This window comes from Methylobacterium sp. 13MFTsu3.1M2, assembly GCF_900112625.1.
In the GTDB taxonomy this organism is placed as follows: Bacteria; Pseudomonadota; Alphaproteobacteria; order Rhizobiales; family Beijerinckiaceae; genus Methylobacterium.
The window spans coordinates 57097-111745 of record NZ_FOMM01000025.1; the positions used below are offsets into that span (position 1 = coordinate 57097).

Annotated in this window: 57 protein-coding genes and 2 tRNA genes (2 of these 59 running past the window's edge); 28 read left to right on the forward strand and 31 right to left on the reverse strand. The window is 68.7% G+C overall.

What is annotated here, in order from left to right; genetic code table 11:
• On the forward strand, window positions 1-312 hold the 3' portion of the coding sequence (locus BM314_RS23175) for a 3-hydroxyacyl-CoA dehydrogenase NAD-binding domain-containing protein (RefSeq protein WP_091980486.1). Its footprint begins 1890 nt before the window's first position; the window shows 312 of its 2202 coding nt (coding positions 1891-2202); its start codon lies off the left edge, out of view; its stop codon occupies window positions 310-312.
• Here the strand turns inward: BM314_RS23175 and BM314_RS23180 are convergent.
• A complete protein-coding gene (locus BM314_RS23180) occupies window positions 282-1244 on the reverse strand; it encodes a LysR substrate-binding domain-containing protein (protein WP_244540012.1) in 963 nt (320 codons plus the stop codon). The two genes, BM314_RS23175 and BM314_RS23180, sit on opposite strands and share 31 nt — an antisense overlap.
• 185 nt (window positions 1245-1429) lie before the next feature.
• On the opposite strand from BM314_RS23180, the gene BM314_RS23185 reads away from it, so the two are divergent.
• A complete protein-coding gene (locus BM314_RS23185) occupies window positions 1430-2314 on the forward strand; it encodes an amino acid ABC transporter substrate-binding protein (protein ID WP_244540013.1) in 885 nt (294 codons plus the stop codon).
• A gap of 15 nt (window positions 2315-2329) precedes the next feature.
• A complete protein-coding gene (locus BM314_RS23190; protein ID WP_091980492.1) occupies window positions 2330-3388 on the forward strand; it encodes a GntG family PLP-dependent aldolase in 1059 nt (352 codons plus the stop codon).
• A 6-nt stretch (window positions 3389-3394) separates the two neighbouring features.
• Here the strand turns inward: BM314_RS23190 and BM314_RS23195 are convergent, their stop codons facing one another.
• The 3 genes from BM314_RS23195 to BM314_RS23205 all read right to left on the reverse strand — a co-directional run bounded on the left by BM314_RS23195 (window position 3395) and on the right by BM314_RS23205 (window position 8126).
• Window positions 3395-4264 carry a 3'-5' exonuclease gene (locus BM314_RS23195; protein WP_091980495.1) on the reverse strand — a complete coding sequence of 290 codons (870 nt, stop codon included), beginning with the start codon at window positions 4262-4264 and terminating at the stop codon, window positions 3395-3397.
• Between the two features lie 72 nt (window positions 4265-4336).
• Window positions 4337-6769 (reverse strand): NAD-dependent DNA ligase LigA, encoded by a 2433-nt coding sequence (ligA, locus tag BM314_RS23200; RefSeq protein WP_091980498.1) that lies wholly within the window; start codon window positions 6767-6769, stop codon window positions 4337-4339.
• A 64-nt stretch (window positions 6770-6833) separates the two neighbouring features.
• Complete coding sequence (locus tag BM314_RS23205) at window positions 6834-8126, reverse strand: MFS transporter (RefSeq protein ID WP_091980501.1); 1293 nt, start codon at window positions 8124-8126, stop codon at window positions 6834-6836.
• 130 nt (window positions 8127-8256) lie between these two features.
• Between BM314_RS23205 and BM314_RS23210 the strand changes: the two genes are divergently transcribed.
• Complete coding sequence (locus BM314_RS23210) at window positions 8257-8973, forward strand: 4'-phosphopantetheinyl transferase family protein (protein WP_091980503.1); 717 nt, start codon at window positions 8257-8259, stop codon at window positions 8971-8973.
• Between the two features lie 85 nt (window positions 8974-9058).
• A tRNA-Pro gene (locus BM314_RS23215) sits at window positions 9059-9135 on the forward strand.
• A 783-nt stretch (window positions 9136-9918) separates the two neighbouring features.
• On the opposite strand, the gene BM314_RS23225 is transcribed toward BM314_RS23215, so the two are convergent.
• Window positions 9919-10629 (reverse strand): restriction endonuclease, encoded by a 711-nt coding sequence (locus BM314_RS23225; RefSeq protein ID WP_091980507.1) that lies wholly within the window; start codon window positions 10627-10629, stop codon window positions 9919-9921.
• A gap of 148 nt (window positions 10630-10777) precedes the next feature.
• Window positions 10778-11530: a class I SAM-dependent methyltransferase gene (locus BM314_RS23230; protein WP_091678120.1), complete on the reverse strand. Its 753-nt coding sequence runs from the start codon at window positions 11528-11530 to the stop codon at window positions 10778-10780.
• Between the two features lie 211 nt (window positions 11531-11741).
• Here BM314_RS23230 and BM314_RS23235 point away from each other — a divergent pair, with 211 nt between their 5' ends.
• Complete coding sequence (locus BM314_RS23235; RefSeq protein ID WP_091980510.1) at window positions 11742-12785, forward strand: hypothetical protein; 1044 nt, start codon at window positions 11742-11744, stop codon at window positions 12783-12785.
• 7 nt (window positions 12786-12792) lie between these two features.
• Here BM314_RS23235 and tgt read toward each other — a convergent pair whose 3' ends face one another.
• Window positions 12793-13929 carry a tRNA guanosine(34) transglycosylase Tgt gene (tgt, locus tag BM314_RS23240; protein WP_091980512.1) on the reverse strand — a complete coding sequence of 379 codons (1137 nt, stop codon included), beginning with the start codon at window positions 13927-13929 and terminating at the stop codon, window positions 12793-12795.
• Window positions 13926-14990 (reverse strand): tRNA preQ1(34) S-adenosylmethionine ribosyltransferase-isomerase QueA, encoded by a 1065-nt coding sequence (gene queA, locus BM314_RS23245; RefSeq protein ID WP_091980514.1) that lies wholly within the window; start codon window positions 14988-14990, stop codon window positions 13926-13928. Before queA ends, tgt begins: the two co-directional genes overlap by 4 nt.
• 98 nt (window positions 14991-15088) lie before the next feature.
• Between queA and BM314_RS23250 the strand changes: the two genes are divergently transcribed.
• The 3 genes from BM314_RS23250 (at window position 15089) to BM314_RS23260 (ending at window position 16546) form a co-directional block, all read left to right on the forward strand.
• On the forward strand, window positions 15089-15346 hold the full coding sequence (locus tag BM314_RS23250; RefSeq protein WP_091980516.1) for a hypothetical protein: 258 nt from the start codon (window positions 15089-15091) through the stop codon (window positions 15344-15346).
• The gene (locus tag BM314_RS23255; protein WP_020091401.1) at window positions 15343-15561 is read left to right on the forward strand and encodes a hypothetical protein; all 219 of its coding nucleotides are present in this window, start codon (window positions 15343-15345) and stop codon (window positions 15559-15561) included. The genes BM314_RS23250 and BM314_RS23255 overlap by 4 nt, the downstream gene beginning before the upstream one ends.
• Before the next feature lie 97 nt (window positions 15562-15658).
• Window positions 15659-16546: a cation diffusion facilitator family transporter gene (locus BM314_RS23260; protein ID WP_091980518.1), complete on the forward strand. Its 888-nt coding sequence runs from the start codon at window positions 15659-15661 to the stop codon at window positions 16544-16546.
• A gap of 7 nt (window positions 16547-16553) precedes the next feature.
• Here the strand turns inward: BM314_RS23260 and BM314_RS23265 are convergent, their stop codons facing one another.
• From BM314_RS23265 to coxB, 10 genes are all read right to left on the reverse strand, one after another.
• Window positions 16554-17810: an SfnB family sulfur acquisition oxidoreductase gene (locus tag BM314_RS23265; protein WP_091980521.1), complete on the reverse strand. Its 1257-nt coding sequence runs from the start codon at window positions 17808-17810 to the stop codon at window positions 16554-16556.
• Window positions 17811-17852: 42 nt separating this feature from the next.
• Window positions 17853-18968 (reverse strand): dimethylsulfone monooxygenase SfnG, encoded by a 1116-nt coding sequence (gene sfnG, locus BM314_RS23270; RefSeq protein ID WP_091980523.1) that lies wholly within the window; start codon window positions 18966-18968, stop codon window positions 17853-17855.
• A 212-nt stretch (window positions 18969-19180) separates the two neighbouring features.
• A complete protein-coding gene (locus BM314_RS23275) occupies window positions 19181-19945 on the reverse strand; it encodes an SURF1 family protein (protein ID WP_091980525.1) in 765 nt (254 codons plus the stop codon).
• Window positions 19942-20316 carry a DUF983 domain-containing protein gene (locus tag BM314_RS23280; protein WP_026604660.1) on the reverse strand — a complete coding sequence of 125 codons (375 nt, stop codon included), beginning with the start codon at window positions 20314-20316 and terminating at the stop codon, window positions 19942-19944. Before BM314_RS23280 ends, BM314_RS23275 begins: the two co-directional genes overlap by 4 nt.
• Window positions 20317-20467: 151 nt before the next feature.
• Window positions 20468-21331, reverse strand: coding sequence for a cytochrome c oxidase subunit 3 (locus BM314_RS23285; protein ID WP_020091407.1), 864 nt, complete (start codon window positions 21329-21331; stop codon window positions 20468-20470).
• Between the two features lie 147 nt (window positions 21332-21478).
• On the reverse strand, window positions 21479-22090 hold the full coding sequence (locus tag BM314_RS23290) for a cytochrome c oxidase assembly protein (RefSeq protein ID WP_026604661.1): 612 nt from the start codon (window positions 22088-22090) through the stop codon (window positions 21479-21481).
• Between the two features lie 10 nt (window positions 22091-22100).
• The gene (locus BM314_RS30735) at window positions 22101-22265 is read right to left on the reverse strand and encodes a hypothetical protein (RefSeq protein WP_020091409.1); all 165 of its coding nucleotides are present in this window, start codon (window positions 22263-22265) and stop codon (window positions 22101-22103) included.
• Window positions 22266-22270: 5 nt separating this feature from the next.
• On the reverse strand, window positions 22271-23221 hold the full coding sequence (locus BM314_RS23295) for a heme o synthase (RefSeq protein WP_091980527.1): 951 nt from the start codon (window positions 23219-23221) through the stop codon (window positions 22271-22273).
• A 215-nt stretch (window positions 23222-23436) separates the two neighbouring features.
• Window positions 23437-25065, reverse strand: a complete 1629-nt coding sequence (gene ctaD, locus BM314_RS23300) for a cytochrome c oxidase subunit I (protein ID WP_020091411.1) — start codon at window positions 25063-25065, stop codon at window positions 23437-23439.
• Between the two features lie 50 nt (window positions 25066-25115).
• Window positions 25116-25955: a cytochrome c oxidase subunit II gene (gene coxB / locus BM314_RS23305; protein ID WP_056522032.1), complete on the reverse strand. Its 840-nt coding sequence runs from the start codon at window positions 25953-25955 to the stop codon at window positions 25116-25118.
• A gap of 370 nt (window positions 25956-26325) precedes the next feature.
• On the opposite strand from coxB, the gene fdhD reads away from it, so the two are divergent.
• Complete coding sequence (fdhD, locus tag BM314_RS23310) at window positions 26326-27099, forward strand: formate dehydrogenase accessory sulfurtransferase FdhD (RefSeq protein WP_244540015.1); 774 nt, start codon at window positions 26326-26328, stop codon at window positions 27097-27099.
• Window positions 27100-27122: 23 nt separating this feature from the next.
• Here fdhD and BM314_RS23315 read toward each other — a convergent pair whose 3' ends face one another.
• A complete protein-coding gene (locus BM314_RS23315) occupies window positions 27123-27902 on the reverse strand; it encodes a hypothetical protein (RefSeq protein ID WP_244540014.1) in 780 nt (259 codons plus the stop codon).
• Window positions 27903-28605: 703 nt separating this feature from the next.
• On the opposite strand from BM314_RS23315, the gene gltB reads away from it, so the two are divergent.
• Both gltB and BM314_RS23325 read left to right on the forward strand, forming a co-directional pair.
• Complete coding sequence (gene gltB / locus BM314_RS23320) at window positions 28606-33249, forward strand: glutamate synthase large subunit (protein WP_244540016.1); 4644 nt, start codon at window positions 28606-28608, stop codon at window positions 33247-33249.
• A 102-nt stretch (window positions 33250-33351) separates the two neighbouring features.
• Window positions 33352-34785 (forward strand): glutamate synthase subunit beta, encoded by a 1434-nt coding sequence (locus BM314_RS23325; RefSeq protein ID WP_020091416.1) that lies wholly within the window; start codon window positions 33352-33354, stop codon window positions 34783-34785.
• Window positions 34786-34820: 35 nt separating this feature from the next.
• On the opposite strand, the gene BM314_RS23330 is transcribed toward BM314_RS23325, so the two are convergent.
• The 3 genes from BM314_RS23330 to galE all read right to left on the reverse strand — a co-directional run bounded on the left by BM314_RS23330 (window position 34821) and on the right by galE (window position 38529).
• Window positions 34821-36251 carry an SGNH/GDSL hydrolase family protein gene (locus BM314_RS23330; RefSeq protein WP_091980578.1) on the reverse strand — a complete coding sequence of 477 codons (1431 nt, stop codon included), beginning with the start codon at window positions 36249-36251 and terminating at the stop codon, window positions 34821-34823.
• Between the two features lie 93 nt (window positions 36252-36344).
• Window positions 36345-37532, reverse strand: a complete 1188-nt coding sequence (locus BM314_RS23335) for a lytic murein transglycosylase (RefSeq protein ID WP_020091418.1) — start codon at window positions 37530-37532, stop codon at window positions 36345-36347.
• Between the two features lie 4 nt (window positions 37533-37536).
• A complete protein-coding gene (gene galE, locus BM314_RS23340; RefSeq protein ID WP_091980537.1) occupies window positions 37537-38529 on the reverse strand; it encodes a UDP-glucose 4-epimerase GalE in 993 nt (330 codons plus the stop codon).
• Between the two features lie 171 nt (window positions 38530-38700).
• Here galE and galU point away from each other — a divergent pair, with 171 nt between their 5' ends.
• Entirely contained in the window at window positions 38701-39570 is an 870-nt protein-coding gene (gene galU, locus BM314_RS23345; protein WP_020091420.1) for a UTP--glucose-1-phosphate uridylyltransferase GalU, read from the forward strand.
• A gap of 339 nt (window positions 39571-39909) precedes the next feature.
• Here galU and BM314_RS23350 read toward each other — a convergent pair whose 3' ends face one another.
• The gene (locus BM314_RS23350; protein ID WP_026604666.1) at window positions 39910-40812 is read right to left on the reverse strand and encodes an N-formylglutamate amidohydrolase; all 903 of its coding nucleotides are present in this window, start codon (window positions 40810-40812) and stop codon (window positions 39910-39912) included.
• 206 nt (window positions 40813-41018) lie between these two features.
• Here BM314_RS23350 and BM314_RS23355 point away from each other — a divergent pair, with 206 nt between their 5' ends.
• The 4 genes from BM314_RS23355 (at window position 41019) to BM314_RS23370 (ending at window position 43084) form a co-directional block, all read left to right on the forward strand.
• Window positions 41019-41375 (forward strand): cell cycle two-component system response regulator CpdR, encoded by a 357-nt coding sequence (locus tag BM314_RS23355; RefSeq protein ID WP_003603128.1) that lies wholly within the window; start codon window positions 41019-41021, stop codon window positions 41373-41375.
• Window positions 41376-41491: 116 nt separating this feature from the next.
• Window positions 41492-41761, forward strand: a complete 270-nt coding sequence (grxC, locus tag BM314_RS23360) for a glutaredoxin 3 (protein WP_091980540.1) — start codon at window positions 41492-41494, stop codon at window positions 41759-41761.
• Window positions 41754-42611 (forward strand): carbon-nitrogen hydrolase family protein, encoded by an 858-nt coding sequence (locus tag BM314_RS23365; RefSeq protein ID WP_091678078.1) that lies wholly within the window; start codon window positions 41754-41756, stop codon window positions 42609-42611. The genes grxC and BM314_RS23365 overlap by 8 nt, the downstream gene beginning before the upstream one ends.
• 20 nt (window positions 42612-42631) lie before the next feature.
• On the forward strand, window positions 42632-43084 hold the full coding sequence (locus BM314_RS23370) for a DUF1178 family protein (RefSeq protein WP_091980542.1): 453 nt from the start codon (window positions 42632-42634) through the stop codon (window positions 43082-43084).
• Window positions 43085-43107: 23 nt separating this feature from the next.
• Here BM314_RS23370 and BM314_RS23375 read toward each other — a convergent pair whose 3' ends face one another.
• Window positions 43108-43596, reverse strand: coding sequence for a disulfide bond formation protein B (locus BM314_RS23375; RefSeq protein ID WP_091980545.1), 489 nt, complete (start codon window positions 43594-43596; stop codon window positions 43108-43110).
• A 2-nt stretch (window positions 43597-43598) separates the two neighbouring features.
• On the reverse strand, window positions 43599-44180 hold the full coding sequence (locus BM314_RS23380) for a YqaA family protein (protein WP_056522002.1): 582 nt from the start codon (window positions 44178-44180) through the stop codon (window positions 43599-43601).
• A gap of 124 nt (window positions 44181-44304) precedes the next feature.
• Here BM314_RS23380 and BM314_RS23385 point away from each other — a divergent pair.
• A tRNA-Leu gene (locus BM314_RS23385) sits at window positions 44305-44389 on the forward strand.
• 128 nt (window positions 44390-44517) lie between these two features.
• Here the strand turns inward: BM314_RS23385 and BM314_RS23390 are convergent.
• The gene (locus BM314_RS23390; protein WP_091980548.1) at window positions 44518-44763 is read right to left on the reverse strand and encodes a hypothetical protein; all 246 of its coding nucleotides are present in this window, start codon (window positions 44761-44763) and stop codon (window positions 44518-44520) included.
• Window positions 44760-45788, reverse strand: a complete 1029-nt coding sequence (locus tag BM314_RS23395; protein WP_091980550.1) for a hypothetical protein — start codon at window positions 45786-45788, stop codon at window positions 44760-44762. The genes BM314_RS23390 and BM314_RS23395 overlap by 4 nt, the downstream gene beginning before the upstream one ends.
• A gap of 364 nt (window positions 45789-46152) precedes the next feature.
• On the opposite strand from BM314_RS23395, the gene BM314_RS23400 reads away from it, so the two are divergent.
• Window positions 46153-46554: a hypothetical protein gene (locus tag BM314_RS23400; protein WP_091980552.1), complete on the forward strand. Its 402-nt coding sequence runs from the start codon at window positions 46153-46155 to the stop codon at window positions 46552-46554.
• A 44-nt stretch (window positions 46555-46598) separates the two neighbouring features.
• On the opposite strand, the gene BM314_RS23405 is transcribed toward BM314_RS23400, so the two are convergent.
• Both BM314_RS23405 and BM314_RS30250 read right to left on the reverse strand, forming a co-directional pair.
• A complete protein-coding gene (locus tag BM314_RS23405; protein ID WP_091980554.1) occupies window positions 46599-46850 on the reverse strand; it encodes a hypothetical protein in 252 nt (83 codons plus the stop codon).
• 70 nt (window positions 46851-46920) lie between these two features.
• A complete protein-coding gene (locus BM314_RS30250) occupies window positions 46921-47250 on the reverse strand; it encodes a hypothetical protein (protein WP_139237863.1) in 330 nt (109 codons plus the stop codon).
• 205 nt (window positions 47251-47455) lie between these two features.
• Here BM314_RS30250 and BM314_RS23410 point away from each other — a divergent pair, with 205 nt between their 5' ends.
• From BM314_RS23410 to BM314_RS23430, 7 genes are all read left to right on the forward strand, one after another.
• Window positions 47456-48106 (forward strand): hypothetical protein, encoded by a 651-nt coding sequence (locus tag BM314_RS23410; RefSeq protein WP_139237864.1) that lies wholly within the window; start codon window positions 47456-47458, stop codon window positions 48104-48106.
• A gap of 378 nt (window positions 48107-48484) precedes the next feature.
• On the forward strand, window positions 48485-49078 hold the full coding sequence (locus BM314_RS23415) for a hypothetical protein (RefSeq protein WP_139237865.1): 594 nt from the start codon (window positions 48485-48487) through the stop codon (window positions 49076-49078).
• 406 nt (window positions 49079-49484) lie between these two features.
• Window positions 49485-49628: a hypothetical protein gene (locus tag BM314_RS30740; RefSeq protein ID WP_170868162.1), complete on the forward strand. Its 144-nt coding sequence runs from the start codon at window positions 49485-49487 to the stop codon at window positions 49626-49628.
• Window positions 49629-49967: 339 nt separating this feature from the next.
• Window positions 49968-50333 carry a hypothetical protein gene (locus BM314_RS30255; RefSeq protein WP_139237866.1) on the forward strand — a complete coding sequence of 122 codons (366 nt, stop codon included), beginning with the start codon at window positions 49968-49970 and terminating at the stop codon, window positions 50331-50333.
• Window positions 50330-50554, forward strand: a complete 225-nt coding sequence (locus BM314_RS23420) for a hypothetical protein (protein ID WP_139237867.1) — start codon at window positions 50330-50332, stop codon at window positions 50552-50554. Before BM314_RS30255 ends, BM314_RS23420 begins: the two co-directional genes overlap by 4 nt.
• A gap of 91 nt (window positions 50555-50645) precedes the next feature.
• The gene (locus tag BM314_RS30260; RefSeq protein ID WP_139237868.1) at window positions 50646-51584 is read left to right on the forward strand and encodes a DUF5677 domain-containing protein; all 939 of its coding nucleotides are present in this window, start codon (window positions 50646-50648) and stop codon (window positions 51582-51584) included.
• A 536-nt stretch (window positions 51585-52120) separates the two neighbouring features.
• Complete coding sequence (locus BM314_RS23430) at window positions 52121-52444, forward strand: hypothetical protein (protein WP_091980564.1); 324 nt, start codon at window positions 52121-52123, stop codon at window positions 52442-52444.
• 54 nt (window positions 52445-52498) lie between these two features.
• Here BM314_RS23430 and BM314_RS23435 read toward each other — a convergent pair whose 3' ends face one another.
• A complete protein-coding gene (locus BM314_RS23435) occupies window positions 52499-52852 on the reverse strand; it encodes a recombinase family protein (protein ID WP_091980581.1) in 354 nt (117 codons plus the stop codon).
• Between the two features lie 203 nt (window positions 52853-53055).
• Between BM314_RS23435 and BM314_RS23440 the strand changes: the two genes are divergently transcribed.
• Window positions 53056-53784 carry a hypothetical protein gene (locus BM314_RS23440; protein ID WP_091980566.1) on the forward strand — a complete coding sequence of 243 codons (729 nt, stop codon included), beginning with the start codon at window positions 53056-53058 and terminating at the stop codon, window positions 53782-53784.
• Here BM314_RS23440 and BM314_RS23445 read toward each other — a convergent pair whose 3' ends face one another.
• A complete protein-coding gene (locus BM314_RS23445) occupies window positions 53785-54255 on the reverse strand; it encodes a hypothetical protein (RefSeq protein ID WP_139237869.1) in 471 nt (156 codons plus the stop codon).
• Window positions 54256-54371: 116 nt separating this feature from the next.
• Here BM314_RS23445 and BM314_RS23450 point away from each other — a divergent pair, with 116 nt between their 5' ends.
• Window positions 54372-54649, forward strand: the 5' portion of a protein-coding gene (locus BM314_RS23450) for an 8-oxoguanine DNA glycosylase OGG fold protein (RefSeq protein WP_091980569.1). It continues 427 nt past the right edge of the window; 278 of the gene's 705 nt are visible here — the first part of the coding sequence; it begins with the start codon at window positions 54372-54374; the stop codon falls past the right edge of the window.

The following is a 54649-nucleotide window of genomic DNA, read 5'->3' on the forward strand; positions in this document are numbered from 1 at the left end:
GCCGTCGATTTCACCGAGCTGAAGCAGCGGCTCCTCGTGGTCCAGGCGCTGGAGGCCGCCCGCACGGTCGGCGAGGGCGTGGTCACCGATCCGCGCGAGGCCGATGTCGGCTCGATCCTCGGCTTCGGCTTCGCGCCGTTCACCGGCGGGACCCTGTCGTACATCGACTTCATGGGGGCGGCGGCCTTCGTCGACCTCGCGCGGGCGCTCGAGGCCAAGCACGGGCCCCGCTTCCGGGTGCCCGACAACCTGGCCGCGATGGCCGAGCGCGGGGGCACCTTCTACGCCGGCGCCGAGAAGCGCGCCGCCTGAGCGACGTCGGCCGGACGCCCGCCCGCGGCGTCCGGCAGCTGGGCGAGCTCCTCCAGCAGGACCGTGCGCGCGCAGGCACCGAAGGCCCGCATCAGCCGCCCCCGGGCGTGGTCCGGGGGGAAGAGCAGTGCGAAATGCACCGGGAGGGCGGGGGCGAAGGGCCGGATCGCGATCGGCGAGACCTTCGCCTCCTCGTGGGCGGCCAGGGGGTTCATCACGCTGGCCCCGAGCCCGGCCGAGACGAGGGTGCAGATCGAGGCGCCGAGGCCGGCCTCGGCGGTGATGGTCAGGCCGATGCCGGCGGCCTCGAAGACGGCCTCGGTCCGGTCGCGCAGGGCGCTCCCGAGCGACGCGGCGACGAAGGGCACGCCCTGAAAATCCACGGGCGCGAGCGATTCCCGCGCGGCGAGGGCGTGGTCCCGCGGCAGGACGGCGACGCAGGCGCGCGTCTCGACATGCTCGGCGCGCGCCTCCGGGGCATCGCCGTACAGCATCGTCAGCGCGGCGTCGCAGGAGCCGGTGGCGAGCCAGTGGTTCACGGTCTCGTCGTCGCCGGAATGGATCGCCACGATCACGTCCGGATGCGCGGCCCGGAAGCGGACGACCGCGCGCGCGAGGAGCCCGCCCGCCAGTCGCGGCATCGCGGCCACCCGCAGCCGCTCCGCCCCGAAGGCGCGGATGCGCGCGGCCGCCGATTCCAGGCTCGTGAGGCCGACGAAGGCGCGCTCGACCTCCGCGTGGAACCGCGTCCCGTCGAGGGAGGGGACGACCCGGCTCCCGCTGCGGTCGAACAGGGGCAGGCCGGTGATCACCTCCAGCTGCGCGATCAGCCGGCTGACCTGAGGCTGCGAGGTGTGGAGCCGGCGGCTCGCCTCGGTCATGGACCCGGTGGCCACCACGGCCCGGAAGGCCTCGATGTGCCGGAAGGTCATGCGCCGCTCGGCCATATCAGATCCGTATGCTCGGCAGGTGAATCGGCATTGGACGCCCGCGCGCGGCCGCTCCTAGGATCAGTCGGCAAAGCTTCGGGCCGACTCCCCGTCGGGGCGGCCGGGCGCTGCGCTGGTTCAGACATAGCGAGGGGGTTCGGATCGTGTCGAGGACGCTGCCGCTTCTGTTGGCCACTCTGTGCTGGGCCGGCCTCGCCGCGCCGTCGGTCGCCGAGGGGCGCCTCGACAAGATCCGCGCGACCGGACAGATCAGCCTCGGCTTCCCGGACGCCTCGCCGCCCTTCGGCTTCCTCGACCAGAACGCCAAGCCGGTCGGCTATTCGCTGGAGATATGCGAGCACGTCGCGCAGAAGCTCAAGTCCGCCCTCGCCCTGCCCAAGCTCGAAGTGCGCCACGTGCCGGTGATGTCGGCGACCCGGATCCCGCTGATCAACAACGGGACGATCGACCTGGAATGCGGCACCGCCAGCAACCTGCCCGAGCGGCACAAGCTGGTCTCGTTCGCGCCGACCACCTTCGTGGCGCAGGTGGTGCTGGTGGCCAAGAAGGACACGCCGGTCGATGTCGACGACATCGCCTCGTTCCGCGGCAAGGCCATCTCGGCGCAGGCCGGCGGCGAGACCCAGCGCGTCGCCACCCGGATCAACGTCCGCGACAAGCTCGACATCCAAGTGATGCCGGCCAAGGACACCGCCGAGGTGTTCCTGCTCGTGGAGACCGGCCGCGCGGCGGGCGCCATCAACGACGATGCCCTGGCCCACGCCACGGTGGCGGGCGCCAAGCGGCCGGCGGATTACAAGATCGGCACCAAGGGCCTGGAATTCGCGCCCTACGGGATCCTGGAGCCGAAGGACGACGCGGCCTTCAAGGCTGCGGTCGACAAGGCGGTGGTCGAGCTGATCCAAGACGGGACCGTGGCGCGGCTCTACGGCAAGTATTTCGAGCAGCCGATCCCGCCGAAGGGTATCAACTTGGAGTTGCCGATGAGCGACGTGCTCAAGCGGGCCCTCGCCAACCCGACCGATTCCGGCGACGAGGCGGCCTACCGGTAGGGCGGCGAGACCGACATGCGAGACGATCACGGCGAAGCCACGGACGCGCCGTCCGCGGTCGACCTGCGGAGCGACACCGTCACGCGGCCGACCGAGGCGATGTACGCCCGGATGCGGTCGGCGCCGCTGGGCGACGACGGGCTCGACGCCGACCCGACCGCCCGCGCGCTGGAGGAGACCGCCGCCGCGATGCTCGGCAAGGCGGCGGCCCTGTTCGTGCCGAGCTGCACGATGGGCAACCTGCTGGCGATCCTGGCCCAGGTTCAGCGCAGCGAGCAGGTCCTGCTCGAGGCTCAGGCCCACATGCTCCACACCGAGCGCGGGGCCGCCACCCTGACCGGGGCGTTCCTGGACGGGATCGCCGGGACCGACGGCGCCATGGACCTCGACCGGCTCGAGGACGCCCTCCGGCCGAGCGCGAGCCCGCTGTCGACGGCCATGATCGCGCTGGAGACCTCGCACAACGCCGCCGGCGGCACCGTGCTGCCGCCAGACCACATGGCCGCGGTGGCGCAGATCGCCCACGCGCGCGGCATAAAGGTCCATCTCGACGGGGCCCGCCTGTTCAATGCCGCCACCCATCTCGGGGTCGCGCCGGCGGACCTCGCGGCCCATGTCGACACTGTGTCTCTGTGCCTCTCGAAGGGCCTCAGCGCCCCGGTCGGCGCCGTGCTCGCCGGCGACGGACCGGTGATTGCCGCGGCACGGCGCCTGCGGAAGATGATCGGCGGGACGCAGCGGCAGGTCGGGATCGTGGCGGCCGCCGGCCTCGAGGCGATCACCGTCATGGGCGCGCGCCTCGTCGAGGACCACGACCGGGCCCGGCAGCTGAGCGCCGGGCTGAACGCCCTGCCGCGCCTCGCGGCGAACCTGCCGCAGACCAACATCGTGCAGGTCGACCTCTCTCGGACCGGGCGGGATAGCGCGCGCTGGGTCGCGGATCTCGACGCGGCCGGCATCCGCACGCGCCCGCTCGGCCCGCGGCGGCTGCGGCTCGTCACGCACCGGCACATCGCGGCGGCCGACATCGACCGCGCCGTCGCGGCCTTCCGCGCCTGCCTCAACGCGGCCTGAGCCCGGTCAGGCCGCGCCCGCGACCCGGGTCTTCGCGCCGAGCATGCGGGCGAGGAGCACGACGTCGCCGGCATTGTCCGAGAGCAGGTCGGTGATGTCACCGACCTCCAGCGCCTTCACGTGGCGGCAGCGCATGCCGTAGCGGCCGGCCGTGCAGGTGCAGCGCAGCTCCGGGCCCCCCGGCCGTTCCTCCAGGCTGACGTGGTAGCGGTTGCCGGTCGAGCCGCGCATGGCGAACCGCAGGGCCGCCGGCGCGTCGGGGAAGCTTGCCACGGCCCGGGCGCTGATCGCACCCGGCACGCGGCGCGGCACGGCGGGACCGCCGACCGCCCGCGCGACCGGGAGGCCGAGCGCGGCCGCGAGGGCGTGCACGTCCGCGACCGCCCGCTCGCGCATCGCGGCGAGCGCGATCTCCGCGCAGGCGAAGGCGTCCTCGCCGGCGTCGTGGTGCTCGAAGCGGATGCCGAGGCGCCGCGCGACCTTGCCGAGCCCGCAGCCCTCCGGCGCCGGGAAGACCCGGCGTGCCACCTGGACCGTGCAGAGATAGGCGAGATCGGGGACCGGCAGGCCGGCCCGTGTCAGCCCGGCGCGCAGGACGCCGATATCGAAGCTCGCGTTGTGCGCCAGGATCAGCCCCCGCCCGAGATCGCCGAGATAGGGCGCCATGACGGCGGCGAAGTCGGGCTTGTCGGCGACGTCGGCCGGCAGGATTCCGTGGACGCGGATGTTGCCCGGTGCGAAGCGCATCTCGGGCGGCCGGATCAGGTGGCTCGCGCGGCGCACGACGCGGCCCTCCGCGATCCAGGCCAGACCCACCGCGCAGGCGCTGTCACGCCGCTCGTTGGCCGTCTCGAAGTCGAGGGCCAGGACCGTCATCGCGGTTCAACCATGCCGGGTGGAAGTTCTCGGGGTGTTCCCCGAGAGGTCTAGGCCGCCCGGACTCGGGCATCAACCCTGCGCCACCATCGCCAGCCAGTCGTCCTCCGAGACGACCCGGACGCCGTGCTTCTGCGCGTCCTTCAGTTTCGAGCCCGCACCGGGGCCGGCCACGACCAGGTCGGTCTTGGCCGAGACCGAGCCCGAGACCTTCGCGCCCAGGCGCTCGGCTACCGCCTTGGCCTCGTTGCGGGTCATCTTCTCCAGGGTGCCGGTGAAGACCACGGTCTTTCCCGCGAAGGTGGAGGCCGCGGCGGCCCGCTCCATCGGCTGCACCGCGACCGCGTCGAGCAGGGCCGCGACGGCGTCGGCATTGTGCGGCTCGGAGAAGAACAAGAGCAGCGCGTCGGTCGCCACCGGGCCGATCTCGCCGTCGTCGGCGAAGACCCGGTAGGCGTCGCCGGGACGCTGCGCCGCAGCCCGCGCGATCGCCGCGTGCACCGCGTCGACGTCGCCGTAATGGGCGAGGAGGTTCTCGCGCTGCACGGCGCTCAGGCGCGCCCGCTCCTTGGCCGGAGCCGCGTCGTCCTCTGGGAAGCCGAGATCGAGGAGCCGGTCCCGGGTCGTGCCTCCGACCCGCGGCACCGCGGTGAGTTCGACCCAGTCGGGACCGGGCTGCGCCGCCGCGGCCTCGCGGATCGCCGCGATCAGCGTCGGCATGTCGGCGAAGCGCTTCGCCAGCGCCTTGGCGGTCGCCTCGCCGATCTGCGGGATGCCGAGGGCGAAGAGCAGGCGGTTCATCGGCACGGCGCGCCGCGCCTCGACGGCGGCGAGCAGGTTCCGGATCGCCTTGTCGTCCTCGTCGCCCTTCTTCTTGGCGGCCTTCTTCGGCGGCTCGCCGGTCCCCGAGTCGGCGCGCCGCTCGGCCGACAACGCCTCGCGCCGTGCCACGATGGCGGCCTTGAGTTCCGCGAAGTCGAGGCGGAACAGGTCGGCGGGCTGGCGCACGAGCCCGGCCTCGAACAGGACCTCGATATAGGTCTCGCCGAAGCCCTCGAGGTCGAAACCGTTGCGCGACACGAAGTGCTTCATCCGCTCGACGCCCTGCGCCGGGCAGATCAGCCCGCCGGTGCAGCGGCGCACCGCGTCGGGCCGGCCGGTGCGGGGGTTGACGGCGCGGACGGCGCGGCTGCCGCAGGCCGGGCAGGTCTCCGGGAAGGCGTAGGGCCGCGAGTCGGCCGGGCGCTTCGTGAGGTCGACATCCATGACCTTCGGGATGACGTCGCCGGCCCGGACCACCGTGACCGTGTCGCCGACGCGGATGTCGCGGCCGTCGCGGATCGGCTCGCCGTCGGCGCCGACGCCCTTCACGTAGCCCTCGTTGTGCAGGGTGGCGTTCGACACGACGACGCCGCCGACCGTCACGGGACGGAGCTTGGCGAGCGGGTTCAGCGAGCCTGTGCGGCCGACATTGATGACGATGTCCTCGACGACCGTGGTGGCTTCCTGGGCGGCGAATTTGTGGGCGAGCGCCCAGCGGGGCGAGCGCGAGACGAAGCCCAGCCGCTTCTGGAGCGCGAGGTCGTCGACCTTGTAGACGACGCCGTCGATGTCGTAGCCGAGCCCGGCCCGGTCGGCCTCGATGCCGCGGTAATGGGCGAGCATCGCTTCCGTGTCGGTGAAGGTCTGGGTCCGCGGGTTCACCGGCAGGCCCCAGGCCGCGAAGTGCTCCAGCACGCCGGTCTGCGTGTCGGCGATCGGCGCCGACAGCTCGCCCCAGGCATAGGCGAAGAATCGCAGCGGCCGGGACGCGGTGATCGCGGGATCGAGCTGGCGCAGGCTGCCGGCGGCGGCGTTGCGCGGGTTGGCGAAGAGCGGCTTGCCGGCCGCCTCCTGCCGGGCGTTGATGGCGGCGAAGTCGGCGTGGGACAGGTAGACCTCCCCGCGCACCTCGCAGATCTCCGGCCAGCCGGACCCCGCGAGCACCGCCGGGATGTCCTGCACCGTGCGGGCGTTGGCCGTGACGTTCTCGCCCACCTCGCCGTCGCCGCGGGTGGCGGCGGTGTCGAGCCGGCCGTTCACGTAGCGCAGGGACAGGGACAGGCCGTCGATCTTCGGCTCTGCCGTGAAGGCGAGGGGGGCGTCGTCCGGCCAGCCGAGGAAGCGGCGCACGCGCGCGACGAACTCGGCCACCTCCGCGTCGTCGAAGGCGTTGCCCAGCGAGAGCATCGGCACGGCGTGCCGCACCTTGGCGAACTTCTCCGAGGGCTTGGCGCCGACCGACGTGCTGGCGGCGCCCGTGCCGGCGAGATCGGGGAAGCGGGCCTCGATGTCCTCCAGGCGGCGGCGCAGCCGGTCGTACTCGGCGTCCGATATCTCGGGCGCGTCCTCCTGGTAGTAGAGGCGGTCGGCCTCCAGGAGCGCGTCCGACAGCCGCGCGTACTCGACGCGCGCTTCCTCGGCGGTGAGGTCGAGATCGAGCGGTTCGGATTTCGTGGCGGCCATGCCGGGGTTCTAACGCATCGGCGGCCGGCGGGGAGTCGGCCGCGGCGCGCGATCCCCGATTCCCTCACCGGCGGGCGCCGAGCAGATCGCCGCGCCCCGCCATCCGGAAGGCCGCGAAGAACGTCGCGGCGACGAGGGCGGCGACCGCCTGGAGCGGCAGGACCGGGGCCAGCCAGCCCGCGACCGCCGTCCCGGCGACCGAGCCGAGATTCATGGCCGCCATGTAGACCTCGAACTGCGTGGCCGCGCCCGGGCGGCCCCGGCTCGCCGCGAGCAGGGCCGGCATCAGGGCGACGATCAGCAGGCCGGGCAGCACGCTGGTGAGCGCCAGGATCGCCGGCGCCGCGGCCCCGACGAGGCCGGCGCCGATCAGGATCCCGGCCAGCACGAAGGTGACGGCGCTGCCCAGCAGCAGGGCGCGCAGCGGCGACGCCGCGCCCGCGCGGTCCGACCAGAGCCCCACCGCGACCGCACCGGCCGTGCCGCTCACTAGGGTCAGGACCGCCTGGAGACGCGACAGGCTCGCGGCCTCCCAGCCCTGACGCTGGAGGAGGTCGATCGAGAAGGGCAGCTCGAACAGGCCGAGGGCCGCGTCGAGGCCGAAGCACAGGGCGAGCAGCCGCAAGGCGCGCGGGCGGCGCAGGGCGATCACGGTGCGGCGCAGGAAGCGGCGGAAGGGGAGGCGCCGCGGCGCCGGTCCCCGGCGCTCGAGCGACCAGAGTGGATCGGCCGGCGCCTCGCGGACCAGCAGCATCGGCAGGCTCGCGACGATCGCGGCGACGAGCAGCCAGCGGGCGCTCGCGGCGAAACCCCAGTTCGCGAGCGTCCATCCGAAGACAGCGGCGCTGAGGCTCGTTCCGGCCACGAAGCCCGCGCGGGTGCAGGCGCTGACCCGGCCGAGTTCCCGGGTGGGGACGTGGTCCATGATCATCCGGTCGCAGGCGGTATCGAGGAGCGAGGCGAACAGGCTGTGGACGAGGAAGACCAAGCCGAGCGCGCCGACGGCGTCGCCCCCGGCGACGAGGAGCAGCGCCAGCGTCGCGTGGCATCCGACCAGCGCGGCGACCGCGAAGGGCCGGCGCCGTCCGATCCGCGTGTCCCCGGCCCGGTCCACCCAGGGCCCCCACAGCAGCGGCTGCAGCGTCCAGGGCAGGCCGGCCAGGGCGAAGTGCAGCCCGACCTCGGTCGCCGGGACGCCCCTGGCCGCGAGGTGGTTGGCGAGCGCCGTCAGCGAGAAACCCGCGACGAGGCCCTGGTAAACGTAGGTGGCGAAGAAGACGCCGTAGCGGACGGACCGCTGGCCGAGGCTCGGTCTACCCAGGAGGCCGACGCGGAGATCCGCGCTGGACCGCGTCACCGCGCGCGGCGCTTCTTGCAGGAGACGGGCCGCGATCCGATGCTGCTCATTCCTGCCCCATCGGATCGTCGCCCGTGCCGTTTCGCTCTCTCGACGCTAGCGCCCCAGCTCCCGCCTCGCGAGGTGTCGCGTGAGCGCGGTGCAGGTCTGGATCGTCGACCTCGCCCTGTCTCCGAGCCAGGTCGACCGGTGCGATGCCGTCCTCGACGCCGCGGAGCGCGCGCGGGCTGACCGTTTCCTGCGCCCGGCGGATCGGGCCCGGTTCCGCGCCAGCCACGCCGCGCTGCGGCTGGTCCTCGGCGACGCGCTCGGTCTCGCGCCGGCCGACGTCGAGTTCGCCGCCGGAGCCGGCGGCAAGCCGGAGCTCGCGGGCCCGGCACGGGGCGCCGCCGACTTCAACCTCTCCCATTCCGGGGCGCGCGCGCTGATCGGGCTCACCCGCGGCGCGGCGATCGGCGTCGATGTCGAGGCCGTGCGGCCGATCGCGGACGCGCTGCGGATCGCGGCGGCCCATTTCGCCGCCGACGAGGTGACGGCCCTGGCCGGGGCCCCGCGAAGCTCGGTCGAACGGCGCTTCTTCGGACTGTGGACCCGCAAGGAGGCGGTGGTGAAGGCTTTGGGCAGCGGCCTGTCGCTGCCCCTCGACCGGTTCAGCGTCAGCGTTCCGCCCGAAGCGCCGCGCCTTCTCCGGGCCGACGGCGACGCGTCCTGGAGCCTGGACGGTCCTTGGAGCCTGGCCGAGGTCGATTGCGGGCGCGATCACGTCGCCACGGTGGCGTCCCGATCCGCGGAGGCGGAGATCACCTGCCACCGTCTCCCGGACGACTGGCCCGATCATCTGGGCTGAAAAGGCGCAACAGCGCGCTTGCGGTGCGGGAAAGGCGCGGCTATACACCCGCTCGCCGGCCCTGGCGGACACGCGGGACGGCCTTCGGAGTGTAGCGCAGTCTGGTAGCGCACCACGTTCGGGACGTGGGGGTCGCAGGTTCAAATCCTGCCACTCCGACCAAAATTCCCGCGATCTCAAGTTCAGTGAGAACGGACGGTCACCCTTCGCTAGGGACCTCGTGGACGGATGACGCGAGGCTTCGCTGGTCGGCGTCCGCGTATTCCCAGACTCTTGCGAAAGCGGCCACCTCGGCCGGACCGAAGCCGTCGCGCCATCGCGGCTCCGCATCAGGCCGGTCCCTGGCTCGGGCCCCGCTGATCACTGCGCGCGGAGGATCCTGAGGCCGCCCCGTCTGGCCCGTCCGAGCCGCGATCCTGGGACGGAGTCTCCCCGGACCCCGCCGTGCCGGAGCTCTCGCCCTGCGGGGTCAGGGGCGCCATGGGCACGCTCTCCACGAGCAGCGCGATCATCTCGGACCGTGAGCTCAGGAGAATGGCCGGCGGCTCGCCGGTGATCTGCCGCCATCGCCTGACGAAATCGCCCGCCGGCAACTCGGCGAGAGCGTCCTGTTCGGTCGCGGGGTGGTCCGTTCTGAGGGCTGCGGACTGATCCATGCGCCTCAACGGCTCGGACCACGATTCGGCCTCAGCGTCCGGCCGGGATGGTGAAGCGAGCGTTAGTCCGATCGCGGAAGACGATGCCCGCAACGGCGGACCGGTGGGCGAGGCCCGGGGCGCTCGATGCGTAGAGGAGCACGCGCCTCTCCCTGACGGAAGCGTGCGCGCCGGTCAGTTCATAGGCGGGACAGAGGGAGGCGCGTCGAGGAATGGACCCGGCGCGCGGCCGTGCGGGATGTCGTCGTTCTCATGGGCCCTCATCGCACGACGCGGGGTCCGGGCGCGGTCAGGCGGCGAGCCGGAAACCGGTTCCGCGGGCCGTGCGGTGCGCGACCGTCGACTTGTCCCGGGGCAGCAGCAGGTCGATCTGCGAGCAGTGCAGCGCCAGGACGTTCTGCTCCTCCGCCATAGCGCGCGCCGCGCCGCTGAACCGACCATTCGTCATCACGCACGCCGTGGTCGACCCGGCGCGCTCCGCCGCCGCCGCGACGTCCGAGATCGGGAGACACGCGACGTCGCGGTCCGCCCAATGCAGGCAAACGACGACGCGCGTTCGGGCTCGGAGGAGCACGAAGTGGTCCTGATCCTGGTAATTCAGGCGCCAGCCGGCCGCCTTCAGGCACCGCAGCATCAGCGCCTCGTAATGCGCCTGCGAGGCGCTCACGCGGTCGAGGAAGGTCCAAGACGCGACCTCGGCCGGCAGGATCGACGCGAATTCCGCGCTGACCAGGCGCCTGAAGCCGCGGAACCGGACGACGGCGCGGAGCGGGCGCGAGAGATGGGCGCGATGCAGCCGGACGAGTTCCCGGTCCCAGAGCGCCTCGAACGCGACCGCTCCGCGCGCGTGGTGCTCCATCCACCGGTTCTCGATGATCAGGCGCTCGATCTGCGGTCGGATCGCGCGGCGACACTGCTCGGTGACCCGCTCCTGCAGATGCAACCAAGAGAGTAGAAGCAGGATGGCTATCACCCACAGGGCGAGGCTCGTCGCGAACATGGCGGCGGGACTTTGCGAAATAAGGCCGATGTCGCCATTTATCCGCCGCAGGAATTAAGCGGACATTGCCGGTCACATGCGTACTGAACCGATCAGTGCAAGTCTTTGGAGATGGTGAATTCTAAATTTATGTCCGCCCCGCAGCCGCTCAGGTCCGCATGGCCACGAACATGCTCCGGCCCTGCTGGTGATAGTAGCCGCTCTCCATCGAGCCGCGGATGTCGTGTCCCAGCATGTCGTACTGCTCGTAGACCATGTCGAAGCCGCACTCCTTGAGAAGCTGGATCAGGGCCGGCTTGGTGGGCCAGAAGGAGCGCTTGTTGCTCCACGAGGTCCATTTGTGCGCCTCGAGCTGGCTCGTGTCGTCGAGATCGTGCTCGTGCATCCAGCGACCCGGCAGACCTTCGTTCTCGGCGGGCGGCGAGAGCTGGAACAGGGCCTCGTTGGTCTCGGTCGCGAAATGCGTGTGCAGGATGACCACGTCGCGGACGCATTCGGCCATGAGGCGGATGAAGGCGGCCGGCCTGTCGAGGTGGTACAGCAGTCCGCAGCAGAAGGCGGCATCGAAGGGGCCGTGGGCCGCCAGATTCCACACGTCGTCGTTGACGAAGGCGAGGCCGGGGACGCCCGTCCCCTCCTTGACCCGCAGGCAGTTCTCGAAGTTGGAGCGGCGCACCTCGACACCGGTGGCGCGCATCCCGGCGCGGGCGAATTCGAGCGTGTAGCCGCCCTCGAGGCAGCCCAGATCGACGATCGACCGGCCGGCCAGCCTGTGCCCGTAGAACAGCCGGAGCGAGCGCAGGGCCGCCTGGGTCCAGGGGCTGTCGGCGATCAGCCAGCCCGCCTCGGGCAAGGTCTCGGACCCGTCCGCGAGGCGGATGTTGTGTGCCGTGAACGTCATGCCGACTCCCCACGCCGCCCACTCGTGCCGGGCAACGCCTTCGTCCGTCTATACGGGCGGCGGCCGATCGGTTCACGCGCTTTGTCGTTTCGCCCGTATCGAACGGTCGACCGGCGGGATGGGTCAGGTCGGCGCGACCGCCGCCTCCACGGTGCGGCCGGGCACGCGATGCCCGCGACGGGGCCCGTCGAACGGCGTATGTAGCCGCCCGATGGATCCGTCCTCTCACCATCGAGCCGGCCGGCGACCCGCTGGATGGGTCGGCTTCGCGCGCAGCTTCCTCGTCTGCGCCACCCTCATGGGCATGGCGCTGATCGGCTTCGTGGCCGCGGTCGATCCCTACGGACTGAGGGCCGCGCCCGGGCATCCGCCGGGACCGATCATGGATGCCAATCAGCGGCTCTCCTATCCGCAGATCGCCCGCGGGGGGCCGTTCGACGCGGCGGTCTTCGGCACCTCGACGGCGCGACTGCTCGACCCGCAGGCTCTCGACGCGGCCTTCGGTGTCCGGTTCGCCAATCTGGCTGTGAATGCCGCGACGCCCGACGAGCAGGGTCGGCTCGCCGCGCTGTTCCTGGCCCGCCGGCCGATCCGCGCGGTCCTGTTCGGCCTCGATGCCCCGTGGTGCGCCGCCGATCCGCCGGCCCGGACCGCCCATGCCTTTCCCGACTGGCTCTACGCGGACCGCGTGCCCGGCGATGTCCTGCGTCAGGTCAGCCTGCGCTCGGTCACGACGGCCGTCCGGGCCGGACTCGCCGATCTCGGGCTGACGCGGGCGCGGATTCGCGGAGACGGCTACGCGGTCTTCACGCCGCCCGAGGCGCGCTACGACCTCGCACGTGCCCAGGCCCATATCCGCGCAGGCCGCGTGGACTCGGCGGCGGCGGACGCCCCCGAGCTGCCGATGCCGGCCCTCGACCGCCTGGACGATCTCCTCGGTCGCGTGCCCGCCGAGGCCCTGAAGATCGTGGCCTTCATGCCGGTGCATGCGGGGGCGCAGGGTTCACCGGGATCGGCGGCGGGCCGTCGCGAGGAAGCCTGCAAGGCGCGCGCCGCGGCGATCGGGAAGCGCCGGGGCGCGGTCGTGGTGGATTTTCGCCGGATCTCGCCGCTGACGACCCGGGACGCGAATTACTGGGACGCGCTGCATTACCGCCTGCCCGTGGCGGCGCGCGTCGTCTCGGATCTCGCGCGCGCCGTCGCCACCGGCCGCGACGATCCGGATGGAATCTACCGGGTGCTCGCGCACCCGTGACGCCCGGTCAGGCGGCGGCGCGCTCGGCGCTCGCCCAGCCGGCGCGGGTCTCTGCGCAGTACTCCGCGTAGCGGCCGTCCCGGATCGCCGCGCGCGCGCCGGCCATCAGGTCCTGGTAGTAGGCGAGGTTGTTCCAGGTCAGCAGCATCATCCCGAGGATCTCGTTCGAGCGCACGAGGTGATGCAGGTAGGCACGGGAATAGTCCCGCGCGGCCGGACAGGTCGAGGTCTCGTCGAGCGGCGCGGTGTCCTCGGCGTGGCGGGCGTTGCGCAGGTTGACCCGTCCGTGGCGCGTGTAGGCGAGGCCGTGCCGGCCGGCGCGGGTCGGCATCACGCAGTCGAACATGTCGATGCCGCGGGCGACCGCGCCGAGGATGTCGTCCGGCGTGCCGACGCCCATCAGGTAGCGGGGCTTGCCGGCGGGCAGGTGCGGCTCGACCGTCTCGATCATGGCGAACATGATCGCCTGCGGCTCGCCGACGGCGAGGCCGCCCACCGCGTAGCCCTTGAGATCGAGATCCGTCAGCGCGCGGGCGCTCTCGACGCGCAGGGCCGGCACGTCGCCGCCCTGGACGATGCCGAACAGGGCCCGTCCCGGCTGCTCGCCGAACGCGACGCGGCAGCGCTCGGCCCAGCGCAGCGACAGGTGCATGGCCTTCTCGATGGCCCCGTGGTCCGCCGGCAGGCGGACGCACTCGTCGAGCTGCATCTGGATGTCGGAGCCGAGCAGACCCTGGATCTCGATGGAGCGCTCCGGGCTCATGTGATGCGCGGTGCCGTCGATGTGCGAGCGGAAGGTCACGCCCTGCTCGTCGATCTTCCGCAGTGCGGAGAGCGACATCACCTGGAAGCCGCCGGAATCGGTCAGGATCGGCCGGTCCCAGTTCATGAAGCGGTGCAGGCCGCCGAGCCGGGCCATGCGCTCGGGGCCGGGCCGCAGCATCAGGTGGTAGGTGTTGCCCAGGACCACGTCGGCGCCGAGATCGCGGACCTGACCGGGGTACATGGCCTTGACGGTCGCGGCCGTGCCCACCGGCATGAAGGCCGGGGTCCGGATCTCGCCGCGCGGCGTCCCGATCACGCCGGTGCGGGCGGTGCCGTCCCGGGCCAGCAGGTCGAAGCGGAAGTGTGCGCTGTCGGTCATGGGGTGTCCGCGCCCGGGCCTGGGTAGAGCAGGCTGGCGTCGCCGTAGGAGTAGAACCGGTACCCGGCGGCGATCGCGTGCGCGTAGGCCGCGCGCATCGTCGCGAGACCTGAGAACGCCGAGACCAGCATGAACAGCGTCGAGCGCGGCAGGTGGAAATTGGTCACGAGTGCGTCGACCGCGCGGAACCGGTAGCCCGGCGTGATGAAGATCTCGGTGGGTCCCGAGAAGGGCGCGAGCGTGCCGTCCGGTCGGGCCGCGCTCTCCAGCAGCCGCAGCGCCGTGGTCCCGACCGCGACGATCCGGCCGCCCGCGGCCCGCGCGGCGTTCAGGGCCTCGGCCGTGGCGGCGTCGAGGATGCCGATCTCCGCGTGCATGCGGTGGGCCTCGGTATCTTCGGCCTTGACCGGCAGGAAGGTCCCGGCGCCGACATGCAGCGTGACGTGGTGGCGCCGCAGACCGGCGGCGTCGAGATCGGCCAGCAGCGCGTCGGAGAAGTGCAGGCCGGCCGTGGGAGCCGCGACCGCCCCCGGATTGCGGGCGTAGACCGTCTGGTAATCGGTGGCATCGCGGTCATCCGTGGCGCGCTTGCCCGCGATGTAGGGGGGCAGCGGCAGGGCACCCTCCGCGGCGATGGCCGCTTCGAGGTCGGGCCCGGCCCGGTCGAAGGCGAGGACGATCTCCCCGGCCTCGGCCTTCTCGAGAACGGTCGCCGCCAGATCGCCGAAGCGCAGCGCGTCGCCCGCCGCGAGCCGCTTGGCCGGACGCGCGAAGGCGCGCCAGCGGTCGGGGGCTTCCCGCAGATGGAGCATCACCTCGGTGCGCTGGCCGGGAGCACCGGGCCGTGTGCGCACACCGTTCAGCCGGGCCGGGATCACCCGCGTGTCGTTGAAGACCAGGGCGTCGCCGGCCCGGAGGGCCTGGGGCAGGTCGCGCACGGTCCGGTCGGCCAGCGGCGCGCCGGGTCGGACCACGAGCATCCGCCCGGCGTCGCGCGGCTCGGCCGGGCGGAGGGCGATGCTGGTCTCCGGCAGATCGAAATCGAAGAGGTCCACGCGCATCGCCGGCTGCCTGCACCGAACGGCACGCGGTTTCAACCGCGGAACCGCCGGGGAGCGCGTCCGTTTCCAGCGTCACCGAGACGCGAGGCTCCCGATCCATGCCCTGGTACGCCGTTCGCCCCCGTAACGCCGCCGATCCTCGCTGGCCGCTCCCCGGCACGTCCGAGATCGTGCTGAAGGCCGAGGATCCCGACACCGCCCGCGCGAAGTTCGAATCGGCCTACCCGAGCCAGCCCTTCGGCAGCCCCGGAATCCCGGTGCCGAATACCGGCGCCGGCAGCTTCCGCGGCGATCCGGACGCCCTGGTCGTGGCCGAGACGGGCGAGCCGCCGGCGCCGCGGGGGAGCGACGCGTGACGCCCCGCGGTCGCCCCCGGCGGGTCACCCTCGACGGGCAGCTCCTCGGGTACTGGGAGCGCGAGGCCGCCCGGCTGGAGACCCTCGCCGCCGGAGCGCGCTTCGCCTGGCAGCGCCGTCGCTTCCTGCGCAAGGCGGAGGCCGCGCGCGCCAAGGCGGAGCCGAGCCGGCGGCGCGAGGCCGCCCGCGACAACGGCGGCGCGTCGGAGACTTAGCCGCGGCTAACACGTTTTCGGCGGCGTCGAACCTTTGCCGTGGCCTTGGCCGCGGCCGGTGCCGTATGGGCGCGGCGTCACCCCAACGGCGCGAACCATGGACCGCACCCAGAAAGCCGCCCTCTTCAGCGCGGGCATCGGCCTCGCCGTCACGGCGATGAAGTTCTACGCGGCGTGGCTCACCGGCAGCCTCGCCCTGTACTCCGACGCGCTGGAGAGCATCATCAACGTGGTCGCCGCGATCGGCGCCTTCGTGGCCCTGCGGGTCGCCGCGCGCCCGGCGGACGAGGACCATCCCTACGGTCACCACAAGGCCGAGTTCTTCTCGGCGGTGATCGAGGGTGCGCTGATCGTGGTGGCGGCGCTGCTGATCCTGCGCGAATCCTATTTCGGGCTGCTCGCCCCGAAGCCCCTCGACGCGCCCGCGGTCGGCCTCGCGATCAATTTCGCGGCCGGGATCGTCAACGCGGTCTGGGCGGCGGCACTGATGCGCTGGGGAAGGCGGTGGCGGTCGCCGGCCCTGATCGCCGACGCGCGCCACGTCTTCGCCGACGTGGTCACGTCCTGCGGCGTCCTGGCCGGCGTCGGCGCCGTGGTGGTGACGGGCTACCCGGTCCTCGACCCCGTGGTGGCCGGGCTGGTCGCCATGAACATCCTGTGGTCCGGCTTCCGCATGGTCCGGGAATCGGTGGACGGCCTCATGGACAGGGCCGCCCCGGCCGAGATGGTGAGCCAGATCCGGTCGCTCATCTCCCAGCACGGCGAGGGCGCGCTGGAGGCGCACGACGTGCGCACGCGCTCCGCCGGTCAGGCGACCTTCATCGACTTCCACCTCGTCGTCCCCGGCGCGATGACCGTCGAGGATTCGCACGCGATCTGCGACCGGCTGGAATCCGCCCTGGAGACGACGATCCCCGGGGCGGTGGTGACCATCCACGTCGAGCCCGGCGAGGAGGCCAAGGCGCGGGGATTGCCGGTGCTGTAGGCGCCGGTCAGCTCCAGGCGTGGAGCGGCGGGTTCACGCCGTTGAGGGCGTGGTTGCCGACGATCGCGTATTTCCAGCGGACGGGATCGTGCAGCGTGTGCGTGCGCGCGTTCCGCCAGTGACGGTCGAGATTCTCGGCGGCCAGAGTCGAGCGGGTCCCCGACAGCTCGAACAGCTTGTTCGACGCCGCCAGGGCGACCTCGGTGGTCAGCACCTTCGCCTCGGCGACCGCGATCTGGGCCGCCGCGACCGTCTCGGCGTCCGGCCGCGCGACGGCCGCGTCGAGGATGAGACCGGCCCGGTCGAGCAGCGCCTCGGCGGCGTGCTGCCGGATGGTCAGGTCGCCGACTGCCTGGATCGTGTAGGGATCGTCGGACGCCCGCTCCATCCCGCTGTCGATCCAGGGGCGGGCCTTCTCGCGGACGAAGCCGATGGTGTCGTCGAGGGCCTCGCGGCCGATCCCGGCATCGACCGCGGCCTGGATGATCTGGAACACGGCGCCGTCGGCGGTCGGCGCCGCGTAGCCCTTCCAGGCCGGCACCAGATGGGTCTTGGGCACGCGCACGTCGTCGATCAGCACGGTCCCGCTCGCCGTGCCGCGCTGGCCGAAGCTCGACCAGTCGTCGATCACCGTGAGTCCGGGCGCGTCCCGCTCGGCGATGGCGTACCAGGCGCGTCCCTCGGCATCGAGGGCGACGATCGGGACCAGGTGCGCGAGGAGGGCGCCGGTGGCGTAGAACTTCCGGCCCCGCACCACGACGTGGTCGCCGTGATCGGTGAAGCGCGTGTCGAAATCGGCCGCCCGCTTGGTGCCGCGCTCCGAGAAGGCGTTGCCGAACCGCGTTCCGCGCAGGACCTCGCCGAACAGCAGGTGCTTCTGCGCCTCGTCCGACACCGTCCGGATCGCCGCCAGGATGCCGAGATGGTTCTGGGCGATCTGGGCGATGGCGGGATCGGCGGCCGCCACGATGGCGATGACCTGCGCCAGCGTCCGGTACGAAACCTCGGGGCCACCGTAGGCGCGCGGCACGTTGATCGACCAGAGGCCGCTCTGCGAGAAGGCGTCGAGCTCCTTGAGCGGCCGCACGGCGTGGCGGTCCCGCTCCGACGCGCCGGCCCGGAACTCGGCCGCGAGCCCGTGAGCCACGGCCAGCGCCTCGGCGTCGTCACGGATCACGTGGGCGGGTGAGGGCGGCCGCGCGGGGCCGGGAGCGCCCGGGCGGTGCTCCGGCTCGAGCGTGCGCGCATCGACGGCGATGTTCATGGCTCACTCCGATCAGTCGGGGTACGGTTCGGCGGGCGGCGCTCAGGCGGCCTCGGCGCGCCGGTCGCGGGCGGCCTCGAGGGCGCGGACCCGCGGGATCACGTGCGCGCCGAAATACGCGACGTCCTCCTGGAAATGCAGGAAGGCCAGCAGGGCGAGGTTCGCTCCCGCATCCTTCAGCGCCAGGATCCGCTCGGCGATCTGGTCGGGCGTGCCGATCAGGTTGGTCTTGAAGCCGTCGTTGTACTGGACGAGATCCTCGAAGCTCGACTTGGCCCAGTTGCCTTCCCCTTCCGGCGAGGCCTTGCCGGCATTCTTGACCTCGTGACCGAAGGCCTTCACGGCGTCCGGGTCGGCGTTGTCGATGATCTCCTGAAGGACGGCGCGGGCCTCCTCCTCGGTGTCGCGGGCGATGACGAAGGCGTTGACGCCGATCCGGGGATGATTGCCGGTCTCGGCCGACTTGGCGCGGATATCGTCCACCTGGGCGCGGATCGTCTCCGGCGTGCCGCCATTCGTGAAGTACCAGTCCGACACGCGGGTCGCCATGTCGCGCGCGGCGCGCGACGAGCCGCCCTGAAAGATCTCGGGCAGCGGCTGGGCCGGCTTCGGCTTCAGCGTGTAGTCGCTGTAGCGGTAGAAGTCGCCGCGGAAGGTGAAGCTGTCCTGCGTCCAGATCCCGCGCAGGCTCCGTATGAACTCCTCCGACCGGCGGTAGCGCTCGTCGTGGTCGAGCCAGGGCTCGCCGATCGCCCGGAACTCGCCCGAGAACCAGCCGGAGACGATGTTTACCGCGATGCGGCCTTCGGTGAGTTGCGAGATCGTGGCGATCTGCTTGGCGGCGAGGGTCGGATGCCAGGGACCGGGCAGGAGCGCGGCGATCACCTTGAGCTTGGTGGTCGCGGCCAGCAGGGCGTGGCTGAAGGCGACCGATTCGTGCTGGTACTCGGCGCCGTAGCCCGCGGTGAACCGGATCTGCGTCAGCCCGTAATCGAACCCTGCCTCCTCGGCGATCTGCGCCAGCTTCCGATTGTACTCGGCGTCCCAGCTCGTGCGCTGGGGGATCTTGCTGATGACAAGCCCCCCGGAGACGTTGGGCACCCAGTAGGCGAAGCGGATCGGCTCGCGCGCCGCCGCGTCGGCGATATGGCTGGTCATCCGGCGTTACCTCAGTTGCACGGCGGTCGGGCGCCGTGTCGTCTTCGGATGATCGCCGCGAACTGAATACACTATGCAGAACGCGACCGATCGCTCAAGAACACTGAAAGTATTCCGGGGCGATGGCCGTCGGTCAAAGGAACGGGTTGCCGTTTTTAAGCCGATCTCGGCGAGACTCTTCTTCGCCGAGATCCTGCGCGCGCGGCTTTGTCCTAGGCGGCGCGGGCCGCGGGCGAATCGTGCAGGCGGCGCCACGCGAAGACCGAGAACACGCCGATCAGGCAGGCGGCGAGGCCGAACCACGTGAATGCGTATTGCAGGTGGTTGTTCGGCAGGTCGACCCGGAGCTGGCCGCCGCGCGGCCACGTCGTCTGCCCGGGAACGGCGTCGGCCTCGATCAGGTAGGGCTCGACCGTTCCGAGGCCGCGCGCCGCCGCGATGCCGCCGATGTCCCGGTTGAACCACTCCCCGCGGGCGGGATCCGGTTCCGGCACGAACATCGCGCGGGGCTCGCTGGCGCGGAGAATGCCGGTGACCGTCGTCGGCCCTTCGATCAGGCCGTCCCGGCGGTCGCCCTGCGCCTTCAACTCCGTGGGGACGAAGCCCCGGTTGACCAGCACGACGCCGCCGTCCTCCCGGCGGAATGGCGTGAGCACGTAGAAGCCCTGGAGGGCGCGGCCCGGCGTCTCGCCCGGCGCCAGTCCGTGGACCAGGGTCTCCCGGTCGTTGAGGAACTGACCGCTGATCCGGACGTGCCGGAACTCGTCGCGCGCCGGATCCCAGGCCGCCGCGGCCGGCGGCGCCACCGGCTCCGCGCGGCTCTGACGTACGATCCGGGCGATCAGGTCTTCCTTCCAGGCCCTGCGCTCGAGCTGCCAAGTTCCCAGCCCCAGCAGGATGGCCAGGGCAACCAGCGAGGCGAGCCCCGGCGCGACCAGGTCGCGCCAGCCAGCGCGGTGCGGTCCGCTCGCGGTCACGGCTCGAAGCGCCCTTGCTCCGCCCGGTTGCTGAACTGCAGGGCGATCAGCAGGCCCTTGAGGGGCCGCACCAGGATCAGGCTGAGCCCGACCGAGAGGGTCAGGGCCACCAGGGCGTGGACCCAGATCGGCGGCTCGTAGGTGATCTCCAGCCAGAGGGCGAGACCGACCACGATCAGGCCGACGATCGACATGACGAAGAACGCCGGCCCGTCCGCGGAGTCGAAATGCGCGTAGTCGAGCCCGCACGCCTCGCAGGAGGGGCGCAGGCTCAGGAACCCTTTGAACAGGTGACCCTCACCGCAGCGCGGGCACCGGCCGCGCAGGCCGGTCGGGATCGGCGGAGGCGGCGAGTAGGTTCGGTTGTTCACGGGCACACTCCAGACCTGTTCCGTGCGGGACCCCATCGACCCGGGCGCGGGCCGCTCTCGTCGATACGGGGTTCGCGCGGCGTCGGAAACGCAGAAGGGCGGCCTGAGCCGCCCTTCGCAGATCCGCCATGCGGCGACGGGATGGTTCCGCTCAGTGAGCGCCGCCGCCGTGGAAGACCCCCGAACCCCACACGTAGATGGCGGCGAACAGGAACAGCCACACGACATCGACGAAGTGCCAGTACCAAGCGGCGAACTCGAAGCCGAGGTGCTGACGCGGGGTGAACTGGCCCGCGTAGACGCGGAACAGGCACACCGCCAGGAAGATCGTGCCGATGATGACGTGGGCGCCGTGGAAGCCCGTCGCCATGAAGAAGGTCGACGAGTAGATGCTGCCCGAGAAGCCGAACTCGGCGTGGCTGTACTCGTAGGCCTGGCAGGCGGTGAACAGAACGCCGAGGATGATCGTCAGCCACAGGCCGTACTTCAGGCCCTTGCGGTCGCCCTCGATCAGCGCGTGGTGCGCCCAGGTGACGGTGGTGCCCGAGGTCAGCAGGATCAGCGTGTTCAGGAGCGGCAGGTGCCAGGGATCGAACGCCTCGATGCCCTTCGGCGGCCAGACACCGCCGGTGAACTCCACGCGCGAGACCTGGATCGGGTCGGCGGTGTAGAGGGCGGCCTCGAAGTAGGCCCAGAACCACGCGACGAAGAACATCACCTCGGAGGCGATGAACATCATCATGCCGTAGCGGTGGTGAAGCTGGACGACGCGGGTATGGTCGCCGGAATTGGCCTCGTGCGCGACGTCCTTCCACCATGAGAACATGGTGTAGAGGACGCCGATCGTGCCGGCCCCGAAGATGTAGGGACCGGGAGCCAGGGTGCCGATCGTGAGGCTCTTCATCCAGAACACGGCGCCGAACGCCATGAGAAAGCCCGAGAAGGCCCCGATCAACGGCCACGGGCTCGGATTCAGGATGTGGTAGTCGTGATTCTTGGCGTGCGCCTCGGCCATCGTCCCGTCGCTCCTCACCCTCGCGCCCTGCACCGTTCCCGGCCTAACGCTGTTCGTTGCTTGCCCTAGGCCGGGCGCGGCACGCACCACACCCAAGCTTGCTCGCAGCTTTAGTCGCTGCGGCCCCGTGTTGTCACGGGTCCGCAATCAGAAATCGCCCTTCGTTCCCGAGGAAGACGATTTCGCCACCGCCGCCTTCACGGGCTGACCGTTCTTGGAGGCGAAGTACGTGTAGGACAGCGTCATCTCCGAGAGATGCGCGGTGTTCGAGTCGTCCCGAACGGCCGGATCGACGTAGAACACCACCGGCACGTCCAGCGTCTCGCCCGGCTGGAGCGTCTGCTCGTTGAAGCAGAAGCACGCGATCTTGACGAAGTAGCCACCCATCAACCCGGGCTGGACGTTGAAGGTCGCCACACCCGCCGAGGGCGTGCTGCCGGTGTTCTGCACGCGGAAGAAGACCGTCTTGGTCTCACCGAGCTTCGCCTCGACGCTGCTCACTTCCGGGATGAATTTCCAGGGCAGCCCCGGCGCGACGTTGGTGTCGAAATGGACGACCATGCTGTCGTCGGTCCGCGCCGCGGAGGCCGAGAGGGCCGGTCCCTGCCGGGGCGTGCCGTCGTAGCCGGTCGCCTTGCAGAAGGCGTCGTAGAGCGGCACCGACGCGAAGGCGAGGCCGATCATGCCCACGGCGAGACCCGCGCAGGCGAGGGCGGTGCGCGTGGCGGCCCGGTTCGATCCTGATGGAGGAACTGTCATCGGGAGCGCCTCAGAGCGGCCGGGTCAGGATCTGAGGGCCGAGCTTGACGATCGTCAGCACGAAGAACAGCAGGACCCAGGCTCCGAGGGCGAGCGCGATCGCGATCGAGCGCTTGCGGCGGCGCGCCTCCTGCTCGGGCGTGAGCGGCCGGTACTGGATCTCGGGATCCGCCATGGCGCTCAACCCAGGACCGGGCGGAACAGGCCGAAGCTCTGCTCGGCCAGGAGCGCCGAGAACAGCGCGAACAGGTAGAGGATCGAGAAGCCGAACATGCCCATGGCGGCGCGCCGCTCGGCATCGCCCTCGCGGTTCCGCAGCACGCGGATGCTGAAGGCCACCATGCCCAGGCCGCCGACGAGGCCGACCACCGCGTAGACGAGGCCACCGAAGCCCAGAGCCACTGGGACGAGGCCGAGGGGGGCGAGCAGCAGCGAGTACCACACGATCTGGCGGCGGGTGGAGGCCGGGCCGGCGACGTTCGGCATCATCGGGATGCCGGCGCGGGCGTACTCGTCGGCTTTGATCAGGGCGAGCGCCCAGAAGTGCGGCGGCGTCCAGATGAAGATGATGGCGAACAGGATCAGCGACTCGACGCCGACCGAGCCGGTCACCACCGCCTGCCCGATAACCGGCGGCAGGGCTCCGGCGGCGCCGCCGATGACGATGTTCTGCGCGGTCGCCCGCTTCAGCCACATCGAGTAGACCACCGCGTAGAACACGATGGTGAAGGCGAGGAGCGCGGCGGCCAGGAGATTGGCGGCGAGCCCGAGCACCACCACGGAGGCGACCGAGAGGAACAGCCCGAAGCCCAGTGCTTCCTGGGAGGTGATCCGGCCCGACGGGATCGGCCGGGTTGCGGTCCGACTCATGACCGCGTCGATGTCGGCGTCCCACCACATGTTGAGGCAGCCGGACGCACCGGCGCCGACCGCGATGGCGAGGAGCGAGATCGCGCCAATGGCCGGCTGCACATGGCCCTGCGAGACCACCATTCCGACCAGCGCGGTGAAGATCACGAGGACCATCACCCGCGGCTTCAGCAGGGCGAAGAAGTCCGGAACGTCGCCGCCGGCAATCGTGAGGGCCGGGGCCGGAACGTCCGGTCCGATCGTGTTCGTCAGGCTCGTCATCGCGTCTGCCGCTGCTGTGTCGGCGCCCGGCCGCGCGCGTCACGGCCGAGTCGTGTCTCGAAATCGACGTGTTCCAAGGATCGGCGTGAGCGGGGCCCGGGACTTCTCCCTCGGCCCGTGCGGGTCGCCCTCATCGCTCGCCCTTGCCGGGAGGTCGGCCGACCGGCCTCCGGGGAAGGGCGAGGGCCGCGGACGCGGCCCTCGCGGGATTTCTATCAGTGCGCGCCCGGCTCGTCGACGATGCGGGGCAGCGTCTCGAACTGGTGGAACGGGGGCGGGGAGGAGAGCGTCCACTCGAGGGTGGTGGCGCCTTCGCCCCACGGGTTGTCCGCGGCCCGCTCCTTCGAGCGGAAGGCGAGGATCACGCCGATCACGAACACGAACATGCCGAGCGCGAAGATGTGGCCGCCGTAGGTCGACACCTTGTGCCACTGGGCGAATGCGTCCGGGTAGTCGGCGTAGCGGCGCGGCATGCCGGCGAGGCCCAGGAAGTGCATCGGGAAGAACAGGACGTTCGCGCCGATGAAGGCCAGCCAGAAGTGCAGCTTGCCGGCCCATTCGGGGATGATGTGACCGGTCATCTTCGGGAACCAGTAGTAGACACCGGCGAAGATGATGAACACGGCCCCGAGGGACAGCACGTAGTGGAAGTGTGCGACCACGTAGTAGGTGTCGTGCAGGTACTTATCGACCGCCGAGTTGGCCAGCACGACGCCGGTGACGCCGCCGACCGTGAACAGGAAGATGAAGCCCACCGCCCAGTGCATGGCGGCGGTGAAGCGGATGGAGCCGCCCCACATGGTGGCGATCCACGAGAAGATCTTCACGCCGGTCGGGACCGCGATCACCATCGTGGCGAACACGAAGTAGGACTGCGTCTGCAGCGACAGGCCGACCGTGTACATGTGGTGCGCCCACACGACGAAGCCGACGACGCCGATTGCCACCATGGCGTAGGCCATCGCGAGGTAGCCGAAGACCGGCTTGCGCGAGAAGGTGGCGATGATGTGCGACACGATGCCGAAGGCCGGCAGGATCATGATGTACACTTCGGGGTGACCGAAGAACCAGAACAGGTGCTGGTACAGGATCGGGTCACCGCCGCCGGCCGGGTCGAAGAAGGTCGTGCCGAAGTTGCGGTCGGTCAGCAGCATCGTGATGGCGCCCGCGAGCACCGGCAGCGAGAGCAGCAGCAGGAACGCGGTGACCAGCTCGGCCCAGGCGAAGAGCGGCATCTTGTGCAGCGTCATGCCCGGGGCGCGCATGTTCAGGATCGTGGTGATGAAGTTGATCGCGCCGAGGATGGAGCCCGCGCCCGACAGGTGCAGCGCGAAGATCGCGAAGTCGACGGCCGGGCCGGGATGGCCGGCGGTGGAGAGCGGCGGGTAGACGGTCCAGCCGGTGCCGGCGCCGGACGCGCCGGGCGCGCCCTCGACGAACAGCGAGCAGAGCAGGGAGCAGAAGCCCGCCACCGTCAGCCAGAACGAGATGTTGTTCATGCGCGGGAACGCCATGTCGGGCGCGCCGATCATGAGGGGCACGAACCAGTTGCCGAAGCCGCCGATCAGCGCCGGCATCACCATGAAGAACACCATGATGAGCCCGTGGCCCGTGACGAACACGTTGTAGGTCGCGGGGTTCGAGAAATACTGCAGGCCGGGCGCCTCCATCTCCATCCGGATGCCGAAGGAGAGGAACGCGCCGATGATTCCGGCGCAGAAGGCGAACAGCAGGTAGAGGGTGCCGATGTCCTTGTGGTTCGTCGACAGGAACCAGCGGGCGAAGAACGACGGCTTGTGGTCGTGGACCTCATGGGCCCCGGCATGGGCTGCGGCTGTAGCCATGGATTCGAATGCCTTGTGGATCTGATGGGGTCTGTTCGATCAGCCGGGGCTCAGCGGGCCTCGGCGAAGCTCGTGCCGTTGTCGATGCGGGCGTACTTGGTCTTCGCCTCCTTCAGCCAGTCGGCGTAGGCCTGCTCGCTGACCACGCGGACCACGATGGGCATGTAGGCGTGGCGCTGGCCGCACAGCTCGGAGCACTGGCCGTGGAAGGTGCCCTCCTTGTCGGCCTTGAACCACATCTGGTTCAGGCGGCCGGGGACGGCGTCGATCTTGAAGCCGAAGGCCGGCATCGCCCAGGAATGCAGCACGTCGGCGGCGGTGACCTGGATCTTCACGATCTTGTTGACCGGAACGACCATCTCGTTGTCGGTCTGCAGCAGGCGCGGCTGCTTGTCCTCGTCGATGTTGGCATCGAACGTGAAGCCGCCGCCGGCCTCGGTCTGCGGGTACTCGTAGGACCAGTACCAGGCGTGGCCGACGACCTTGACGATCATGTCGGCCTTCGGATCCGAGAGCTGCGTGCGCAGCAGGCGGAAGGACGGGATCGCCACGGCGACCAGGATCAGCACCGGCACGATCGTCCAGGCGACCTCGATGGCGGTGTTGTGCGTGGTGCGCGACGGCGTCGGGTTCCGCTTCTCGCCGAAGCGGTAGACGCACCACAGGATGAGCCCGAGGACGAACACCGATATGGCGAGGGACAGCCAGTGCAGGCCGATCTCGAAGTTCAGGATGTCGCGCGCGTTCTCGGTGACCGGGATCTGCCGGTCCATCTCCCACGGCACGGGCTGACCGAAGCCCGCGGCCTGCGCGCCGGATATCGGGAAGAGCAGGGCGCCGAGAGCGGCGAGGCTCCAGAGTGACCGGTTGATCGTCCGCACCGTCCGCATCTGCCTCTCGTGGCTCCCCTGAAACTGTCTGGCTGCCGCCGGACCTCCCCGTCTTGAACGCGTGCGGGATTGTACCGACGTGACGGAGTACCGGTTGTGTCACCCGGCATTATCCGACCGGCGCTTCAGACCACAAGGGCCGGCCACGTGCAACCGCACAAGCGTCGCATCGCGCGCTTTCCCGCCAGTTGACGGCGCCTCGTGGCGTCGGCGCACTAGGGCCCGGCGAAATCGTTCTCCGTCGCGTCGCGCCGGGGATGAAGCGTCGCGACGCGTTCGTGCCACGCCTGCGGAGTTCGAGATGTCCACCCAAACCGGCAGCCCCACCTCCGGTCCTCTGCCCTGCGCAGTGCCGGCGCCGATGCAGGTGATGACCTATACGGGCTCGGCGCCGAGGCCGGACACGCGGGCGCTGGCCGTCGAGGCGCCGGTCAACCTCGTCTACGGCAGCGTGCCGCACGCCGTGATGATGGCGACGCCCGCCGACCTCGAGGATTTCGCCTACGGCTTCAGCCTGACGGAGGGCATCGTCGACAGCGCGGAGGAGATCCGCGCGACCCGGGTGGAGACGGCGTCGGACGGTCTGCGCCTCCACGTCGAGCTCGCGCCGGGCCGGCTCCGCGAGCATCTGGCGCGCAAGCGCGCCATCAGCGGCCGCACCGGCTGCGGGGTCTGCGGCATCGAGGACTTGGCGCAACTGCCGCAGGCCGGTAAGCGGGCGGACTCCGAGGTCCGGGTCGGGCTGCCCGCCATCGCCCGCGCCCTGTCGAATCTCGACAGCGCCCAGCGTCTCGGCGCGGAGACGCGCGCGGTCCACGCCGCGGCCTGGGCGCGCCTCGACGGCGGCCTCGCGGCTGTGCGCGAGGATGTCGGCCGCCACAACGCTCTGGACAAGCTGATCGGCACCCTGATGCGGACCGGGACGCCCGTGGACTCGGGCTTCCTGGTCATCACCAGCCGCTGCTCGTTCGAGATGGTCGAGAAGGCCGCGCGGCTCGGCGCAGCCGTGATCGTCGCTATCTCGGCGCCGACGTCGCTGGCCCTCGACCGGGCCCGGTCCTACGGCATGACGCTGTGCGCCATCGCGCGGGCCGACACCGTGACGGTTTTTACGGGAGCCGAGCGGCTGACGGACGGCGCGTGACGCGCCGGTTCCGTCCGCCGAATTTACTCAGCCTGGCCGGGGACGATGGTCGCGCCGCCGATCACCCGAACCGGCTTCTTGTCGGTGGGCGGATCCTTCCAATCCTTCGCGGCCGGCTTGGCCGTCTCGGCCACGGCGGCGTCGGCCGGCTTCGAAGGCGCGGCGGGTCGCGCAGCGGGAACCGGGGCCGGGGCCTTCTCGATCGCCGCCGCCTTGGTCTCGGGCGCGGGACCCGCGTTCGGATCCGCCTTGGCCGTATCGGCCGGCGGGAGCTTGGGGGCCGGTGCCTCGGGAGACGTGCGGGGCGGCGGCTTCAGCTCTGGCGTCCGGGCGAGCGCTCCGCGCGCGACCCGCTTTGGCGGAGCGTTGGGCGGAGCGGTCCGGCCGACGCTGTCGGGATTAACACCTTCGGGATTGGCCTCGGGCCGCAGGGCCTCGGTGCCCGGCCGGCGCTGGGGCCGAGCCACCGGACCGTCCTCGGGCGGGACGGGACGCATCGCGCGGCGGGGCACGACCTCGTCCTCGGTCCAGCCGAAGCCCGGTGCGGGTCGCTCCAGCCGAGCGACGGTCTCGGGCGCACCGATCGGCCGGCGGCCCACGATCCCGCCCGTAATGGGATCGACGAACAGCCGGACGGGCGCGCCGGCGGGACCGACGGCGTCGACCACGTAGACCCGCCCGTCGAAGCGCGGGCGGCTCAGGCCGCTGAACCCGCGATCTGCGAGGCGCCAAGCGACGACGCGAGGCGGAAGGACCTCTTCCTCGAAGGCGAATTGCGCGCGCGCCCCGCCCGATGCGCCCAAGAGAGCGAGCGCCGACAGGCACGCGGCGCGAAGCGTCCGGCTGATCGGGCGTGGGAGGCGCGCAGCGGCTCTGCTCGTCATCGTCACTCTTGTGCGTTCTGGGTTTGGAGACCCGGCAGAGTGTCCGGTTCGTGTCCGGTTCCGGCATGGTCCGGGCCGGTAGACCCGGACCTCGACCATGCCGGCGAGGTCGTTGCCCCGCATGCCGCTTGTGCTCGGCACGACCCGTAGAACCCGCGATTCGGGCGAGATTGCGGAGGCGCGGAGGCGGGTCCCGGCCCGTCATCCAGAGCGGCGACACCGTCGCGGCCTGCAGTCTCTTGCTGAAAACATTTCAATCTGGCAGTTTCGCGACTTAGGACAGCACAACTGTCCCATCGGCCGTGCATCCCGGCCGTCGCCGTCTCGCGCGCGGGCGAGAAGTTTCGGCAGACGGACACGGGCGCGCCAGCGCACCGCTCTCCGAGCGGTCCGGGTCCTCGATGAACGCAGGCCGACGGACGTGTCCTCCCGGACCGGCCGGATGGCCTGCGGCAAGAGGCCGGGCGCGTGGCGCCGACGGCTTGCGGGCATGAAACATGCTCGCGGGTTCTTGGCTGCGGACGGGTTCGAGGGAAGGACGAGACGAAGCATGTCACAACGCAGACCCGCCGACGAGTTTGCTGCGTCCACGGCCCTGGCTGCCGCCCCCCGCGGCGGCGCGATGCCGCTCATCGTGCGCGACCCCGCCCTCCCGAAAGCCCAGGGTTCCTACGATCCGGCCCGCGAGCGCGACGCCTGCGGCGTCGGCTTCATCGCCGACATGCACGACCGCCGGACCCACGCGATCGTCGAGCAGGGCCTGAAGATCCTGGAAAACCTCGATCATCGCGGCGCGGTGGGCGCCGATCCCAAGATGGGCGACGGCTGCGGCATCCTCACGCAGATCCCGCACGGCTTCTTCGCCGAGGAGTGCTCGCGCCTCGGCTTCGAGCTGCCGCCGGCGGGCTCGTACGCCATCGGACAGTTCTTCATGCCGAAGGCGGAGGAGCCGCGGGCGATCATCCAAGAGATCGTCGAATCGTCCCTGGCCGCCGAGGGCCTGCCGCTCCTCGGCTGGCGCGACGTGCCGGTGGACCCGGAGGATCTCGGCGACGCCGTGAAGGCGACCGAGCCGCACCACCGTCAGGTCTTCATCGGCCGGCCCGCCTCGGTCACCGACCAGGACGCGTTCGAGCGCCGGGTCTACGTCGCCCGCAAGGTGATCTCCAACAAGGTCTACGGCCTCGACGATCCGCGGGTGAAGGAGTTCTACCCGGTCTCCGTGTCGACCCGGACCATCGTCTACAAGGGCATGGTGCTGGTCACGCAGCTCGGCGGCTACTTCCTGGACCTGAAGGACGACCGCTTCGTCTCGGCGATCGCCCTTGTCCACCAGCGCTTCGCCACCAACACCTTCCCGACCTGGCGGCTCTCGCACCCCTACCGGATGGTCGCGCATAACGGCGAGATCAACACGCTGCGCGGCAACGTCAACTGGATGGCGGCCCGCCAGGCGAGCGTCGATTCCGACCTGTTTGGCAACGACATCTCGAAGCTGTGGCCGATCTCCTACGAGGGCCAGTCCGACACCGCCTGCTTCGACAACGCCCTCGAATTCCTCGTGCAGGGCGGCTACCCGCTCGCCCACGCGATGATGATGCTCATCCCGGAGGCCTGGGCCGGCAACCCGCTCATGAGCGAGGAGCGGCGCGCCTTCTACGAGTACCACGCCGCCCTGATGGAGCCGTGGGACGGTCCCGCCGCCGTGGCCTTCACCGACGGCCGCCAGATCGGCGCCACCCTCGACCGCAACGGCCTCCGCCCGGCACGCTACATCGTCACCGACGACGGCCTCGTGGTGCTCGCCTCCGAGATGGGCACCCTGCCGATCCCGGACGAGAAGATCGTCCAGTCCTGGCGCCTGCAGCCGGGCCGCATGCTGCTGATCGACCTGCAGAAGGGCCGCATCGTCTCCGACGAGGAGATCAAGGGCGAGCTCGCCGCCGCGCATCCCTACGCCGACTGGGTGAAGAACACCCAGATCGTCCTGGAGGACCTGCGACCGGTTCAGCCGCGCGAGTCCCGCGGCGACGTGAGCCTGCTCGATCGCCAGCAGGCCTTCGGCTACACGCAGGAGGATCTCAAGCTGCTGATGCAGCCCATGGCCGTCACCGGCCAGGAGGCGGTCGGCTCCATGGGCACGGACACGCCGCTCTCGGCCCTCTCCGAGAAGTCGAAGCTGCTCTACACCTACTTCAAGCAGAACTTCGCGCAGGTCACGAACCCGCCGATCGACCCGATCCGCGAGGAGGCCGTGATGAGCCTCGTCTCGTTCATCGGGCCGCGGCCGAACCTGCTCGACATGGAGGGCGCGTCCCGGCGCAAGCGCCTGGAGGTCCGCCAGCCGATCCTCACCAACGCCGATCTAGAGAAGATCCGCTCGATCGGCCATTTCGAGGATCGGTTCGACACCAAGACCCTCGACATGACCTACCCGGCCGAGACCGGCGCGGCGGCCATGGACGGGGCGCTCGACCGCCTCTGCGACCGCGCCGAGGCGGCGGTGCGCGGCGGCTACAACATCATCGTGCTCACCGACCGGGCGGTCGGGCCGGATCGGATCCCGATCCCGGCGCTGCTGGCCACGGCGTCCGTGCACAATTACCTGATCCGCAAGGGGCTCCGGACCTCGGTCGGCCTCGTGGTCGAGTCGGGCGAGCCGCGCGAGGTGCACCACTTCGCCTGTCTCGCCGGCTACGGCGCCGAAGCGGTGAACCCGTACCTCGCCTTCGAGACGCTGCTCGACATGAAGGACGAGTTCCCGCCGGACCTCACCGACGACGAGATCATCTACCGCTACATCAAGGCGATCGATAAGGGCCTGCTGAAGGTGATGTCCAAGATGGGCATCTCCACCTACCAGTCCTATTGCGGCGCGCAGATCTTCGACGCCGTCGGTCTGAACTCGACCTTCGTGGGTCGCGACTTCTTCGGCACGGCGACGACCATCGAGGGCGTCGGCATGGCGGAGATCGCCGAGGAGACCGCCCGCCGACACCGCGACGCCTTCGGCGACGCGCCGGTCTACCGGAACGCCCTGGATGTCGGCGGCGAGTACGCCTACCGCCTGCGCGGCGAGACCCACACCTGGACGCCCGACACGGTGGCGACGCTGCAGCACGCGGTGCGCCTCAACGTGCCGGAGCGCTACCGCGAATACGCCGAGCTGGTGAACCGCCAGGAGCACCAGCTGAAGACGCTCCGCGGCCTGTTCCGCATCAAATCCGCCGCCGAGCTCGGTCGCGCGCCGGTCCCGCTGGACTCGGTCGAGCCGGCCTCCGAGATCGTCAAGCGCTTCGCCACGGGCGCCATGTCGTACGGCTCCATCTCCAAGGAGGCGCACGAGACGCTCGCCATCGCGCTGAACTCGTTCGGCGGCCGCTCGAACTCGGGCGAGGGCGGCGAGGAGGTCGAGCGGTTCAAGCCGCTGCCGGACGGGCGCTCGCGCCGGTCCGCGATCAAGCAGGTCGCCTCCGGGCGCTTCGGCGTCACGACGGAGTACCTCGTCAATTCCGACATGATGCAGATCAAGGTCGCGCAGGGCGCCAAGCCCGGCGAGGGCGGCCAGTTGCCCGGCCACAAGGTCGACGCCAAGATCGCCAAGGTCCGCTACGCCACCCCGGGCGTGGGCCTGATCTCGCCGCCGCCGCACCACGACATCTACTCGATCGAGGATCTGGCCCAGCTGATCTTCGACCTGAAGAACGTGAACCCGTCGGCGGACGTGTCGGTGAAGCTCGTCTCCGAGGTCGGCGTCGGCACGGTCGCGGCCGGTGTCGCCAAGGCGCGCGCCGACCACATCACGATCTCGGGCTTCGACGGCGGCACGGGTGCGGCGCCGCTGACCTCGCTCAAGCACGCGGGCGGACCCTGGGAGACCGGGCTGGCCGAGACCCAGCAGACGCTGGTGCTCAACAACCTGCGCGGGCGCGTCGCCCTGCAGGCCGACGGCGGCATCCGGACGGGGCGCGACGTGATCATCGCGGCGCTGCTCGGCGCCGATCAGATGGGCTTCTCGACCGCCCCGCTGATCGCGGCCGGCTGCATCATGATGCGCAAGTGCCACCTGAACACCTGCCCGGTGGGCGTCGCCACCCAGGACCCGGTGCTGCGCAAGCGCTTCAAGGGCACGCCGGAGCACGTGGTGAACTACTTCTTCTTCGTGGCCGAGGAGGTGCGGGAGATCCTCGCCTCGCTCGGCTTCACGAAGCTGGAGGAGGCGGTCGGCCGCTCCGACGTGCTCGACAAGGTCGAGGCCATCGCTCACTGGAAGGCGCGCGGGCTCGACTTCACCAAGCTGTTCCATCGGCCGAAGGTGGCCGAGGGCACGGCGATCCGCCACGTGGAGGTGCAGCACCACCCGATCGACACGGTCCTCGACCGGCGCCTCATCGAGAAGGCGCAGCACGCGATCGAGACCGGCGAGCCGGTGGTCATCGCCGACACCATCCGGAACTCGGACCGGGCGGCGGGCGCGATGCTCTCCGGCATGGTCGCCAAGGCGCACGGCCACGAGGGCCTGCCCGACGACACGATCGTGGTGAAGCTCGCCGGCACGGCGGGCCAGAGCTTCGGCGCCTGGGTGGCGGCCGGCGTGACCGTCGAGCTGACTGGCCACGGCAACGACTACGTCGGCAAGGGCCTGTCGGGCGGCAAGCTGATCATCCGGCCGAGCGACGCGCTGAAGTCGCCGCAGGACAGGACGATCATGGTCGGCAACACCGTGCTGTACGGGGCGATCGCCGGCGAGTGCTACATCCGCGGCTCCGCGGGCGAGCGCTTCGCGGTCAGGAACTCCGGCGCGATCACGGTGGTCGAGGGCATGGGCGACCACGGCTGCGAGTACATGACCGGCGGCGTGGTCGTGTCGATCGGCGAGACCGGGCGCAACTTCGCGGCCGGCATGTCGGGCGGCATCGCCTACGTGCTCGATGAGGACGGCTCGTTCTCGGCGCGCTGCAACCTGTCGATGGTCGACCTGGAGCCGGTCGAGGAGGAGGACGACCTGATGCGTCGTTTCCACCAGGACGGCGACCTAGAGACCAAGGGGCGGGTCGACATCCTGGCCGACATGTCCGGGCACGACGAGGAGCGGCTGACGCAGCTCATCACCAACCATCTCAAGTACACGGGCAGCCCCCGCGCCAAGGCGATCCTCGACGACTGGAGCGGCTACCGCACCAAGTTCGTGAAGGTGATGCCGGTGGAGTACCGCCGGGCGCTGCGCGAGATGGAGATGGCGCGGATGCCGGTGGCCGCCGAGTAGGCGGCTTCCTGAGACCGGGCGGGCTCCCGCCCGGTCACGCACCCACACGAGACGACGACGCGGGCAGCGCAGTCAGAGACTGGCCGGCCCAGGGGCTGACCAATGGGCAAGATCACAGGCTTCCTCGAGTTCGACCGGCAGGAGCAGAAGTACCAGCTCGCCGCCGACCGAGTCCGGCACTTCCGCGAATTCACGCTCCCGCTCGACGAGCACGACCTGACGAAACAGGCCGCGCGCTGCATGGATTGCGGCATCCCGTTCTGCCACGGGCCGACGGGCTGCCCGGTCCACAACCAGATCCCGGACTGGAACGACCTCGTCTTCCAGTCGGATTGGGAGGAGGCGTCCCGCAACCTCCACTCGACGAACAATTTCCCGGAGTTTACCGGCCGCGTCTGCCCCGCGCCCTGCGAGGAGGCGTGCACGCTCAACCTCGAGAACCAGCCGGTCGCCATCAAGACGATCGAGCAGGCGATCGCCGACCGCGCCTGGAACATGGGCTGGGTGAAGCCCGAGCCGGCGCAGACCCGCACCGGCAAGCGCGTCGCGATCGTGGGCTCCGGACCGGCCGGTATGGCGGCGGCGCAGCAGCTCGCCCGCGTCGGGCACGACGTCCACGTGTTCGAGCGCGAGCCGAAGGCGGGTGGCCTTCTCCGCTACGGCATCCCGGACTTCAAGATGGAGAAGCGCCACATCGACCGGCGCGTGCGCCAGATGGAGGCCGAGGGCGTCGTCTTCCACTACAACCAGAACATCGGTGTGACGAAGTCGGTCGACGAGCTCAAGGCCGAGTTCGACGCCGTGATGTTCTGCGGTGGCGCCGAGGATCCGCGCAACCCGCAGCTTCCCGGCCAGGACCTCGAGGGCGTCCACTACGCGATGCCCTACCTCGTCCAGTCGAACCGGCGGGTGAGCGCCGAGCCGATGCGCGGCAACGGCGAGCAGCCGATCCTGGCCGCGGGCAAGAACGTGGTGGTCATCGGCGGCGGCGACACCGCCTCCGATTGCGTCGGCACCGCGTTCCGCCAGGGGGCCCTGTCGGTGACGCAGCTCGACATCCGCCCGCGCCCGCCGGAGCGGGAGGACAAGCTCACCGTGTGGCCCTACTGGCCGACCAAGATGCGGACCTCGTCCAGCCAGGCGGAAGGCGCGGAGCGCGAGTTCCAGGCCGCGACCCTGCGGCTCGAGGGGAACAAGAAGGGCCAGCTCACCGGCGTGGTCTGCGCCCGCGTCGATGCCAAGCGCCAGCCGATCGCCGGCACCGAGTTCGTGCTGCCGGCCGACCTCGTCTTCATGGCGATCGGCTTCGCGGGCTCGGTCCAGAAGGGGCTGCTGGAGCAGTCCGGGGTCGGCGTCGACAAGCGTGGCAATGTCGAGGCGAACGAGGACGACTACCGCACGTCGGACGCGAAGATCTGGGCCGCCGGCGATATGCGGCGCGGCCAGTCCCTGGTGGTCTGGGCGATCCGCGAGGGCCGTCAGGCGGCGCGCGCCATCGACGAGATGCTGATGGGCGCGAGCGTCCTGCCGCGCTGACGGCCTGCTGAGAGCGCGCGAAGGGCCCGCCCGGCTCAGCCGGGCGGCCAGCGGAAATCGTCGGCTCGGCCGGGCTGCGGCATCGGCGCGTTGCCGCGCAGCAGCGTCCGCTCCACGGTCCCGGAATTGTCCGGATCGCGCGGACGCCCATTCAGCAGCGCGCCGCCGGGCGACACCTCGCTCCGGCTCAACGGTACCACGGGGCCGGCCGCGGGCTTCACCGGGAGCGCCGGCACGCCGGGCGGCTCCGGCAGGCTCGGCAGCATCGCGGTGATCTGACGATCGATCGCCGCGGTATCGGTGGCCGGCGCGGTACCGTCGAGGCTCGGCCCGGGTGTCGCGGGCGGTGCGGTCGGCGCCACGGTCGCGGTCGGCGACGGCTCGGCCGTGCCCGGCACCGCGCCCATCAGCCGCTTCAGCTCGACATCGGCGAAGTGGGCCAGCTTCCGATCGCCCGCCTTGGTGAAATGGACACCGTCCGCGGTACGGAGCTTGGCGATCTGGCCTTCCGGATCCGGGCCCGACGCGGCGTACCGGTCTCGGTCGTCGACGAAGCCCGGCCAGATATCGACGTAGGTGCCGCCGGCCTTGGTAACGGTGTCCCGGACGATGTCGTTCAGGGAAGCGAGGTCCCGGCTCAGGGACTCGCTCTGGACCGGCGGCAGCCCGACCCAGATCAGCGGGATCTTGCGGTCGGTGAAGACTTTCGCCAGCGCCTCCACCCGGGCGCGGTAGAGGGCGCGCCAGCGGTCCGTGAGGGGATCGGCCGTCTCGTCGCCCTCGCGGATCGGCTGCCGATCGTTGGCGCCCAACATCACCAGGGCGTAGCGCACCTTCGCGTTGCTCTGGAGGTAGTCCTGCGCGACCTTCGGCCAGTCGACCACGTCCTTGCGCACCAGACCGCTGTCGCCCTTCGCGCGGTCGATCACGGCGACGTCGGCATTGTCCTCGAACACGTCGTCGAGGCCCTTGGCGAGATGGTCGGCGAGGGAATCGCCGAAGACGGCGATCTGGACGTTCGGCTCGGTCTTGGCGACCGCGGGCTTCGGCGGTGTCGGCGCCCGGGCCGGACGGACCCGCCGCTTCACGGCGGGGGGCGGACGCTGCGCCTCTCCGGTCGCGTAGGGATTGGTTCGCTGGCGCGGGGCCCGGTAGGTGCGCTCCGGCTGCGGCGCCACCGGCTGCGGCCTGTCCTCCCAGGGCCAGTAGAACTGGCGCGGCGCCTCCTGCTGCGGCGCGTAGCGGGGCTGGCGCCCGGACGTCCCGTCGTCGCGGTAATAGGCGTCCCGCGGCCGCCGGCGCGGCGGCGCCTGGTAATAGGTGCCGCCCTGCTGCTGCTGGTAGCTGTCGCCCCACTGCGCGCGGGCTGGACCGCCCCCGAAAGTCGACACCTCCGCGAGCCCCAGCAGGACCGAGAGCCCGAGGATGAGGGGGCGTTCCGAAGGACGCCGACGAGCGAGGACCATGCGCATCCCGTACGCTTTACGCCGAACCGGGCCCGTTCGGACCGCGGCCACTATAGGTGGAAGCCGCGCGCGGGTCTAAACCTCTCGCCGGGCTCAGCGTCGCGGCGCTGCCTTCCCGGCCACGCGGGCGAGCAGGGCCGGCGTCGCGTACCCGTCGGCTGGCAATCCCACGCTGATCTGATAGCGCCGCACCGCCTCGCGCAGCTTCGGGCCCGCGCGTCCATCCGTCGGCCCGTCGTAGAAGCCGGAAGCCGCGAGGCCGGTCTGCAGGGCGCGGAGGCCCGGCCCGTCGAGGCGGGCTCCGGCGGGCCACGGCGCGGCCAGCGGCGGACCGCCGGCGAGGCGGTCGGCAAGGTGACCCACCGCCAGCGCGTAGGAATCCGATGTGTTGTAGCCCCGGACCACCTCGAAATTATCGGTGATCAGGAAGACCGGCCCGCCGAGGCCTCCGGGCAGGAACAGGCTGGCGCGCCCGGCCCCCGGCAGCGGCTGCCCGTCGGTGCGGCGAACGCCGCGCTCGGCGAAGCTCGCGAGATCGCCCGCGTAGCGGCTCAGGTCGAACTCCTTCGGCAGGCGCACCTCGTAGCCCCAGGAGAAGGTCGGATTCCAGCCGAGATCCTTGAGATAGGCGGCGATCGAGGCCAGCGAATCCGCCGCGCTGGTCCAGATGTCGCGCCGGCCGTCGCCGTCGAAGTCGACCGCGTGGGCCAGGTAGGTGGAGGGCAGGAATTGCACCTGACCCATCGCGCCAGCCCAGCTGCCGCTCATCCGGTCGGGCGCGATGTCGCCGCGCTGCAGGATCGTGAGGGCGGCGAGGAGCTCGTCGCGGAACAGGCTGCCGCGGTGCCGCGCCTCGGCGAGCGTCGCCAGCGCCCGGACGGTCGGGACGCTGCCCGCACTCGCTCCGAAATCCGATTCGACGCCCCAGAACGCCATCACCACCGGACCCGGAACGCCGTAGCGGGCCTCGATCGCCGTCAGGGTCGACGCGAGGGTGGCGGCGCGGTCGCGGCCGCGCGCGATGCGGCCGGCCGAGACCGCGCCGACGAGGTACTCCCAGACAGGCCGACTGAACTCGCTCTGGCGGCGGGTTCGCGCCAGGATTCCGGGATCAGGTCCTGTGATCCCGCGGAACGCCGCGTCGAAGGTCGCGGCGGAGACGCCCCGCGCCGCCGCGTCCGGACGCAGGGCCTCGACGAACGCCCGGAAGGCGTCCTCGGCGCGGGCCGGGCCGGTCGCGAGGCACGCCGCCGCGGCCAGGATCCATCGACGGGAATGCATCCGGTCAGATCCGATTGCGCTTCTCCAGGCGTTCTTCCCAGGCGAGGGCTTGGCCGACGATGGCGTCGAGGTCGTCGTGCCGGGGCTGCCAGCCTAGGCGATCGCGGATGCGCGCCGCCTCGGCGACGATTTGGGCCGGATCGCCGGCCCGGCGCGGGCACAGCCGCACCTCGAAGTCGCGGCCCGAGATCCGCTTCACCACCTCGACGACCTCGAGGACCGAGTAGCCGCGCCCGTAACCGCAGTTCAGCGTCAGGCTCTCGCCACCGGAGCGCAGATGGTCGAGGGCGAGGCGATGCGCCTCCGCGAGGTCCGAGACTTGGATGTAGTCGCGCAGGCACGACCCGTCCGGGGTCGGGTAGTCGGTCCCGAAGACGTCGAGCCGGGCGCGCTGGCCGAGCGCCGCCTGCGTGGCCACCTTGATCAGGTGCGTGGCGTTGGGCGTCGACTGGCCGGACCGTCCCTCCGGATCCGCGCCGGCGACGTTGAAGTAGCGCAGGACCATGTAGGAGAAGCCGTGCGCCGCGGCGGCGTCGGCGATCATCCACTCGCTCATCAGCTTCGAGCGGCCGTAGGGATTGATCGGCTTCAGCGGTAGGTCCTCGGGAACCGGCGAGGCCTCGGGCTCACCGTAGACGGCCGCGGTCGAGGAGAAGATGACATTCTTGACGCCGGCACGCACCGACGCCTCGATCAGCGCGCGGGTCTTCACCGTGTTGGCGAGGTAGTAGCCCAGGGGGTCGGCTACGGATTCGGGCACGACGATCTTGGCCGCGAAGTGGGCCAGGGCATCGATGCGGTGCTGCAGGATGGTCTGCGTCACGAGGGCCTGGTCGGCCACGTCGCCGACGACGAGCTTCACACCCTCTGGGACCGCCCAGTCGAAGCCGGTGGAGAGATCGTCGAGGACGACGACCTCCTCATGGCCGGCGTCGAGGAGCGCCAGCACCATGTGGCTGCCGATGTAGCCGGCACCCCCCGTCACCAGAACCGCCATCTCGCCCTCACTGCCGCCATCCCGGCAACTGCTTACGCCTTTGCAGACGGGAAATTTACGCCCCGCCGCCTCATACTAACGATGTACATGCTTGCGACGGCTCGCGTTAAGCTATCTCACTGACCGCACAGCTGACCACGTCGTTCCATCCAGTTCCGGGGTTACCGCTCGATGAAACCGATCCGCAAGGCCGTCCTCCCCGTCGCGGGCCTCGGCACGCGCTTCCTGCCCGCCACGAAGGCGGTCCCGAAGGAGATGCTCACGGTCGTCGACCGGCCCGTGGTGCAGCACGTCGTCGACGAGGCGCGCGCGGCCGGGATCGAGCACTTCATCTTCGTCACCGGCCGCGGCAAGGCGGTGATCGAGGACCATTTCGACATCGCGTTCGAGCTCGACCACACCCTTCAGGAGCGCGGGAAGACGGCCGCCTATGAGGAGCTGAAGAAGGACCTGCCGAAGGCCGGCCAGACCAGCTTCACCCGCCAGCAGGCGCCGCTCGGCCTCGGCCACGCGGTGTGGTGCGCCCGCGAGATCGTCGGCGACGAGCCGTTCGCGGTGCTGCTCCCCGACATGCTGAGCCGCGGCTGCATGCAGCAGATGCTGGCCGCCTACGATCGCCACGGCGGCAACATCATCGCCGTCGAGGAGGTGGCGCCCGAGGAGACGCACCAGTACGGCATCGTCAGCGTGGGCGAGACCTACGGCCAGTCCTTCCAGATCACCGGGATGGTCGAGAAGCCCAAGCAGGGCACGGCGCCGTCGAACTTCATCATCTCCGGGCGCTACATCCTCCAGCCCGAGATCTTCGGGATCCTCGAGCACGGCAAGAAGGGCGCGGGCGGCGAGATCCAGCTCACGGACGCCATGATCGACCTGATGGAGAAGCAGGCGTTCTACGGCATGCGCTACGAGGGCCGGACCTACGATACCGGCTCGAAGCTCGGCTTCCTCACGGCGAATCTCGCCTACGCCCTGGAGCGGAACGATCTCGCAGGACCCCTGCGGGCCGAGATCGAGAAGCTGCTTAAGAGCCAGGGCTGAACGGCGCTGCGGGCGCGGATCCGATCACCGCGCCCCGCTAGGCGACACGTGCGACCGCATCGGTTCTCGCTCTCGTCCGAGCTACGCCTGCACGCGGCGACGCGCGGCGGCCAGCGAACGCGCTTCAGGTATGCGCGCAGAGCGGCCGCGGCGGGCGAATTGCGCTTGCTTCTTGTGCGGCGCACTTTAGTTTGTGCGTTGCGAGATCGCGATGGCGTCGCGGTCTCGCTGCCCTTCTTGGGCGTTTCCTCCCTAGACTTCGGGCCGCTCCTTCGGGAGTGGCCTTTTTTCTTTCCGGCATACCGCCGCTCTTCCTCGTGAACGGTCGGGGCAGCGCCCCTATTCCGCGGCCATCCGTCGGGGGACGAGATCGTCGAGGTCCTTGGCGACATCGGCGACGACGCCGCGCAGCGCCTCGACCAGTGCCGGGAAGCCCGCCGTCATCGCGAGGCTGGCCTCGTTCATGTAGAGACCCCGGTTCAGCTCGATCTGGAGCGCGTGGCGGTCGAGGTTCGGCTCGCCGTAATGCTCCGTGATGAAGCCGCCGGCGTAGGGCTTGTTGCGGACCACGCGGAAACCCCGGGCCCGGAACGCGGCCTCGAATCCGTCGATCAGGACGGGTGCGCACGCCGTGCCGTAGCGGTCGCCCAGCACCACGTCGGCTTTCATGTCCGGATCGCGGCCGAGGCTCGAGGACGGCATCGAGTGGCAATCGACGAGCATGCAGTGGCCGTGGGTGCGCGCCGTGCGCTGGACCAGTCCGCGCAGCGCGCGATGATACGGCTTGTACAGGCTCTCGATCCGGGCGGTCGCCTCGGCGACCGGCAGGCGCCGGGCGTAGATCTCCTGGCCGTCGGCGACGACCCGGGGCACGGTCCCGAGACCGCCTGCGACGCGCATCGACCGGGTGTTGGCGAAGGGCGGCAGGCGCCCCTCGAACATGCGCGGGTCGAGTTCGTAGGGCTCCCGGTTCACGTCGAGGAAGGCGCGGGGGAAGTTGGCCCGCAGGAGCGGCGCGCCCAGTCCGACGACCGATCCGAACAGGCGGTCGACGTGGGCATCCTCGGAGCGGCGCAGGGTCAGCGCGTCGAGCCGCGAGGCCGCGATGAAGTCGGGGGGGTAGACGGCCCCGGAATGACCGGTATTGAAGACGAAAGGCAGGGTGTGCGCCGCGGGCTCGTCGACCACGAAGGCCGGGGCAAATCCGAAGGCGTCTGGCTGTACCGGTTCGGTTGCAGTCATCGGCTGGTGGACACCCCGGCGGTTGAACGAGGACGGCAGGCGCTCACTGTGGTGTGCGATCGATCGCCTGTCCACTCCGCACCGGCGGCCGACGCAGTCGCCCGGGAGACACGCGGCGGCGGCTGCGCGCTCCATCCTAACACCTTGTTTACCATCGCCTCCCTTTATGGGATCAACTTCTCGACTCGAAGGCTCGGATCCGGCCGATGAAAATCCTGCTGGCGGAAGACGACAACGACATGCGCCGGTTTCTGGCCAAGGCGCTGCAGAACGCGGGCTACGATGTCCTGTCCTTCGACAACGGCCTCTCCGCCTACAACCGGCTGCGCGAGGAGCCGTTTGAGCTGCTGCTGACCGACATCGTGATGCCCGAGATGGACGGCATCGAGCTGGCCCGCCGCGCCACCGAGCTCGATCCCGACATCAAGGTGATGTTCATCACCGGCTTCGCGGCGGTCGCCCTCAACCCGGATTCGAAGGCCCCGAAGGATGCCAAGGTCCTGTCGAAGCCCTTCCACCTCCGCGATCTCGTGAACGAGGTCGAGAAGCTCCTGGCCGCCTGATCCTGCCGGTGCTTCGTCGACGGCGCGCGCGCGTTGCCCTGTGACCACACGGGCATAGGCAAGGCGCGCTCCGCGCTCCTATATGTCCCGAGTTCACGCGCGGGACGACGATCGCGATGCAGCCGGTCACAATCTACACCACGGCCTGGTGTCCTTACTGCTCGGCGGCCAAGAGCCTGCTGAAGGAGAAGGGCGTCGCCTTCCAGGAGATCGACGTCGAGCGCGTGCAGGGCGCCCGGTCTGCCATGGTCGAGCGCGCCGGCGGCCGCACCAGCGTGCCCCAGATCTTCGTCGGCGCCACGCATGTCGGCGGCTGCGACGACCTCTACGCCCTCGACCGCGCCGGCAAGCTCGACCCGCTGCTCAAGGACACGGCCGATGCCTGAGCCCCGCTTCACGGCTGCCTGCGTGCAGATGCGGTCGGGGCGCGACCCGGCCGCCAATCGCGACGCGGCCGTGGCGGGCGTGCGCGAGGCGTCGGCGCGGGGCGCGGCCTACGTGCAGACTCCCGAGATGACGTCCCTGGTGGAGCGGAGCCGCGAGCGTCTGTTCGCCCACGTCACCACCGAGGAGCAGGACCCGACCCTGGCGGCGCTCCGCGAGGCCGCGCGTCAGACCGGAACGGTCGTCCAGATCGGCTCGATCGCGGTCAGGGCCGGCGACAAGATCGCCAACCGCGCCTACCTGATCGGCGCCGACGGGGAGATCCTGGCCTCCTACGACAAGCTGCATCTCTTCGACGTCGACCTGCCGAGCGGCGAGCGCTGGCGGGAATCCGCGACCTATTCCGGTGGCGCCTGCGCGGTGCTCGCCGAGACGCCGTGGGCCACGCTCGGCCTGACGATCTGCTACGATATCCGCTTCCCCGCGCTGTACCGCGCCCTCGCCGAGGCGGGCGCCGACGTGCTGACGGCCCCCGCCTGCTTCACCCGGCAGACCGGCGAGGCCCACTGGCACGTCCTGCAACGGGCCCGGGCCATCGAGACCGGCGCCTTCGTGATCTCGGCGGCGCAGGGCGGTCGGCACGAGGACGGGCGCGAGACTTACGGCCACTCGCTGATCGTCGATCCCTGGGGCCGGGTCCTGGCCGATGCCGGAGGGGACGAGCCGGGGATCATCCTGGCGGAGATCGACCTCGCGCAGGTCGCGGAGGCCCGGGCCCGCATTCCCTCGCTGCAGCACGGCCGGCCCTTCACCGTCGAGCGCGTCGGTCCGCGGACTCGGGCCGCGCAGTAGTCATCACAGCAAGCAACAGAATGATCCGGTACAGTCTCGTCTGCGATGCCGCGCACGGCTTCGAGAGCTGGTTCCCGTCCTCCGATTCCTACGACACGCAGGTCACGCGCGGCCTCGTGACGTGCCCGGTCTGCGACAGCGCCAAGGTGAGCAAGGCCCTGATGGTGCCGAGCGTCGCCCGCACGGATCGGGAGCGCGCGCCGCCGCCGATTCCGAAGGCGGAGGCGCCGGTGACCATGATCGCCGAGCCGGAACGTCAGGTGCGGGCGATGCTGCGCGCGCTCCGGGAGCACGTCGTGGCGAATGCCGAGCATGTCGGGGCGCGCTTCCCCGAGGAGGCGCGCAAGATCCACTACGGCGAGGCGGAGGGGCGTTCGATCTACGGTGAAGCGAGCCCCGCGGAGGCGCGGGCCCTGATCGACGAGGGCATCGAGGTGGCGGCGATTCCGGTCCTGCCCGACGACCGGAACTGATCGGCCTCGCCGGTCCGCGCGCGTCAGGAACGCAGCGCGGCGGTCCCCGCGAAGGAGGCCAGCACGGCCGAGATCGCGGCGCTCCAGCCGGCGAGCGACACGCCCAGCACCCGGAGCGCGGCCACCGAGCAGTCGACCACCTTCGTGGTCTGCAGGCTGTTGAGGAAGTCGCCGACCTGGCCCGGATTGGCGCCGGTGCCGCCGCCGCAATCGGCGGGTCCCGGCCAGAAGCCCCATTCCGCGCCGGCGTGGTAGACCCCGATCCCGGCCCCGTAGAGCAGGCCGAGGGCCGCGAGCCCGAGGGCGATCCGCGCCAAGCGCTCCGGCAGGAACAGGGCCAGCAGACCCAGCGGCACGGCGGCGTAGTAGGGCAGCCGCTCGGTCAGGCAGAGCTTGCACGGCGCGTAGCCGTACCCGTACTGGAGGACGAGCGCGGCCCCGACGGTGAGGGCGGAGGCGATCGCGAGCCAGAGGCCAGCGGTCTTGAGGCGCAGGGCAGCCGCCGTGTTCATCGCTACAGGATCACCTTGAAGAGCAGGAAGCCGAGGACGATGACGGCGACGGAGATCGCCGCGACCGCGTTCAGGTGCCGGTCGAGCACACCGCGGATCTGGACACCGTAGCGGCCGAGCAGTCCGGCGAGAATGAAGAAGCGGGCGCCGCGGGTCACGATCGACAGGATCGTGAACCAGAACAGGCTGTAATGCGCGAAACCCGACGTGATCGTCACGAGCTTGTAGGGGATCGGCGTGAGCCCCTTCAGCAGGATCACCCAATGGCCGTAGCGCGCGTAGGAGTCCTGGAAGGTGGCGGCCGAGTTCTGCAAGCCGTAGAGGCGGATGAGCCACTCACCGACGGAGTCGAACAGCAGGGCTCCGATGGCGTAGCCGACCAGACCGCCGAGGACCGAGGCGACCGTCGTGATCGTGGCGTAGAACCAGACCCGATCCGGCCGGGCGACCGCCATCGGGACGAGCATCACGTCCGGTGGAACCGGAAAGAAGGAGCTTTCGGCGAAGGCCACGGCACCGAGCGCGTAGGGCGCGGACGGCCGGTCACTGAGGGCCAGGATCCACGCGTAGAGCCGGCGGAGCATTCAAGGTCCCGGATTATGAGATCGGCCGCCCTTTGAGCATAGGCGCCCCGCCTTGGCCAGATCGCTGACCGACGCAAAACAACACTTGGCCGGAGCCGCCGACCTATGCGAAGAGCGCTGGCACGCGGGTATGGCGGAATTGGTAGACGCGGGCGACTCAAAATCGCCAGCCGCAAGGCGTGGGGGTTCGATTCCCTCTACCCGCACCAATGTCTTTTTATCTAACGACGACAACGACTTAGCAAATCGATGTCGTCGAGTTAGGCACGCCGGATAGGCACAAACGGCGCGAGCGCCGCCGACCCGTGCCGGTTTGTGGGTCAAGCCGAATCACCGGTTATCCCCAGCGAAGACGGAATTTGACCTCCTGATTTGGGGTGAGGTCGAACGCGTGCTTGAAGACGTTCCGCCGCCGCGAGGTGATGCCGTTGGCCCAGAGCCACGCCAGCACCTCGGCGGCGGGCGCGTCAATTTCGCGGGCGCCGCCGCCGGTCGGTGTGACCTGACAGGTCTCGAACCGTGGGCCGTAGCTCGCGAACGGCCGAGTGTCCCGCGCGTGGTCGATCAACACGTACTCGGTCATCGTCCGCACCACCGCATGCTGAAGGCTATGGCCGCCGTCGCGTCCCGGAAGCCGACCCGGATGTCGCGCGAATCGCTCCGGACGTTCTGCATGAACCAGTGGACGGCGTAGGCGGCGCCCGCGATGCCGACGTTGTAGTCCAGCCACGCCAGGACGGCGCTGTGGATCCCAGGCGGCCCATGGATCGTCCGCCGGGGGTGCTCGCCCTCCATCGGTTCGAGCCCGTAGACCCGCGGGTGGTCGAAGAGCGGGACCTCGACGACGTGCGCCCATCGGTCGAGCCAGTCGGCGTCGCGGGCCGTGTACTGCGTGCGGTCGGCGTGAACCGGGGCCTCCTGGCCGGTCGCGGCGAGCGAGGCCGGGTGCACCGATCCCATCGACGGGCGGAACATGGCCCGGTGCATCCGCTCGACGGCCGCGCCGACAGCCCCCGCGAACGGGGCGCCGGGGTTCGCGACCGGACCCGTCGTGGGCTTGCGAGCAACCTTGGCCATCAAACCCACCAAGTTCCCCGTAATGTGGTTCTCGTTCTTAATTCCAGAGCTATTACGGGAAAGGTCAGTCAAAAGAGAAGAGGCTACCGAGGAAGAGGAATCCGCGGTCTGACGCGATTCACGACGAATCAGATCCTGAATCCAAGGTTTGAAACGGTACAGAAGCGGCGGATTCCGCTTCTGAAGACGGTGATTCCAGCGCCAGAGCTTCCCGTCCCGGCGCGGCGCAAACACCTGCGGGATCACCTCGATGATCTCATCTTCAAGGAGCGTCTTAATCGCGCCGCGGATTTTGCCCTCGGTCAGGCCCAAGCTTTGCAGGAAGGGGTCCATCTTCAGCCCATCCTGTCCGCCGCTATCGGAACCTCGGACGAGGTGGAAACCCTTCTTGGTCCGGTGCCAGAGGTTGCTGGCGACCGTCCAGCGGAACATGTCGATCACCGCGTTGCGGTTCTTACGATGGCCAATGCGCTGTCTGACCGCGTCCATCAGGCGCGGCGTGAGGGCGTTGGCCCATGTCTCTTCATCCACCTGCTGCGTTCCTAAGTAGAACGCCGCGCGCAGCCGCCATCACCCGCTCTTGCGGGATGGTCCGGGACAGACTATCAAAGGGATGCGAGTCTCTTTGGTAGTCCATCAGTTTGATGGCAGAGCCCGGTTCCCGAAAGGGGGCCGGGTTTTCTGCGTCTACGGCATGTTGCGTCCACGTCTGAGCCGCCGACAGGAGTCGGCACGCTCCGGGATGCATGCGGTCGCAGCGGGCGTCAAGTCTATCGGCTGCGTACGTAGGGATTCGAGCGCCATAATACGCTGAATCGCAATGTAAATCGAATGGCTAATCTGTCAAGGAAGCTGTGATTGCGGGATTCGATAGGGATTCACCGATGCGGATTCGATGGAATACCTGGAACATCTTGCGGCGCTAAGAGGCGGGCGTCTCGGGTCGAGCTTGACCGTTCGGCAAGGGTTCGCGGGCATGCTGGCGGGCATGAGTACCGATTTGCCACTTCCGCAGAAAACGGCCGTCCTGGTCGTCAATTGGTCCTTCGACGATAGCGGCACTACATCGCCGTACGACTTCGCGGTGGTCGGCAGCGCGGACAAGGGGCTGATGAACTTCCGAGAGATCCCCGCAGCGCGAGCCTGGGAATTCCAGGATTGGCTCATCGCTTGGGACTGCGACAACGGCTACCGTTACGATGACTGGATGTATCGGGAGCACCCCGAGTATTTTGCCTACAACATCGATCACCGAATGTTGATGGATCTTCAGATTAATTGGTTCGAGCCTCAGTAGTTGGCCCTGATCTTGCCAACCAGTTCCCGCCACTACTTGGGCTTTTAAAACCGCCTCGTCGGCGCCGAGGGCCACCCCTCGCGCATCCGCCGGTAAATCTCCTCCCGATCCGCCAAAACTAACTGACCGGCGTTTCCGTACGCGAATCCAACTGGCGCAGGGGTCGTAGGCGTCACAGCCTTCACGCCCTCCCGCTGGATCGTGAGCCGATCGATCTGCGCAGCCTGCTCCTGGATGGTCATCTCCAGGGCGGCGATGTGGGCAAGGAGCGCGTCGAGTTCGTCGGGGGTGATCATCCTGAGATTTATCAGGACCAACGCATCCGGTGATCTAGGCAGGCCGCGGGCGGTCGGCGCGACGCGCGGCTTACAGCGCAAAGTTGAACGACTTCTCCAGCGTCTTCGCCATGTCCAGTAACTTTATTATGTCGGCTCTCAGCGTGCGCAACTCGGGCAGGTTCATCTTCACGCCTTCCGGCATGACACGTCGACTGCCTGTGTACGCTCCTATCGCTACCGGCTGCTTCGGCCAGTTACCTGTCGACCGCAAGACGAAATGAGTCCCGTCAACAAATCCCCATTGCCCATGCGTGATCAAATCGCGTCTGACTGAGACCGCTTCGATTGCAACCAGAAGCTCCTTCAGGGCCTCGGTGTCGTAGGTGACTTTCTTATACTCGGCCAGATCGCGGATCATCTCGACCTACTGCTTGGGGCGCGGCGCTCGAATCGCGATACGGCCGAGGGCGGCATCCAGGCCCAGCAGTTCCCACGACATGGCCTCCAAGTGCCCTTCGAGATGTGCCCATGCTACTGTGATGCGCCCGATTTCTCGGCTCATGGAGGCTGGGACCTGACGCAGGACCTTGCCCTGAACTGTCTTCGCGAAGGCCGCCTTTGCCATGAATGATGCCACTGCCCCCGATCAGATAGGCGTTGAACTGACTGGATCCGAAGATGGCAAGCAAGCGCAGCATCCTGCCAGTGCTCCGGTTGAGGCTTCTCCTCGGACGGGCGCGCTGACCCGCGACGACATCGCGACCACCGCTATCAACCCGAAGATCGCTGAGGCGGTGCTCGCGCAGGCAGAGAAGCTCCACGACGGCCTGATCGCCGACATGCGTGCGATTCAGGCAAAGGGCATGGCGCTCTTCCCCACGTTTACGACGGCAGCCATCACCGTGTTCGGTGTCGCGGCCTACCTGTTCAAGGACACTTCCACTGGCCTGAGCCCGTGGCCGTTCTTGACCACAGGCGTCGGGTTCGTCCTCGGCTGCATCGCCTTCGTGGTTGTACAGGCGTCGGGTCGATACGGATCAAACGGCAGCGACCCGAGCAACTGGCTCGCGCCGGGTTGGCTCGACGCCAAAGAGGATCATACTGCCAAGTTTAACGCGTATCTGATCTTGCAGTACGTCGATAAAATCAAGGCCAGCATGAAGGCGAATAAGAGGAAGCGACGCTTCCTCCAGGGCGGCATGTACGTGGGCATCGCCGCCCTGGTCGGTGGAGCAGCGTGGTTGCTATTTCTTCTCTACCGCGCGCGGGTCTGAATCCCGCGCCATCGTCACGTTGTGATCCTGTGGCGGCGGCGGCGGAGGAGGCGGCTCCTTCGCAGGCTCCTGCGGCTTCGAACCCTGGTCCCCGTCATCGGTCATCTGGTTCTCCTTCCGGTCGAGCGTGCCAGATGAATCGCGTTCCGATCAAGCGCCTCGTGCGGCGTTTACCCGCCCAGTCAGCCTTGGCGGTGGGCCTGTCCGAGCAAATCGCGCGCGCATGAGATCGAGCGCCGTGATTCTTGAACAAATCGTTAAACGACCGGTGAATCGCGTTAATGTAGGCACTAAGCATAGTCGTGAATCATTTTGACAAGATGTCGCGGGGGTATGAATCGACTTGCACAGGGATTAATACGGCATCAGATCCATAGGATGTCTATGCCCCCGACCAAGACTTACACGCACAAGCCGCGCGACCTCGGACCGTTCCCGGACTTCAGGGAGATCACCGGAATCCAGTGCGCGTTCGTCGACAACGGCAAGCCGAAGACCCAGAGCGGACGCCGCAGCAACGCAGTTCAGTACAAGATGATCGTCGAGATTTACACCAAGCCGCCGGAGCGGCTGCTCAAGTCCGACCCGCAATTCAAGCGCAACGTCGAACTTCGCGGGCCGAATGAATTCCTGAAGCTGATCGAGGACCAGTGCCGCAAGGGCCTGATCCCGCAGGCGTATCACGACTGGCTCGCCGACGCCGTTCTGCGCACCCCGCTCGAAATCCGTGAGCGCCAGATGTACGGCCAGATCCGCGAGAACAAGGACGGGTGGCGCTACTTCCCGTTCGAGTTCGTCGTCTTCGACCAGTCGGGTGAGTCCCCGTCGCTCTACCTGTTCGCCCACCAGAACGGCGATCATCAGGTCTTGCAGGTCGACCAGTTCAACGACTACTTCGCCAATCCGCCGATCAAGCTGACCGCCTACCTCGACGTAGACGGGCAACTCAAGAAGCACAAGGATTCGAGCTAACCCATAGATATCTAGTAGGTATCTACTCGAAGAGTATCTACTAGATATCTATGGGTTTCACCTTGCGACTCGATGTCTACTTGGTCTTGCGGCGCTCGACGTATCTACTTGGGTCGGCTTCGCCTCGATGTCTACCGGTCTCGCGTCGCTCGACCGTAATGGCCGTTCAAGTCCCAGGATTCGTGTAGTGGTCGCTCCGCTCCTCGACGCCAAAGCAAAGCGGACCGATCCCGTCGAGTCGAAAGAAAAAGTTGAACCGGCGACCGTTGGCCGAAAGCAGCCAGGGCATGGGGCGATGTGCGATTTCGCACATGAGGCGTGCGATCAATAAAGAAGCTTGACGGTATGCGCTTCCACCGCGCCATGATTCGGCCGAAAGTGTTAACGGGCTGAAGAGGAGGTTCGTATGGATGACGCGATCAGGCGCGTGATGATCGGGCTCGTGGCCATGGTCATTACGATAGGGGCAACCGGAGTGATCATCGCGCGGGGGCGGGTCGAGACGGCGACGGCGCCCCTGGAAAAGATCCTCCGCGAAGCGACGTTCTAAACGTCGATACACAAAGAGCCCCGGTAAGCGCCGGGGCTTTTTTGTCTGTCCCGACGTGGGCCATGTGGGAGATGTGGGTGAGGTGGGAACCGTGGGCGGCGTAGGATCGCCCTCGGGACCCGCGACCCCGCAATCACCCGGCGATAGATATTGCCGCGCGGCCCCACGGCTTGATAACGTACACGGGTTGAGAGGTGGTCCTTCCCTAGTATCTCGACGCTTGTGGTACAGTCATTCAATTCCTGAAGCACTTGGTGGCCTCGCGATCCTACTGCGGATTTGCGGGGCCTTTATGCGCGTAAATACTTCCAGCAGACCACACCAACTGTTGGAGCGCACATGTCATCCGGTATTTTCGGCTCGTCATCGAGCGACCCCTTCGCGAACAGCTTCGGCGGACCCACGTCGATCAAGCCGAACGGAAACCCGTTCGCGGCCCCCACCGCGTCCACCGATCCCTTCGCGCACGTCCAGGGCGGCCCCACCCCGATCCAGCCTTTCGCCAACCCGTTCGGGACCGTCCAGCCCCAGACCCACGCGCATCCGTTCCAGCCCCAGAACATGGGCCAGCCCGGCGGTGGTCAGAAGGCGTCCGGTGGTCAGCAGAGCGGCCAGCAGGGACAGAGCCCCTCCAGATGGCCGGGAAGCTCGGTGGCATGGCCCAGCAGTTCTTCGGTGGTGCGAACGGCCCCGACGGTCAGGTGAGCCCGAACGGCCAGTACACGGCCAACCCCCAGGCCCAGCAGCCCCAGGGCATGGTGATGGCGCCCTCGAATCCCAACGCGGGCTGGGCACCGAACCAGAGCCAGCCGATTACACAGGCCCCGATCACCACCACGATGCTCAACAACTTCCAGCAGCTACCGACCGGCGGCCTCGACGGTGGCATGGGCAACCTGGGGAGCTTCCTGGGCGGTCTGTTCTAGCTGGTCCGCGGCGCTGTTACCGGTTCGCCAGCCTTCGACGGCAATACAAAATGCGTTACACAGCCGGGCCGCGTGCCGCTGGAACCACCTCATGGCTGAACCGAAGAAGCTACCGCCCATCACGAGCGCATTCGGGAAAGTGTTTAGGTCCATTCGTCGCCGCGAGAAGTTCTTATCGCCCCCGGTGGCGGAACTGGGGGACAAAGTATTCGATGCAATGGTGGTTGCGGCCATAGCTAAGTGCGTCGATTATAATGTTGCCGTCAATCGCTCCAGAAAGCATCGAGACGAGCATTTTATGTTCGTCAGTGGCCTTCGAGGCATCTGCGAAGATCTTATCTCCTTGGCCTACATTAGCAAAAATCTTCCGAACAATAAGTCTAGGCTGATGCACTGCCTGATGCAGCGATCGCTTGCGGAAGGGATTAGAACACAAGAGAAGTTCTTCAAAGCCAACAATCCATTTCAAATCGTAGTCGCACACAATAAGAGGATTGAGCATGATCCGGTGATTAGTGCCAGACAACAGGTTCGAGATATTTGGGCAGAATATGGAAGCCCGCGAAGGGATGGGCCAACCGTGCGGGAGATGGCGGATGACATCGGCTTGCTCCACACATACGAGTATATCTACTTCGCGGCGTCTAATTTCGTGCATTTTAATCCGGGGCCCCTGCTTAAAATGGGCTGGGGACCAAACGAAGGACCGTTCGCCTTTTCGGCGAAAAGTATGAGCGGTTACTACAAAATGCTGTCTAGCTTCTACGGTTCGATCCTCTTCATTGCCTACCAATCGGCGTTTCCGGAATCGTTCACAACCGATTGCGCGAAGGATGTCGAAGTCTTGCTGGCTCTGATCGAAGCGATGAAGAGATGGCCCGAAATTGTCACGTTCGAAGAATTGAACATGCGAACGCCGGTTTATCTTCTCACGCACGCAATGCGACAAGCCGTACCGGAAGAGGGCAAGCCTGCGGGCGGTATCCTGGCAGAGATCAGGGACTTAGGATCGCGCCTCGGTAACGGGTGAGGGCCTTGCGGCGCGGCCACTGCGGCTTCCGCACATCCTGCACTTGAGAGCACTGGGGATTCACGTAGTCGTCGACCGAGACGCCGATCACCCGCGGCGTTCACGGGCTGGCAGAAGGTCGTGAAGCTCGCGCGACGCCGAGCGGGCCTGTGGGGTGGCTGTGAGGTTGCGTGATATGCTGTCTGACCCTGTGCTGTAGATTCTTGGTCCGCCGTGTCCTCAAACTCTCCTGGTTTTGATTGGTGGCTCCTCGTTGTAGTTCCCGCCCTCGTAGCCATAGCCACCTACTACTTCCAGAAAATCCTGGACCTCACAGCAATCAGCGGCTTTCGCAGTTTCAGCCGTCGCGCAATGCACGTGCATCTATACCGCTACAAGCATGTTTTGTAGCGGGTGGTAAGAACACCTATCAAATGCGCTATCAGTAGTTGATCTGTCGGCTTGGGATCACTTGCTTCTTTGGATTTTTTACCGCCGCTGCTGGACGCCTACCCGGAAGCACCAGTACCTACGATACCACGGCCACGAATACACAGATGACGATCGGATATGTTGCGTTTGTTGCCATGATGTCCGACGCGATTTGCCTCGGAATGCTGGTGACCACACTGAACGAGTACTACAAAATTGCCAACAATCCTGTCGCCGCTGTGATGGACTTGCGCAAGCGGACTCTTGCACACGCCACTCCTGCGAACGATCTCGCCTTCGACGTGGATTACATCACGCGGCTGGCTCTGCGGATTCAGCAGCAGCGCGACAACCTTTTGCATGTCGCGCGTGACAACTGGAGCCCTGAAGAGATCGAACGGTACAAAGGGCGTTTCGACCTGGGCAAACAGCACGTCACGTGGAGTTAGCGGGCGTCAAACGGCGCCTTAACCAAATTCAGTTCCTGGTATACCAAGAAAACCCTACCGCGTTCGATTAACCAAGAACGCGCGAAACCTGGGTGGCGGACCATGCGCCGCCGCGCGGCGTGGTGATCCTGGGTGATTGAGGGCCTGAGCGATCCCCTGCAACGTGGTGATGCCGGTCGCGCGAATGTCGTTGATCGACAGCATGACGCGCGCCTTCCCGTCCTGCGCCAGGGCCTGACGCTTCGCCACAGAGGCCGCACGAGCGCCTTCGAGGTTTGTTCCGCCCAACTGCACCCCGCGGGCCTTCAGCGTCGCCAGCGCCTCTTTGGTGCGCATGAAGATGCGCTGGCGCTCGAACTCCGCGAACACACCCATGATCTGGAGCATGGGCTTGTCGGCATGCGGCATGTCGCAGGCCACGAACTTGGACGCGATGTAGCGATTCCCGCGACTCTTGCCTCTGAGAAAGGCCGCGATGAAGGCACGGGATGCCACAATCAAGGTGAACCATAACTCAACTCTAAGGCGAACGCTCGGTGTGGCCGCAGGGTGATAGACGGTTGACCTGAAGTTGGTGAAACCGGGGTGGTTGCGTTACCGGGAAGAACGTTATGTACGGTTTTGTCGTCGCTGGGATCCTGCTTTTCGTCGCCTCGGTCTTGGGAGCGCTTGCCGGGCTCGTCCTGCTGACCATCCGGGGGTTGCGTCGCAAAGGGCTCTACACCGTGGGTGGGTCGATCCTGGCCTTTCTGGTCGCGATGCCGATGATCGCCATAGGGGACGCCCCCGACCGCGAGGCCAAAGAGCTTGGCTTTGCCGATGCGGCCGATCGGACGGCCGCCTCAGCTGAGGGATTCGCCGAGCCGAAGAGGTGGGCTGAGCTGAAGGAAGCCCGCGCCGCCGAGAAGACCAGGGTGGAGCAGCATGCAGCTGAGTCACGCGCTGCGGCTCAGCGAGAGCAGGCCACGCGAGCCGTTGTTGAACAGGCAGCCGCCGCTGAGAAGGCCATCGCCGAGAAACGGGCTGAGGAAGCAAGCTGCCGCGAGGATCTTCAGTGCATCGGCGACAAGAAGCACATCGAAGCAACGTTTGCGTGCAAAAGATATGTCGAGAACCTCGCCAAGAACGACTACCAGTGGGTCGACGGCTGGTCCGAGTCCAAATTCTCTCGGTTTCGCTTCAAGGGCCTGAAGCACGACACGATCACCTACGTCGGTGACAAGATCCAGTTCCAGAACGGAATGGGCGCTTGGATCCGCCACATCTACGAGTGCGACTACAACATCGACGACAAGACCGTTATCGATGTTCGCGCGAGACAGGGGCGGCTGCCGAGCTGATCAGATCCGCTTCAGGTACCGACAAGCCTCATACGCACCGCTGTTCTGAAACGTCTCACCCAGAGGACGATAGGAGGTCTCATAGCTCTGCGCTTTGGACAATCCATCAACAGTTTCTGATTCCCCCAAGTCCTGCATGACGTACTCGCGACACTTCACTCGGTACTGCGCGTAGGTCCACAACAGGCCATGGTGCTGGCTCGGTATGATGACCTGGACGTGGATGAATCTTAGCGCGTCGTCGTCCTCCGGAATCACGTCGAGCATGACGTATGACTCCCTCGGGGGACGATCCATGTGCGTGAAAGGCTTGAAGCCTGTCGGTGAGGTGTAGGCGGACACGAGTCGATCCCGGTCTGACACCGGAGGCGGGGAGGGCGGGCGCCGCAGCCAAGTGACCGTGACAAACGCCACCGCAACACCGACCAGCGCCAGAGCGGCGGTGGTGACCTTCTCGTCCCGGCTACTCAAGGCATGAACCCTCGTTGTCGGGCATACCTTAGCGAGCTGTGGCTAACGCATGGTGGACCGAGGCGACGGCCGCTACAGAAGTTGCAGCCGGTTCACAGCCGGGTGGGAGGGCCGCGATGATTCACGAAGGCCACTATCTGGCGTTCACCCGGTTGGCTCAGGCTGAATCCGGCTGGAAGGGATCGATCCCATCCGCCTGGGTCAGAGCCTTGCCCGATTACGTCGGTGGAGATGTGCCGGAGCGCCACCTAACGCGCGTCGAGCTGCGCGCTTTCTGCCAGTCGGCCAAGAACTCCAGTGAAGCCTGCTTCGTCGCCTGCATGGCCTGGGGCGGCATGGATCGCCGCAATGGCGCGAAAGCCCTGGGCGTCAGACCGGCATTGCTCGCCACGAT

What these genes read in the sequence shown, in the direction of transcription:
- BM314_RS23180 (WP_244540012.1), bottom strand. Translation starts at nt 1,244, where the DNA reads ATGACCTTCCGGCACATCGAGGCCTTCCGGGCCGTGGTGGCCACCGGG.
- BM314_RS23190 (WP_091980492.1), top strand. Translation starts at nt 2,330, where the DNA reads ATGCGAGACGATCACGGCGAAGCCACGGACGCGCCGTCCGCGGTCGAC.
- BM314_RS23195 (WP_091980495.1), bottom strand. Translation starts at nt 4,264, where the DNA reads ATGACGGTCCTGGCCCTCGACTTCGAGACGGCCAACGAGCGGCGTGAC.
- ligA (WP_091980498.1), bottom strand. Translation starts at nt 6,769, where the DNA reads ATGGCCGCCACGAAATCCGAACCGCTCGATCTCGACCTCACCGCCGAG.
- BM314_RS23225 (WP_091980507.1), bottom strand. Translation starts at nt 10,629, where the DNA reads ATGTTCGCGACGAGCCTCGCCCTGTGGGTGATAGCCATCCTGCTTCTA.
- BM314_RS23230 (WP_091678120.1), bottom strand. Translation starts at nt 11,530, where the DNA reads ATGACGTTCACGGCACACAACATCCGCCTCGCGGACGGGTCCGAGACC.
- BM314_RS23235 (WP_091980510.1), top strand. Translation starts at nt 11,742, where the DNA reads ATGGATCCGTCCTCTCACCATCGAGCCGGCCGGCGACCCGCTGGATGG.
- tgt (WP_091980512.1), bottom strand. Translation starts at nt 13,929, where the DNA reads ATGACCGACAGCGCACACTTCCGCTTCGACCTGCTGGCCCGGGACGGC.
- queA (WP_091980514.1), bottom strand. Translation starts at nt 14,990, where the DNA reads ATGCGCGTGGACCTCTTCGATTTCGATCTGCCGGAGACCAGCATCGCC.
- BM314_RS23250 (WP_091980516.1), top strand. Translation starts at nt 15,089, where the DNA reads ATGCCCTGGTACGCCGTTCGCCCCCGTAACGCCGCCGATCCTCGCTGG.
- BM314_RS23260 (WP_091980518.1), top strand. Translation starts at nt 15,659, where the DNA reads ATGGACCGCACCCAGAAAGCCGCCCTCTTCAGCGCGGGCATCGGCCTC.
- BM314_RS23265 (WP_091980521.1), bottom strand. Translation starts at nt 17,810, where the DNA reads ATGAACATCGCCGTCGATGCGCGCACGCTCGAGCCGGAGCACCGCCCG.
- sfnG (WP_091980523.1), bottom strand. Translation starts at nt 18,968, where the DNA reads ATGACCAGCCATATCGCCGACGCGGCGGCGCGCGAGCCGATCCGCTTC.
- BM314_RS23285 (WP_020091407.1), bottom strand. Translation starts at nt 21,331, where the DNA reads ATGGCCGAGGCGCACGCCAAGAATCACGACTACCACATCCTGAATCCG.
- BM314_RS23290 (WP_026604661.1), bottom strand. Translation starts at nt 22,090, where the DNA reads ATGACAGTTCCTCCATCAGGATCGAACCGGGCCGCCACGCGCACCGCC.
- BM314_RS30735 (WP_020091409.1), bottom strand. Translation starts at nt 22,265, where the DNA reads ATGGCGGATCCCGAGATCCAGTACCGGCCGCTCACGCCCGAGCAGGAG.
- BM314_RS23295 (WP_091980527.1), bottom strand. Translation starts at nt 23,221, where the DNA reads ATGACGAGCCTGACGAACACGATCGGACCGGACGTTCCGGCCCCGGCC.
- ctaD (WP_020091411.1), bottom strand. Translation starts at nt 25,065, where the DNA reads ATGGCTACAGCCGCAGCCCATGCCGGGGCCCATGAGGTCCACGACCAC.
- coxB (WP_056522032.1), bottom strand. Translation starts at nt 25,955, where the DNA reads ATGCGGACGGTGCGGACGATCAACCGGTCACTCTGGAGCCTCGCCGCT.
- fdhD (WP_244540015.1), top strand. Translation starts at nt 26,326, where the DNA reads ATGACCTATACGGGCTCGGCGCCGAGGCCGGACACGCGGGCGCTGGCC.
- gltB (WP_244540016.1), top strand. Translation starts at nt 28,606, where the DNA reads ATGCCGCTCATCGTGCGCGACCCCGCCCTCCCGAAAGCCCAGGGTTCC.
- BM314_RS23325 (WP_020091416.1), top strand. Translation starts at nt 33,352, where the DNA reads ATGGGCAAGATCACAGGCTTCCTCGAGTTCGACCGGCAGGAGCAGAAG.
- BM314_RS23330 (WP_091980578.1), bottom strand. Translation starts at nt 36,251, where the DNA reads ATGGTCCTCGCTCGTCGGCGTCCTTCGGAACGCCCCCTCATCCTCGGG.
- BM314_RS23335 (WP_020091418.1), bottom strand. Translation starts at nt 37,532, where the DNA reads ATGCATTCCCGTCGATGGATCCTGGCCGCGGCGGCGTGCCTCGCGACC.
- galE (WP_091980537.1), bottom strand. Translation starts at nt 38,529, where the DNA reads ATGGCGGTTCTGGTGACGGGGGGTGCCGGCTACATCGGCAGCCACATG.
- galU (WP_020091420.1), top strand. Translation starts at nt 38,701, where the DNA reads ATGAAACCGATCCGCAAGGCCGTCCTCCCCGTCGCGGGCCTCGGCACG.
- BM314_RS23350 (WP_026604666.1), bottom strand. Translation starts at nt 40,812, where the DNA reads ATGACTGCAACCGAACCGGTACAGCCAGACGCCTTCGGATTTGCCCCG.
- BM314_RS23355 (WP_003603128.1), top strand. Translation starts at nt 41,019, where the DNA reads ATGAAAATCCTGCTGGCGGAAGACGACAACGACATGCGCCGGTTTCTG.
- grxC (WP_091980540.1), top strand. Translation starts at nt 41,492, where the DNA reads ATGCAGCCGGTCACAATCTACACCACGGCCTGGTGTCCTTACTGCTCG.
- BM314_RS23365 (WP_091678078.1), top strand. Translation starts at nt 41,754, where the DNA reads ATGCCTGAGCCCCGCTTCACGGCTGCCTGCGTGCAGATGCGGTCGGGG.
- BM314_RS23370 (WP_091980542.1), top strand. Translation starts at nt 42,632, where the DNA reads ATGATCCGGTACAGTCTCGTCTGCGATGCCGCGCACGGCTTCGAGAGC.
- BM314_RS23375 (WP_091980545.1), bottom strand. Translation starts at nt 43,596, where the DNA reads ATGAACACGGCGGCTGCCCTGCGCCTCAAGACCGCTGGCCTCTGGCTC.
- BM314_RS23380 (WP_056522002.1), bottom strand. Translation starts at nt 44,180, where the DNA reads ATGCTCCGCCGGCTCTACGCGTGGATCCTGGCCCTCAGTGACCGGCCG.
- BM314_RS23390 (WP_091980548.1), bottom strand. Translation starts at nt 44,763, where the DNA reads ATGACCGAGTACGTGTTGATCGACCACGCGCGGGACACTCGGCCGTTC.
- BM314_RS23400 (WP_091980552.1), top strand. Translation starts at nt 46,153, where the DNA reads ATGGAATACCTGGAACATCTTGCGGCGCTAAGAGGCGGGCGTCTCGGG.
- BM314_RS23405 (WP_091980554.1), bottom strand. Translation starts at nt 46,850, where the DNA reads ATGATCACCCCCGACGAACTCGACGCGCTCCTTGCCCACATCGCCGCC.
- BM314_RS30250 (WP_139237863.1), bottom strand. Translation starts at nt 47,250, where the DNA reads ATGATCCGCGATCTGGCCGAGTATAAGAAAGTCACCTACGACACCGAG.
- BM314_RS23410 (WP_139237864.1), top strand. Translation starts at nt 47,456, where the DNA reads ATGAATGATGCCACTGCCCCCGATCAGATAGGCGTTGAACTGACTGGA.
- BM314_RS23415 (WP_139237865.1), top strand. Translation starts at nt 48,485, where the DNA reads ATGTCTATGCCCCCGACCAAGACTTACACGCACAAGCCGCGCGACCTC.
- BM314_RS30740 (WP_170868162.1), top strand. Translation starts at nt 49,485, where the DNA reads ATGGATGACGCGATCAGGCGCGTGATGATCGGGCTCGTGGCCATGGTC.
- BM314_RS30255 (WP_139237866.1), top strand. Translation starts at nt 49,968, where the DNA reads ATGTCATCCGGTATTTTCGGCTCGTCATCGAGCGACCCCTTCGCGAAC.
- BM314_RS30260 (WP_139237868.1), top strand. Translation starts at nt 50,646, where the DNA reads ATGGCTGAACCGAAGAAGCTACCGCCCATCACGAGCGCATTCGGGAAA.
- BM314_RS23430 (WP_091980564.1), top strand. Translation starts at nt 52,121, where the DNA reads ATGACGATCGGATATGTTGCGTTTGTTGCCATGATGTCCGACGCGATT.
- BM314_RS23435 (WP_091980581.1), bottom strand. Translation starts at nt 52,852, where the DNA reads ATGCCGCATGCCGACAAGCCCATGCTCCAGATCATGGGTGTGTTCGCG.
- BM314_RS23440 (WP_091980566.1), top strand. Translation starts at nt 53,056, where the DNA reads ATGTACGGTTTTGTCGTCGCTGGGATCCTGCTTTTCGTCGCCTCGGTC.